35 protein-coding genes (1 of these 35 running past the window's edge) are annotated in these 57,671 nt (G+C 71.7%); 18 read left to right on the top strand and 17 right to left on the bottom strand.

From position 1 onward, the window contains the following. Positions 1-37, top strand: partial view of an alpha/beta hydrolase gene (locus J5X75_RS38745; RefSeq protein WP_208472697.1) — the end only. The gene continues 800 nt to the left of window position 1, outside the view; 37 of the gene's 837 nt are visible here — the last part of the coding sequence; its start codon lies beyond the left edge, outside the window; it ends in the stop codon at positions 35-37. A gap of 44 nt (positions 38-81) precedes the next feature. Here the strand turns inward: J5X75_RS38745 and J5X75_RS38740 are convergent, their stop codons facing one another. From J5X75_RS38740 to J5X75_RS38705, 8 genes are all read right to left on the bottom strand, one after another. After that, entirely contained in the window at positions 82-1,116 is a 1,035-nt protein-coding gene (locus J5X75_RS38740) for a maleylpyruvate isomerase family mycothiol-dependent enzyme (RefSeq protein WP_208472696.1), read from the bottom strand. Between the two features lie 57 nt (positions 1,117-1,173). Then, entirely contained in the window at positions 1,174-1,764 is a 591-nt protein-coding gene (locus J5X75_RS38735; RefSeq protein ID WP_208472695.1) for a sigma-70 family RNA polymerase sigma factor, read from the bottom strand. 48 nt (positions 1,765-1,812) lie between these two features. Next, positions 1,813-2,925, bottom strand: coding sequence for an AI-2E family transporter (locus tag J5X75_RS38730; RefSeq protein ID WP_208472694.1), 1,113 nt, complete (start codon positions 2,923-2,925; stop codon positions 1,813-1,815). A gap of 64 nt (positions 2,926-2,989) precedes the next feature. Beyond that, positions 2,990-4,510, bottom strand: a complete 1,521-nt coding sequence (locus tag J5X75_RS38725; protein ID WP_208472693.1) for a peroxidase family protein — start codon at positions 4,508-4,510, stop codon at positions 2,990-2,992. A gap of 100 nt (positions 4,511-4,610) precedes the next feature. After that, positions 4,611-5,873: a polysaccharide biosynthesis protein gene (locus J5X75_RS38720; RefSeq protein ID WP_208472692.1), complete on the bottom strand. Its 1,263-nt coding sequence runs from the start codon at positions 5,871-5,873 to the stop codon at positions 4,611-4,613. Then, complete coding sequence (locus J5X75_RS38715; protein WP_238490722.1) at positions 5,837-6,859, bottom strand: NAD-dependent epimerase/dehydratase family protein; 1,023 nt, start codon at positions 6,857-6,859, stop codon at positions 5,837-5,839. Before J5X75_RS38715 ends, J5X75_RS38720 begins: the two co-directional genes overlap by 37 nt. Beyond that, entirely contained in the window at positions 6,856-7,644 is a 789-nt protein-coding gene (locus J5X75_RS38710; protein ID WP_208472691.1) for a glycosyltransferase family 2 protein, read from the bottom strand. Before J5X75_RS38710 ends, J5X75_RS38715 begins: the two co-directional genes overlap by 4 nt. Beyond that, positions 7,641-8,846: a nucleotide sugar dehydrogenase gene (locus tag J5X75_RS38705; RefSeq protein WP_208472690.1), complete on the bottom strand. Its 1,206-nt coding sequence runs from the start codon at positions 8,844-8,846 to the stop codon at positions 7,641-7,643. The genes J5X75_RS38710 and J5X75_RS38705 overlap by 4 nt, the downstream gene beginning before the upstream one ends. 368 nt (positions 8,847-9,214) lie before the next feature. On the opposite strand from J5X75_RS38705, the gene J5X75_RS38700 reads away from it, so the two are divergent. The 5 genes from J5X75_RS38700 to J5X75_RS38680 all read left to right on the top strand — a co-directional run bounded on the left by J5X75_RS38700 (position 9,215) and on the right by J5X75_RS38680 (position 20,710). Beyond that, positions 9,215-13,867, top strand: a complete 4,653-nt coding sequence (locus J5X75_RS38700) for a DUF5005 domain-containing protein (RefSeq protein ID WP_208472689.1) — start codon at positions 9,215-9,217, stop codon at positions 13,865-13,867. Positions 13,868-13,884: 17 nt separating this feature from the next. Then, the gene (locus J5X75_RS38695; protein ID WP_208472688.1) at positions 13,885-14,160 is read left to right on the top strand and encodes a hypothetical protein; all 276 of its coding nucleotides are present in this window, start codon (positions 13,885-13,887) and stop codon (positions 14,158-14,160) included. An 85-nt stretch (positions 14,161-14,245) separates the two neighbouring features. Continuing rightward, the gene (locus J5X75_RS38690) at positions 14,246-16,096 is read left to right on the top strand and encodes a hypothetical protein (protein ID WP_208472687.1); all 1,851 of its coding nucleotides are present in this window, start codon (positions 14,246-14,248) and stop codon (positions 16,094-16,096) included. Next, positions 16,045-17,883: an MmpA family trehalose lipid delivery protein gene (locus J5X75_RS38685; protein WP_504739693.1), complete on the top strand. Its 1,839-nt coding sequence runs from the start codon at positions 16,045-16,047 to the stop codon at positions 17,881-17,883. The genes J5X75_RS38690 and J5X75_RS38685 overlap by 52 nt, the downstream gene beginning before the upstream one ends. Before the next feature lie 271 nt (positions 17,884-18,154). Continuing rightward, positions 18,155-20,710, top strand: coding sequence for a DUF5005 domain-containing protein (locus J5X75_RS38680; protein WP_208472685.1), 2,556 nt, complete (start codon positions 18,155-18,157; stop codon positions 20,708-20,710). A gap of 41 nt (positions 20,711-20,751) precedes the next feature. Here J5X75_RS38680 and J5X75_RS38675 read toward each other — a convergent pair whose 3' ends face one another. After that, positions 20,752-21,939 (bottom strand): glycosyltransferase family 4 protein, encoded by a 1,188-nt coding sequence (locus tag J5X75_RS38675; protein WP_208472684.1) that lies wholly within the window; start codon positions 21,937-21,939, stop codon positions 20,752-20,754. 103 nt (positions 21,940-22,042) lie between these two features. Between J5X75_RS38675 and J5X75_RS38670 the strand changes: the two genes are divergently transcribed. The 4 genes from J5X75_RS38670 (at position 22,043) to J5X75_RS38655 (ending at position 34,283) form a co-directional block, all read left to right on the top strand. Next, a complete protein-coding gene (locus tag J5X75_RS38670; RefSeq protein WP_208472683.1) occupies positions 22,043-23,788 on the top strand; it encodes a substrate-binding domain-containing protein in 1,746 nt (581 codons plus the stop codon). Then, a complete protein-coding gene (locus J5X75_RS38665) occupies positions 23,785-28,758 on the top strand; it encodes an alpha-(1->3)-arabinofuranosyltransferase domain-containing protein (protein WP_208472682.1) in 4,974 nt (1,657 codons plus the stop codon). The genes J5X75_RS38670 and J5X75_RS38665 overlap by 4 nt, the downstream gene beginning before the upstream one ends. Before the next feature lie 66 nt (positions 28,759-28,824). Continuing rightward, on the top strand, positions 28,825-29,889 hold the full coding sequence (gene pgfA / locus J5X75_RS38660; protein WP_208472681.1) for a cell envelope lipid trafficking protein PgfA: 1,065 nt from the start codon (positions 28,825-28,827) through the stop codon (positions 29,887-29,889). A gap of 194 nt (positions 29,890-30,083) precedes the next feature. Continuing rightward, complete coding sequence (locus J5X75_RS38655) at positions 30,084-34,283, top strand: bifunctional nitrate reductase/sulfite reductase flavoprotein subunit alpha (RefSeq protein WP_307798546.1); 4,200 nt, start codon at positions 30,084-30,086, stop codon at positions 34,281-34,283. Positions 34,284-34,548: 265 nt separating this feature from the next. Here the strand turns inward: J5X75_RS38655 and J5X75_RS38650 are convergent, their stop codons facing one another. After that, entirely contained in the window at positions 34,549-38,070 is a 3,522-nt protein-coding gene (locus tag J5X75_RS38650) for an SCO7613 C-terminal domain-containing membrane protein (RefSeq protein WP_208472680.1), read from the bottom strand. Positions 38,071-38,359: 289 nt separating this feature from the next. Between J5X75_RS38650 and J5X75_RS38645 the strand changes: the two genes are divergently transcribed. Further along, on the top strand, positions 38,360-39,952 hold the full coding sequence (locus tag J5X75_RS38645) for an amidohydrolase (RefSeq protein ID WP_307798545.1): 1,593 nt from the start codon (positions 38,360-38,362) through the stop codon (positions 39,950-39,952). A 1,463-nt stretch (positions 39,953-41,415) separates the two neighbouring features. Beyond that, on the top strand, positions 41,416-42,369 hold the full coding sequence (locus tag J5X75_RS38640; protein WP_208472678.1) for a hypothetical protein: 954 nt from the start codon (positions 41,416-41,418) through the stop codon (positions 42,367-42,369). A 60-nt stretch (positions 42,370-42,429) separates the two neighbouring features. Here J5X75_RS38640 and J5X75_RS38635 read toward each other — a convergent pair whose 3' ends face one another. Then, the gene (locus tag J5X75_RS38635; RefSeq protein WP_208472677.1) at positions 42,430-42,990 is read right to left on the bottom strand and encodes a DUF6985 domain-containing protein; all 561 of its coding nucleotides are present in this window, start codon (positions 42,988-42,990) and stop codon (positions 42,430-42,432) included. Between the two features lie 58 nt (positions 42,991-43,048). Continuing rightward, the gene (locus J5X75_RS46500; RefSeq protein WP_372451024.1) at positions 43,049-44,071 is read right to left on the bottom strand and encodes a pentapeptide repeat-containing protein; all 1,023 of its coding nucleotides are present in this window, start codon (positions 44,069-44,071) and stop codon (positions 43,049-43,051) included. 471 nt (positions 44,072-44,542) lie between these two features. Between J5X75_RS46500 and J5X75_RS38625 the strand changes: the two genes are divergently transcribed. Both J5X75_RS38625 and J5X75_RS38620 read left to right on the top strand, forming a co-directional pair. Continuing rightward, the gene (locus tag J5X75_RS38625) at positions 44,543-45,373 is read left to right on the top strand and encodes a hypothetical protein (RefSeq protein ID WP_208472675.1); all 831 of its coding nucleotides are present in this window, start codon (positions 44,543-44,545) and stop codon (positions 45,371-45,373) included. Between the two features lie 2 nt (positions 45,374-45,375). Further along, complete coding sequence (locus J5X75_RS38620) at positions 45,376-45,909, top strand: GNAT family N-acetyltransferase (RefSeq protein WP_208472674.1); 534 nt, start codon at positions 45,376-45,378, stop codon at positions 45,907-45,909. Here the strand turns inward: J5X75_RS38620 and J5X75_RS38615 are convergent. Next, the gene (locus tag J5X75_RS38615) at positions 45,882-46,517 is read right to left on the bottom strand and encodes an SAM-dependent methyltransferase (protein ID WP_307798544.1); all 636 of its coding nucleotides are present in this window, start codon (positions 46,515-46,517) and stop codon (positions 45,882-45,884) included. The genes J5X75_RS38620 and J5X75_RS38615 overlap by 28 nt on opposite strands. 144 nt (positions 46,518-46,661) lie before the next feature. After that, positions 46,662-47,153 (bottom strand): VOC family protein, encoded by a 492-nt coding sequence (locus J5X75_RS38610; protein WP_208472673.1) that lies wholly within the window; start codon positions 47,151-47,153, stop codon positions 46,662-46,664. A gap of 287 nt (positions 47,154-47,440) precedes the next feature. Between J5X75_RS38610 and J5X75_RS38605 the strand changes: the two genes are divergently transcribed. The 3 genes from J5X75_RS38605 (at position 47,441) to J5X75_RS38595 (ending at position 53,305) form a co-directional block, all read left to right on the top strand. Then, positions 47,441-50,248 (top strand): AbfB domain-containing protein, encoded by a 2,808-nt coding sequence (locus J5X75_RS38605; RefSeq protein ID WP_208472672.1) that lies wholly within the window; start codon positions 47,441-47,443, stop codon positions 50,246-50,248. 154 nt (positions 50,249-50,402) lie between these two features. Beyond that, on the top strand, positions 50,403-50,603 hold the full coding sequence (locus J5X75_RS38600) for a hypothetical protein (protein ID WP_208472671.1): 201 nt from the start codon (positions 50,403-50,405) through the stop codon (positions 50,601-50,603). A 200-nt stretch (positions 50,604-50,803) separates the two neighbouring features. Next, positions 50,804-53,305: a glycoside hydrolase family 94 protein gene (locus J5X75_RS38595; RefSeq protein WP_238490720.1), complete on the top strand. Its 2,502-nt coding sequence runs from the start codon at positions 50,804-50,806 to the stop codon at positions 53,303-53,305. A gap of 57 nt (positions 53,306-53,362) precedes the next feature. Here the strand turns inward: J5X75_RS38595 and J5X75_RS38590 are convergent, their stop codons facing one another. Genes J5X75_RS38590 through J5X75_RS38580 form a run of 3 tightly spaced genes read right to left on the bottom strand, consistent with a single transcriptional unit; the run spans position 53,363 to position 55,903 of the window. Next, a complete protein-coding gene (locus J5X75_RS38590) occupies positions 53,363-54,085 on the bottom strand; it encodes an SDR family NAD(P)-dependent oxidoreductase (RefSeq protein ID WP_208472670.1) in 723 nt (240 codons plus the stop codon). Next, complete coding sequence (locus tag J5X75_RS38585; protein WP_208472669.1) at positions 54,082-54,906, bottom strand: fumarylacetoacetate hydrolase family protein; 825 nt, start codon at positions 54,904-54,906, stop codon at positions 54,082-54,084. The genes J5X75_RS38590 and J5X75_RS38585 overlap by 4 nt, the downstream gene beginning before the upstream one ends. Positions 54,907-54,925: 19 nt before the next feature. Then, complete coding sequence (locus J5X75_RS38580) at positions 54,926-55,903, bottom strand: aldo/keto reductase (protein ID WP_307798542.1); 978 nt, start codon at positions 55,901-55,903, stop codon at positions 54,926-54,928. Between the two features lie 207 nt (positions 55,904-56,110). Between J5X75_RS38580 and J5X75_RS46275 the strand changes: the two genes are divergently transcribed. Continuing rightward, positions 56,111-57,541: a GGDEF domain-containing protein gene (locus J5X75_RS46275; RefSeq protein ID WP_208472668.1), complete on the top strand. Its 1,431-nt coding sequence runs from the start codon at positions 56,111-56,113 to the stop codon at positions 57,539-57,541. Positions 57,542-57,671: the final 130 nt, after the last annotated feature.

Genomic DNA, 57,671 nt, shown 5'->3' with positions numbered 1-57,671 from the left:
CGAGGGCCTGGCCTTCCTCGACCGCCACCTGCGCTAGCCGGTTCTCGGCGCCGTCTCCGGGCGCTCAGCCGGCTGGGGGAGTCAGGGGACGGCCAGGGCGGGGGCGGCGGCGAGCCACTCCAGACCGAGACGGGTGTCGCCGGCGATGCTGACGGAGAGCTGCTCCGGCCGGCGACGGTCGCCGACCAGACGGCAGAACTCGACGATGTCGGCGGTGACCTCGGCGTCCGGCACGAGCGACGCCGGCGGCGTGGAGCCGGGCGCCGGCGGGGCCACCGGAACGGTCCACGTGCCGCCGCCGGGACCGGTGAGGTGCAGCCGGACGTGGCGGCCCTCCGGCGCGGTGACCCGGGTGGCGGTGGCCAGCGGCAGGGTCCGGACGGCCAGGTCGGCCATCGGGTTGAGGTGTTCGGGCAGCGGCGTGACGGTGGGCCGGGCCAGCACGCCGCCGATGTCCTCACTGTGGATCCACGTCTCGAAAGCCCGCGCCACCAGGGCGTCCGGCACCGGCATGGCCCAGCCGACGGCGATCGTCCCGGTCGGCGCGGGGCCGGCGAGCAGGGCGCCGCACAGGGCTTCGGCCTGGGCACGCCAGGCGTGCCGCGCCTGCTCGGCGGTGCGGGACCGGGCGAAGGCCAACACCTCTCTGGTACGCGACTCCGGATCCGATCCCGGCGCCAGCGGCGGGTCGACGGCGACCCCGAGGGCGGCCGCGATCAGGCTGTCGGTGGCGGTGAGGTGCGCGAGCAGGTCGTGGACGCTCCACTCGCCGTACGCCGCGATCCGCCCCCAGTGGTCCTCGTCGAGCCCGGTGAGCAGCAGGTCGAGCGCCGCCACCTGGGCCGCGTACGGTTGCGCGTACCCCGGAGCGGCGGGCGCCGGACGCCGCCGGACGGGCGCCGCGGACCGCAACCGGGCGGCGAGCCCGGCCGGGGGCCGCCGGTGGGTCCCGCCGAGGTCGGCGACGGTGTCACGCAGGGCGCGGGCCTCGGCGGCACAGACGTCGCAGCGGTCGAGATGCTCACGGACCAGGCCGTCCTCGTCGGGCGGGCAGGCGTCGAGGGCCCAGGCCGCGACGAGCGGGGCTACGATCTCGTGGCTGTCGGTGCCGGTCATGGCGTCACCTCCGCCGCGCTCGCAAGACTGAGCCCGATGATTCACTCGCAAGCTCGCTCATTGTTCCTCCGGGTCGTGAGCGTGATTTCCACTCAACGCCACGGTCAATCGCCGTAACCCTTCGCGGAGCCGGGATTTCGCGGTGCCCTCGGGCAGGCCGAGCTCGGCCGCGACCTCACGGTAGGTGCGTCCCTGGAGATAGGCCAGGGAGATGACGGTGTGCAGGTGTTCGGGCAGGGTGCCCAGCGCGAGCCGGAGCCGCCGGGTGGCGTCGGCGTCCTCGACCTGGTCGCCGACCGGGTCGCCGCGGCTGAGGGCCTCCGCGCTGAGTTTGCCGTCCTGGGTGGAGCGCCGGTGGGTCTCCTCGCGCCGGACCAGGTCGACGGCCCGCCGGTGGGCGAGCATGGCGAGCCATCCGCGCAGGGTGCCCTTGGCCGGGTCGAAGGCGAGCGGGCGCTGCCAGACGGAGAGGAAGACCTCCTGGGTGACGTCCTCGGCGGCGCGCTCGTCCCGGGTGACCCGGACCGCGACGGTGTAGACGAGCGCGCTGAACCGCTCATACAGCTCGCCGAAGGCGTCCTCGTCGCCGAAGACGAGCCGGTCGCGGAGCCGGGTGTCGTCGGCGAGGACGGTCTCCTGTCGCGCCACGACGCTCACCCGGCCCTCACCGGCCACACTCTAGCCCTCGGCGCCCACTTAATCGACGGTCGCCGATTCGGCGGATCGTGGTTCGGGGACCGGGACGGGCCGGTCGGTGAGCTGTTCGCGCAGGTAGTTCCAGAGGACCGCGAGCAGGGCGGCGACCGGTACGGCCAGCAGCGCCCCGACGATCCCGTAGAGGCTGCTGCCCAGGGTGACCGCGAGCAGCACCACGCCGGCGTGCAGGCCGAGCCCGCGGCTCTGGACCATGGGCTGGAAGACGTTGCCCTCCAGTTGCTGCACCGCGACGATGATGGCCAGCACGATGAGCGCGTCGGTCCCGCCGTTGGTGACGAAGGTGATGACCACCGCGACGAAGCCGGCGAAGAGCGCGCCGACGATCGGCACGAACGCGGTCACGAAGGTGAGCACGGCCAGGGGCAGCCACAGGTCCACCCCGAGAACGAACAGTCCGATGCCGATCAGCACCGCGTCGATCATGCCGACCAGCGCCTGCGAGCGGACGAACGAGCCGAGCGCGTCCCAACTGCGGCCGGCGACTGCGGGTACGTCGGTGGCGAGCCGGCCCGGCAGCTGGCGGCTGAGCCAGGGCAGGAAGCGCGGCCCGTCCTTGAGGAAGAAGAACATCAGGAACAGCGCGAGAATCGTGTTGACCAGCCCGTTGAAGACCGAGCCGACGCCGTTCAGGGTGGCCGTGGCGATGCTGCCGACGCTCGCCTGGAGCTTGTCGACCGCGGTGTTGAGGTATTCGTTGGCCTGGTCGTCGCTGATGTTCAGCGGCGGCCCGGCGGCCCAGTCGCGCAGCTCGGCGATGCCGGCGACGACCTGGTCGGCCAGTTCGCCGGACTTGGCGCCGACCGGCACCGCGATGCCGACCAGCGTGCCGATCGCGACGACCAGGAAGAGCAGCGTGACCAGGGTGGCGGCGAGCGCGGGCGGCCACTTGTGGCGGCGCAGGAACCGGACCGGGGGCCAGGTCAGCGTGGTGAGCAGCAGGGCGATGACCACCGGCCAGAGAACCGGCCAGGCCTTGCCGAGCAGCCAGAGCGTCACCCAGGTGGCGAGCAGGACCAGCAGCATCTGGAGTGAGATGCTCGCCGACGAGCGCAGCGCGCCGCGCGCTTTCCTGGAGTTCAGACCGGGTCCCATGTGATCACCCTAAGGAACCCGTGCACGGGACCGCGCGCCGAGGCGTGCGGTCCCGTGGTCACGCTCAGAGGTTCAGCGCGAACTTGACGAAGTCGCCGGCCTTGAACTGGCCGGTGGCCGGGGCGATCGGCGTGGTCGGCCGGAAGCCCGGGTTCCGCTTGAGGAAGCCCTCCTTGTCGGCCTCCAGGATCCCGAGGATGACCTCGGTGACGACCCGGCCGCCGACCGGGCCGAGCCGCTCGCCCGCGTGGGTGAGCTCGGCCTCCTTGAGGATGTAGAACCAAAGCGGGGCCTTGCCCTGCCAGCCGGCGTTGTCCGGGTCGGGCAGGCCGAGCTGGGCGTTGGTGAGCGGGGTGACGCCCATCCGAGCGGCGACGTCCTGGCCGGCCGGCAGGCCCAGCCGGACACCACGGATCAGGTTGCGCTCGGCCAGCGACGGGGTGCCGTCGTTCACCACGGTGGCGGGCATGTTGAACAGCGGCAGGGAGAGCTTGCCGTCGATACGGCGGGCGGCGTTGCGGGGCGTGGCGGGCCGGCCGGGCACGTCGAAGAAGTGCCACCAGTCGATCTCGAGCCGGGCCGGCAGCGGCCGGTTGCCGCGCAGGTCGGCGCCCTCCTGGCCGAAGATGGCGGCCGCGCCGGGCGGGGTGGTGCGCGCGTTGAGCAGGTACCCGGCCCGGATCATGCTGTGCCCGAAGCGGTACGCCGCGACCGAGTACTCGATCGGCATCATCGGCCGGTTGGGGTTCTTCGGCTTGTAGAACTCCCGCTTGACCTTGCCCTTGTTGTCGAGGAACCGGCCGACCACCTCGGACCCGGCGATCTTGTCGAGGAAGTCGTGGATGATCACCCACTGGAAGTGCCAGCGGGTGATCCGCTGCGCCTCGGCCAGGTTGCTCGCCAGCCCCTCGGAGAGCACCCGGTTGTGGAACTTGGCGAACGCCAGGTGCAGCTGCGCGACGATCAGGTTCTCGTCGTTGCGGGCGTCGCCGATGATGGCGCTGCCGTCGTCCCGGCGCGGCAGGTCGTCGACGCCGTTGGCGTTACGGACGATCTTCATCCGGGTGCGGTCGGCCTCGTACAGATCGGGGTCCTGGTCCGGGCCCCGGCCGTAGAGCGAGCCGAGGTCGAACACCGGGGTGTCGAAGTTGGTGAGCGCCAGCGGGTCGGCCTGCGCCTCCGCCAGCGGGGTCCGGTCCAGCGTCATGTCGTGGTCGATGAACTGACCGAGGAACGTGAACCCGGCCGGGATGCGCGGGTTGTCCAGATCGGTCGGGTTCGGTGTGGTGGGCTCGCCCATCTGCGCGGCGAGGCTCCGCAGCAGGTCCTCCGGCGGAGCGTACGCCTCGGTGTTCTTGAACATGATGCCGAAGCGGCCCTCTTTGTCGCGGCCGGCCTTCACCGCGATCTCGCTGCCCCGGGTGCCGGCGCCTCCGTGCTTCCAGTCGGCCCGCGCGGCAGGCGCGCCCGGGGCGGCCGCGTGTGCCGGCGCGGCCGCCGCGGCGATGCCGGTCGTGCTCACGGTCGCCGCGACCGCCGCGGTTCCGGCGAGCAGAGTCCGCCGGTCGATGTTGCTGTCTGCCATGTGTGCTCCTTCTGCCGGGGAGGGTGCGGCGAAGGTAGCCAGGCACAGGGGTCGATTGCGACGTGAAAGGACACCGCACGACTAATACCGACTGGACGGCTTAATCCGACTCGGGAACCTTTGTTCCAGACGAGGGAGACGGCCGCAACCCGCGCCGCCGCGCGACGTTGGGCATCAACGCCGTAGCCACGAGCACCAGGAGGGCGGTTCCGGTGGCACACCACATGATCGCGGTGAAGGTGTGGGGCACCACGGTGGTGGCCGCGACAAGCACCGCGCAGCCCGCCCACATGGGCGCGGACGGCCATCGGGATCCGGCCGCCACCTGCGCGTTGACCAGCACGAACACCAGGGCGTAGAGGGCGCCGGTGGCGGCGAAGACCGGCGCGTACCGGCCCAGCCCGGTGTAGTCCGGGCCGCCGGCCGCCCCGAACGCCAGCCCACCGGCCAGCGCGGACGCGGTGACCAGGACCGCGCCGGACGCGGTGACCAGCCCGACCGCGACGAGCAGGGCGCGCCTGCTGCCGTGCGCGAGCCGGGGGAGCGCGAGCACGGTGACCACCTGGGGCGCCCAGATCGCGCCCTTGGTGAGAACCGTGCCGACCGCGTACGCGCCCGAGGCGGCGGCCGGCAGCACCGCGCGGGCCAGCAGCAGGTCGGCGTAGGAGACCACGAGCATCGCGAGGGTGGCCGAACAGGCGGTGAAGACCTGCTTCGCGGTGATGCCGAGCCCGGTGGCGGCACCGGCGGAGGAGCGGGTCAGCAGGATCAGCGCGACCGGGATCAGCAGGGCGGTGGCGGTGCCGATCAGCATCGACCCGGTCAGCCCGGCGCCCAGCAGCAGCCCGGCGCTCAGGCCGCCGTACCGGCCGACGGCCTGCACGGCCATGCCCACGGCGAGCAGCAGGAACCGCTCGTCGCCCTGGAGCTCACCGAGCCAGCGGCCGGCCGCCACGATCGCGCCGGTGTAGACGGCCAGCAGCAGGATCACCGTGGCCGGCACGTCGAGAAGCGGTCCGGCCACCGGGGCCAGCAGGGCGACCAGCGCGGTGCACACGGCCGCGGTGAGCCATCCGGCCCGCTGGGCTCCGGCGCCGGGTTGCCGGACCCGGTGCACGGCCACCGCGATCTGCAGTCCCATGCTGGGCACGGCCGCGATGCCGGCGATGGCCAGCACGGTCGCGAGCGCGCCCAGGTCAGAGGCTTCGAGGGTACGGGCGCCGAGCACCGGGACGAGGTAGCCCAGAGCGCTGGCGACCGCGCTGGCGATCGCGACCGCGGCCGCTCCGGCGCCGATCCGCCGGGCTGTGCCGCCGGCCGGAGCCGCTACAGCCGTCCCTCCTCGACCGCCTGCTTGATCCACGGAATCACCTCGTCCAGCATCGTGTCGAGGCTGGTGTCGGCGCTGAAGCCGAGCACCTCGCGGGACTTCGCGACGTCCGGCACGCGCATCGCGACATCGTGCGCGTAGGGCTCGTCACTGACGTACCGGAAAGGGGTGTCCGGGCCGTTGATCTTGCGCCAGATCACCTCGGCCAGCTGGAGCACGGTGGTCGACTCGGCGGTCGAGAGGTTGAAGTCCTCGTTGAGGGCGGCCTCGTGCTCGATCGCGGTGGCGATGCCGCGGGCCAGGTCCCCGCCGTAGGTGTAGTGCCGCACCTGGTCGCCGGCGCCCAGGATGTGCAGCGGGTCCTGACCCTTCAGCACCTTCTGCACCAGGTCCGGGACGACGTGCGACATGGCCAGCTTGACGTTGCCGGACATCACCTCGGTGGAGCCGAGCGCCCGCCCCTCGCCGATGCCGACGCAGTTGAACGGCCGGACGATCGTGTACGGCAGGCGGTACTGGTCCCAGGCGGCGCGGGCGTAGTACTCCACGGCCAGCTTCTGGAAACCGTAGGACGACTTGGGCGGCGGCACCTCGTGCTGGTCACCCTCGCGGCTCGGCCAGCGGTCGGTGGACTCGAAGACCATCGACGACGACACGTACGTCATCTTCTTCAGCGTCCCGGCCTGGTGCGCCTTGATCGCCGCGTCGCAGGAGGCCGCCATGATCCGCTCGTTGGTGGCGAGCAGGTCGTACGCGTACGCGTGGAAGTACGAGATCCCGCCGATCATGGCCGCCCCGGCGACGAAGTGGTCGCAGCCCTCCAGCAGGCTCGCGACCAGCTCGGTGTCCCGGGCGTCACCCTCGGTGAACGAGTAGTTCGGGTGATCGTCGTAGCTGTGCGACACCGGCCCGTACTTCGAGAAGTTGTCCAGCCCGACGACCTCGTGCCCGCGGCCCAGCAACTCCTCGACCAGATATCCGCCGATGAAGCCGGCTGAGCCGGTGACCAGCACCTTCATGCGGGCGTGTCCTCCCTGTCACGAGCCGCCGCCAAGCTGGCGGCGGGCCTCTTCTCCGCCCAGCGGGCGGCCATCTGCTCGTCCGACACACGCCGGCCGAACGCGAAAAAATACCAGCGCAGGTAGCTCGGCATGAACCGGCCCACGTCGAAGTGCGACTCGCCGAGCTGCCGGTCGAGCCAGATCGTCGGGATCTCGGCCACCGGGCGGCGCAGGCGGGTCGCCTTGGCGGTCAGCTCGATGCCGATCTCGAAACCGGTGTTCGACTCGATGCCGACCTCGCGGACGAAGTCGGTGTCGTACGCCTTGAAGCTGTTCGTGGCGTCCCGGGTGCCGACCCGGGCGAACATGCTCAGCGTCTTGCCGGCCCACCGCGACGCCATCCGCTTGAACCGCGGACCGCCCACCTGCTGGCCGCCGGGCATGTAGCGGGACGCCGCCGCGACCACCACGCCGCGGTCGACCAGCCGGGCCAGGTCGTCGATCTGCCGGGGGTCGTCGCAGCCGTCGGCCATCGTCACGACCGCCACCGGCGCGCGTGCCGCGTCGATGCCGAACCGGATGGCGTTGGCCGGGCCCCGGCCGTACGTGTTCAGCACGGCCCGCACCCGCGGATCGGTCCGGGCCAGCTCCTCGACGTACGGCACCGTGGTGTCCTCGGGCATGTCGTGCACGACCAGGATCTCGGCCGGCAGCAGCACCTCCCGCAGGATCCGCTCCAGGTGGCGGACCACCTCCGGCCCCTCGTTGTAGACCGGGATGACGACGGAGACCCGTGGCGTCACACCAGCACCCCCTGTCCGGTTAGGCCCCACATGTCGATGACCGGTTTCTCGGTGTCCAGCTGCCGGTAGTCCGGGTGCGGCGAGGCGATCACCAGCAGGTCGGCGCGCTTGAGGACGTCGTCGAGCGGCAGGAAACGGTCGTCACGCACGTACGGATCGGTGCAGAGGGTCTCCCGCGCCTTCAGCGTGAGGATCTTCCGCAGCTTGTAGGCCAGGCTGTCGCGCGAGTCGTCGCTGCCGCCCTTGAACGCCATGCCGAGGATGCCGACGCTCAGCTCGCTGAGGTCGAACCGGTCCTCCAGCCGCGACACCAGGTAGAGCGGCAGACCCTCGTTGATCAGCATCGCCGAGTGGCCGAGCACGAAGTTGTTCCGGTTGAACGCGGCCAGCTGCATGGTGTCCTTGAGCAGGCACGGCCCGGCGGCGAAGCCCGGCATCGGCAGGTCGGCCGCGCGCGGGTAGTCGAACGACACGGCGTGCCGGATCCGGGCGAAGTCGAGGCCGAAGTCGTTCGCCATCATCCAGAACTGGTTGGCGGCCGCGAACTTGAGGTACCGCCAGGTGTTGGTGAACAGCTTCGCCAGCTCGGCCTCCTCGGGTTCGAGCAGGACGATCGAGTCGGTCAGGTGCCGGAAGAGCTTCTCGGCACGGTCGAGAGCCTGAGGGGTACGCGCGGCGACGATCTGCGGCAGCGTGAAGAGCTCGGTCATGGCCCGGCCCTCGGCGATCCGCTCCGGGCAGAACGCCACGTCGACGGTGAGGCCGCGGCTGTTCAGCAGCTTCTCGGTCAGGGCCGTCACGCCCGGGTAGACGGTGCTGCGCAGGACGATCAGCTGGCCGTCGTGCAGGTGCTCGACGCAGCGCTCGATGGCCCGCGGAACCGCGCCCAGGTCCGGGTTGAGGTGCTCGTCGACGGGGGTGCCGACCACGACGACCAGGGCTTCGGCGCGCCCCACGCTCTCCGGCGCGGTGCTGGCGCGCAGCCGGCCGGCCGCGAGCGCCTCGGCGAGGGGCTCGGCGGCGCCCTCCTCGTCGAACGGCATGACGCCCGAGTTGACCCGGTCCACGGCGGCCGCGTCGATGTCGTACAGCAGCACGGACAGCCCTCGTGAGGCGAGTGCGATGCCCAGCGGCAGGCCCACCCGGCCACAGCCGCCGACCACGCAGACGTCCACGCTCGGGGCGTTCGGGGAATCGGTCATTTCGCCTCACAATCGCCAGGCGCCGTTGTTTCGGCGCTGTGTCGGCTCGTGCAGGTTACTGGTGAGTCACTCTCAGGTCTAGCCTCCGGTCGGTCCGGCCCGGACGGATGCGTTCCCTCATCGGAGGCGCCGATTCGAAGGTGAGGAAGCCGCCCGTTTTGATCGGTGACGGCCATGATCACGACATCGATGATCAATGATGACGTTGATCCATTGGCGTCACTTCGTGCGCGCCCCTTCTTCGTGGCCCGCTTCTCGTGCACAGTCTTGGCAACCATTGATGATCATCACGGGGGACATCTGTGTACTTACCTGGATTACGTGCGCTGAGCAGGGGTTTCGTCCTCACTCTTCTGGCAGTCACCGCGGTGACGGCCACGCGAGCCGAGACAGCGCTCGCCGCCCCGCCGGCGGGCGGCATGTCCGGCTCCGCGGTGGAGGCCATGTTCGCCGGCTACTCGGCCGGCGACGAGAAGTGGGCCGCCGGTGACGGGACGGCCTCGGTGCTCCTCCCGGACGGCCGGATCGTCTGGCTGTTCTCCGACACGGTGATCGGGCCGGTCGCCGAGGACTGGTCGGTCCCGGCCGAGACACCGCTCGTCAGGAACTCGGTCGTGGTGCAGGACGGTTCGAGCCTCGTGGACACGCTCACCGGCGGCGTCGCCGGCGCCCCGGAGGCCCTGATCGAGGCTCCCGCCGAGGACGAGTTCTACCGGATCGGCGACGCGGTGGTGGAAGGCGACACCGTCAAGGCCGTCTACCAACGGAAGAAGAAGACCGGAGAGGGGCCGCTGGACTTCGAGCACGTCGGCGCCGCCCTGGTCACCTTCTCGCTGCCGGACCTCGGCGTGACCTCGGTCGACCCGCTGACGCAGGGCGCCACCATCGCCTGGGGCGCGTCGATCCTGACCGACGGCGACCACACCTACATCTACGGCACCGAGGGCGACGACACCGACGACATCCAGTTCGCGCACCTCGCCCGGGTGCCGGCCGGGAACATCGGCGGCGCGTGGCAGTACTGGACCGGCTCCGGATGGTCCGCCCAGGAGTCGACGTCGGTGCGGCTGCTCAGCGGCGTCCAGTCGGCCTTCGGCACGATCCACCGCGGCGACCAGTACATCCTGGTCGCCAAGGACAGCCACCTGCCGTTCGACCCGTGGCTCGTGGCCTACACCGCGCCGTCACCGACCGGGCCGTTCACCGGCCCCGTCCCGCTGCACCGGTCACCGGAGCCGACGGCCGGCGAGAAGCTGCTCCACGTCTCCGGCGCGCGCCTGCACCCGGACCTGGCCCGCTCCGGCAAACTGCTGGTGTCGTACGCCGTCGGCGCCCTCCAGCGCGACGACGTGTACGCCGACGTCCGCAACGGGCGCCCGCGCTTCGTCGAGGTGGACTGGCCCCGCCCGGCCCCCGGCGACGTGCCGGGCGCCCCCACCGGCCTGGCCGCGACCGCCGACTCGGAGGGTGCCGTCACCCTCGGCTGGACGGCGCCGTCCGGATCGGATCTGAACTACTGGGTGTACCGGCGTGACCTCACGGCCGGTCAGACCCACTTCGCCCGGGAGGTCTCCGCCGTCACCGGGACCAGCCTGACCCCGGACCGCCTGATCGACCAGCACACCTACGAGTTCAAGGTGACCGCGGCCAACGCCGAGGGCGAGGGCGCCGCCAGCGCGGTGATCACCACGCCGGTGCGGGTGCTGGAGCCGCCGGCCCCCGAGGAGGTCAGCGCCGAGGCCGACAAGGTCGGTACGGCGACCGTCTCCTGGGAACCGGTGGCCGGGGCCGAGGAGTACGACGTCGCGATGCGTGACATCACCGCCGGGGAGACCGCCCTGCTGCCGGTGGAGACGGTCGAGGCCGGGCAGACCGAGGTCGCCGTCGAGGCGCTCGACGACGCCCACCAGTACGAGTTCGCCGTGACGGCGTCCAACACCGCCGGGGAGTCCGACACGTCGGAGACCGCCCGCGTCGACGTCGCCCTCGAAGTCCCCGACGTTCCGAGCGGCGTGACCGCCGGCCCGGTCAGCGACGGCACGATCAAGCTGAACTGGGACCACGCGGCCGAGGACGACTGGTTCTACGTCTACCAGCGTGACGTCACCGCGGAGGAACCCGAGTTCACCCGCCTCGAGCTCCCGGTCACCACCGGCTCCGAGATGACCGCCGGCTATCTGGTGCCGAACCACGAGTACGAGTACAAGATCGGGGCGGTGAACCGGCTCGGCGAGAGCGAGACCAGCCCGGTCGTCACGGCCACCGCCACGCTCGCCCCGCCGTCCGCCCCGAGCGGCCTGACCGTCCGGGCCGGAGACGGCGTGGCGGACCTGACCTGGACCGGCGGAGACAACCCGAACGTCTGGTACGTCGTCGAGATGCGCAACGTCACGGACGAGGAGCCCACCTTCACCCGGCTGGCGGAGCCGGTCGTCACCTGCTGCACGATGCGGGCCGGATTCCTCACCAACGGCGACACCTACGAGTTCCGGGTGGCGGCCATCGACGGTGGTGGCGGCGAGTCCGGATTCTCGAACGCGGCCACGGTCAAGCCCCTGCCACCGCCGCCGGTGCAGGTCACCGGGCTCACCGCGACCTCCCTGGCGAACGGCGACATTCAACTCGCCTGGAACTCGGCCGGCCCGGAACTCTGGTACTACGTCCAGACGAAGGACGTGAGCGCCGGCGAGACCGACTTCAGGCAGCTGGCCCTGCCGGTGACCGAGTGCTGCTCGATGACCGCCGGGTACCTCACCTTCGGGCACACCTACCACTACCGGGTTCTCGCGGTCAGCCCGATCGGGGCCGGCTCCGGGCCGGTGTCGGCGACCGCGGCGGCGACCGCCACGGTGCAGCGGCCCGGGGCGCCGACCGGCCTCCAGGGCGTCTCCTCCGGCCCCGGCAACGTCGACCTGACGTGGACGCCACCCGCGCCCAACCTCTATTACTACGCCTACTGGCGCAACGTCACGACCGGGCAGACCACGTTCAGCCGCAGCGAGTTCCCGGTGAGCACGCCGTACATCTCGCTCGGGTACCTGGCCGGCGGCTCGCAGTACGAGTTCAAGGTGACCGCGGCCAACTCGGCCGGTGAGGGCGCGGCCTCCGGCACCATCCGGGTCAACGTGCTCAGCGCCCTGCCCAACCCGGCCAGCGGCCTGACGGCCACCGCCGGGGACGCGAAGGCGACGCTCCGGTGGACCGCGAGCAGCACCGCCGGCGTGCTCTACAACGTCTGGATGCGGGACGTCACCGCGAACTCGTCGTTCCGCAAGCTCGACCTGCCGGTCAGCGGCACCACGATGACCGCCGGTTACCTGACCAACGACCACCTCTACGAGTTCTACGTGACGGCGACCAACTCGGCCGGCGACAGTCCCGCCTCGAACAAGGTCACCGCACGCCCGATGCCGCCGGTCCCGCAACCGCCGACCGGGCTCACGGCCACCGCCGGGGACGGCCAGGCCGTGCTGAGGTGGACCGCCAGCAGCACGGGCAACGTCTTCTACTGGGTGGAGATGCGCTCCAAGGGCGGTAAGTGGAAGCGCCTCAAGTCCCCGGTGACCACCTGCTGCACGTTCACCGCCGGCTACCTGGGCAACGGCACCCGGTACGAGTTCCGGCTCTACTCCTTCAACGTCGCGGGAGTCTCGGCGAACCCGTCCGGCGTCGCGTCGGTGACCCCGCTGCCGGCGGTCGCGACGGCCCCGTCGAACCTGACGGCGTCGGGCGGGGCGGGCAAGGTGTCGCTGTCCTGGAGCGCCAGCGCCACGCCGAACGTGTGGTACTGGGTGTACCAGCGTGACGCCACCACCAAGGGCTCCTGGCGCAAGCTGCCCATCCCGGTCACCCGGTGTTGCGGCTTCACGGCCGGCAACCTGGTCAACGGCCGCACCTACGAGTTCAAGGTGACCGCGTTCAACGCCCGCAACGAGTCGGGGGCCAGCAACACGGCGTCCGGCCGCGCCACGGTGACGCTCACCAGGGCCCCGGTCCTGAGCGGGGCGGCCACCAGCACCTCGTCGGTCGAACTGTGGTGGTCGGCGACACCCAACGCCACCGGCTACTGGGTCGAGTACGCCGACATCAGCGCCAACCCCAACGCCGGCTGGACCAAGATCTCCACACCGGTCCTCGGCACCACCTTCAAGGGCGGCTATCTCGGGGCCGGGAAGTGGTACCGCTGGCGGGTCACCCCGTCCAACGGCGACCTGGTCGGCCCGGCGTCGGCCCCGCTGGAGATCCGGACCCGGGGACAGGTCCACTACTCGGGGCGCTACCACCTCGGCGACTCGTACTCGGCGGGTGTCGGCGCCGGATACGAGACCGGCGGCGCATGCCTGCGCTCACCGCTGGCCTGGCCGTTGCTCCTCGACTACCCGTCCTCGATGGCCAGGCATCTGGCCTGCACCGGTGCCGTGGTGCCGGAAATGCGGTCGAACCAGTTCCCGAGCATCGGCCAGCCGGGCCCGACGCTCATCACCCTCACGATCGGCGGCAACGACGTGGGCTTCGCCGACGAGCTCACCAGCTGCGTCATGTCGACGTCCTCCTGCACCGGCCGGGAGCTCGCGCTCAACCACACCATCGACGGGGTGGCCGCCACGCTGCGGAGCACCTACCGCGAGATCCGTGCCAAGGCGCCCGGCGCGGACATCGTGGTGGCTGGATATCCTCTGCTCATCACCCCGCCGGGTGTGGGTGACTGCAACGCGATCTTCGATCTCGGGCTCGACGACGCCGAGCGACGGATGATCCGCAGGCTGGGCACCCGGATGAACGGCGTCATCCGCCAGACGGCCACCGAGGCGGGGGCGATTCCGGTGATCACGGAGCTCTCCACCGAGTTCGCCGGGCACGAGGCCTGTTCGAGGAACGGCGAGTACATCAACCAGATCACCGCACGCTGGTCCCACAAGGAGGGCGCCATGCATCCCAACGCCGCCGGGCACCGCGCCTACCAGCGCGCCGTCGCCACGCGGTTGAGCTACGTCCATCAGCGGGGCATGGTCCGCCACTGAGCGAGCGGAGGCCGGGCATGAGCACGCGACGGTTCCGTCGGCGGTGGGTGGCCGTGGGGCTGCTGGCCGTCTACACCGTCGCGTGCTTCCTCCCCGGCATCGCCCCGTTCGCCCGCTACCCCCTCTACGTCGTGAAGTGCGGCGGGCGGCCGATCATCGCCACCACCTTCGCATCGGCCTACAGCTACTGGGTTCCGGGTGATCCGGGATACACGGTGCACTTCTTCGTCGACGACTACTTCTGTACCGAGAAGGAGGCGCGGGCCGCCGGCTACCGGCGGCGTGCCCTCTGACACGTGATCGGCGGCGTCCGCGGGGGCGCCGCCGATTTGCGCACCCGCCCTGTCAAAAGAGGTGACGCTGTGGCAACCTGCTGTCGTGTCCTTGGCCCCACCTCCCGAACGCAGCGTCGCGCCCTCTCCGGCTACCGGCATCAGCCTCTCCGTGGGGGCCGTCGCCGCCGCGCTCATCGTGGCGAGCGTCGCCGCGCGGGCCGCGATCGCCGGCCGGGGGTACCTCGCCTTCGACGACTTCCCGCTGATCTCCATGGCGGAGGAGTCCGGCGCCGTGCCGGACTATCTGTTCACGCTCTTCAACAACCACCTGATGCCGGCCGGCCAGCTCGTCACCTGGCTCACCCACCAGGCCGGCGGTTTCAGTTACGCGCCCTACCTGACGTTGCTGGTCCTCGGCCAGGCGGTGCTCGGCATCGCGTTCTACCGGCTGCTGTGCCTGATGCTGGAGCCCGGCTGGAGTCTGCTGGTCCCCCTGACGGTCTTCCTGTTCAGCCCGCTCACCCTGGAGGCCAGCTCCTGGTGGGCGGTCGGGATCAACATGATCCCGATGCAGCTCGCCATGGTCCTGGCGGTCGGCGCCCAGGTGAAGTACATCCGGACCCGGCAGCCCCGGCACCTGGTCACGCTGGCCCTGTCGGTGCTGCTGGGACTGGCCTTCTTCGAGAAGGCGATCCTGTCGGTGGCCCTGGTCTTCCTGATGACGCTCTGTCTCTACACGCGGGGCGGCCCGATCCGTTCGCTGATCACCACGGTGACCCGGTGGTGGCAGTCCTGGGCGGTGCTCACCTTCGTCGCGGGGACGTTCCTGCTGTTCTACCTGTCCCGGTCGACGTCCTCGCTGCGCAAGCCGGCCTCGGTCGACGAGGTGACCACCTTCCTGACCCAGATGTTCGGCCACACTCTGCTGCCGGGCCTGGTCGGCGGCCCGTGGGCCTGGCTGGGCGCGGGTGACGGCGCCCCGATCACGGCGCCGTCGGTGATCGCCCGCTGGGTGGGCGTGGGCGTGGTGCTCGCCTTCGTGGCCTTCACCGTGTGGCTGCGCGGCGCCGCGGCCGGGCGCGCCTGGCTGCTCGTGCTGCTCTACGCCGCCCTGGTCGCCGGCCTGCTCGGCGCGACCCGGCTCGGCTCGGTGTTCAGTGGCGTCGCCGGTGCGGTGCCGCGATACCTCGCCGACGTCGTCGTGGTCGCCGCGATCGCCACCGGGGCCGCGCTGTGCGGCCTGCGGCGCGACGACACCGAGACCGCCCCCGCCGCGCCCCGATGGACGGCACTCACCCGCAGCGCCCTGGCGCCCCGCCTGCTGGTCGGCGGTCTGGCGGCGCTGGTGCTGAGCACGGCCTTCACCGCCGTGCGCTTCGGCGACCAGTGGGCGATCAAGCAGGGCCGCGACTACCTGGCCACCGCGCGCGCCGACCTGACCGCCGCGCCGGCCGGCACGGTGTTCATGGACCAGCCGGTGCCCGAGGGGGTGGTCGGCCCGCTGTCCGCGCCGTACAACAAGCAGTCCCAGTTCTTCGCGCCGATGAAGGACGGCCCGGTCTTCGTCACCCAGTCCCGCAACCTGTCGGTCTTCGACGAGGCCGGGCACGTGCGGCCGGCCTGGGTGACCGGCGTCGCCGCCGAACCCGGGCCGCAGCCGGGGTGCGGCTACCGGATCGCCGGATCGCCGGTCCAGGTCACGCTGGCCTCCAGCGTCATCGACTATTGGCACGTGGTCCGGATCGCCTACCTCAGTGACCGCGACACGGCGGCGACGCTGCGGCTCGGCGACGGTTCCCTGGTGCCCTTCGACGTGCACGAGGGACTGAACGCGATGTTCCTGCTCGCCGACGGCGGCGGCGACTCGCTGGAGCTCAAGGTCTCCGATCCGGCGGCCGGGGTGTGCACCGACGAGATCGTGGTGGGCAACGTCGTTCCCGCGCCGGCCGGATAGTGCGCCAGGGGCCGGTTCTGCACAGCGTCGCCGCCACGGTGACGGCCGTGGTGCTGGCGCCCCTGGCGCTGCCCGGCTACGTGCAGCGGTACGACATGACTTTCGTGCCGCGGCAGCCGATGACCTGGGAGATGCTGGCCCCGGCCGACGCCCTGCCACGGGCCGTCCCGCTGGACGCCGCGGTGTCGGCCGCGAGCTTCGTGATGCCGGGCTGGCTGCTGCAACGGATCGCGCTGGTGGCGATCGTCTACCTGGCCGCGCTCGGCGCCGCCAGGTTGCTGCCCACCGCCCGGCTGCTGCCCCGCGTGGTGGCGGCTCTGGCCTACGCGTGGACGCCGTACCTGGCCGAACGTCTGCTTCTGGGCCAGTGGGTGCTGCTCCTGGCGTACGCCTGCCTGCCTTGGCTGATCATCGCGGCGGGTGACGTGCGCGCCGGGCGGCGGGGAGGCCTGCCCCGCCTGGTGGTCGCGGCCGCGCCGGCCGCGCTGACGCCGACCGGCGGCCTGATCGCGCTGGCGACCGTCGCCGTGCTGGTGCCGCTGCGGCGGCGGGTGACCGCCGTGGCCCTGGCCGCCGTGGCGGCCCTGAACACGCCCTGGCTGGTGGCCGCGCTGACCGGCCCGGCCGGGGGGACCTCCGACCCGGAGGGGGTGGCCCAGTTCGCGGCCCGGGCGGAGAACGGGGCGGGCGTGTGGATGGCGCTGGCCGGGACCGGTGGCATCTGGAACGCGCAGACCGTCCCGGCGAGCCGGGAGTCGGTGCTGGTCCCGCTGGTGACGGTGCTGCTGCTCGCGGTGGCCCTGCCGGGCCTGCGTGAGCTGCGCCGGCGCCGCCCGGAGGACGCGGTCCGCCTGTTCGTGCTGGCAGCCGCCGGGTTCCTGCTGGCGCTGGCCGGGGTGACGCCGGCGGCCGGGCTGCTGGAGTGGGCGGTCGTGCACGTGCCGGGCGGCGGGCTGCTGCGCGACGGGCAGAAGTTCCTCATCCCGTACGCCCTGGTCCTCGCTCTGGGTTTCGCGCTCGGCGCGGAGCTGCTCGCCGAACGTCTCGTCCGTCGCTGGGATGCGGCCCTCGGCCGGGTGGTGCTCGCCGCCGCCGCGCTGCTGCCCGTCGTGCTGCTGCCGGACCTGGCGTTCGGCGCGCTGGGGCAGTTGCGGCCGGTGCGCTACCCGGCCGACTTCGGTGCGGTGGCGGCTCTGGTGCGGGAGCGGCCCGGGGAGGTGCTGTCGCTGCCGTTCGAGGGCTATCAGCGGTACGCCTGGGGCGGCGGCGTGGTGATCCGGGATCCGGCGCCCCGCTACCTGGACGTGCCGGTGCTGATGAACGACGCGTTGCGGGTCGGGCCGGTGACGGTCGACGGGGAGAGCCCTCGGGCGGCCGTGGTGGGCGAGTTGCTCGCCCGGGGCCGGCCCGCCGCGGAGGCCGGAACCCGGTGGGTGCTGGTGGCCCGGGGCGCTCAGGAGCCGGGCACCGCTGCCCTCTCGGGCCTGCGCCTGGTGTACGACGGTCGATACCTTCAACTGTGGGAGAACCCGGCCGCGCCCGCCGTGCTCCGGGAGGCGGGCACCGGTCGCCGGGCGGCGATCCTGTCCGCCCACCTGCTGGCCGCGGCGGTCGTGATCAGTGGGGTTCTTGCACTACTGCTACTGGGCAGTAGATCGTGGTACCGTCCGCGCACCCACCGAACCGGGGAGGAAAGATCATGGCCAAACTGGCCACGTTCATTGTTGCGACGTTTGCCGGGGGCATCCTCGGGGTCGTCGGAGTGTTCGCGGCGGTCAGCGCCCTGAACCCCTCCGCCGACCATGTCGCCAGCGTGAGCAGCACCAATCCGCAGCAGGGTGCGGCGGCCTACGGCTCCCGCTGAACGAGGTAACACCGACAGCCGACCGGCAGCCCCGCCGGTCGGCTGTCGCCGTCTCCGGGCCCCGCAGGAAATTGATCATTATCGTTCAATGCCGGGCTCGCGGCTAGGTCTGATCGGGTTGATCATCTCGACCATCGCTCAATGGACACATTTAAATCAAGTGATCAAGGATGGGGGCCTACACGGGAGGTCCCTTGCCGATCACCACACTGCTGCGCGTGCCGCTCACCACGGCCGCCGCTCTCTCCGTTCTGGCGACCGGGCTGGTCGCCACCACCACCCCCGCGACCGCGGCACTGCCGGCCGGCGGCATGTCCGCGGCGGCGCTCAACACCGAGTTCAACGCGTACGGCAACACCGGCGGCGAGTGGACCAGCGGTGACAGCACCGTGTCCGTGCCGCTGCCGGACGGCCGCAACGCCTGGTTCTTCTCGGACACCCTGGTCGGTCCGGTCAACCCCGGCGGCAGCCTGCCGGCGAACACCCCCATGATCAATAACTCGGTGGTGCTCCAGGACGGGGTGAAGCTCGTCGACACCCTGCACGGTGGCACGGCCGCGGCGCCGAAGTCGCTGGTGCAGCCGCCCGCCGGCAGCGGCGACCGGTACTGGGTCGGCGACGCGACCGTCGAGGGCGGCACCCTCCGTGCCGTCTACCAGCGGATGAGCCCCACCGGCAGCGGCCCGCTCGACTTCGCGCTGGCCGACAGCGCCGTGGTCACCTTCGCCCTGCCGGCGATGACGGTCACCAGCGTCACCGACCTCGGGTACGGCAGCCGGGTCGCCTGGGGCTCCGCGATCGTCGAGGACGGCACCTACACCTACATCTACGGCGCCGAGGACACCGACCAGCTCCGGTTCGCGCACCTGGCCCGGGTCCGGTCCTCGCGTGGCCTCGCCACCGCGTGGCAGTTCTGGACCGGCAGCACGTGGAGCAGCTCCGAGTCCGCCTCGGCGCGCCTGCTGTCCGGTGTGGGCGCCGGGTTCGGGGTCCAGAAGGTGGGCAGCACCTACGTCCTGGTCACCCAGGAGACGAACCAGACGTTCTCCTCCGACTTCGTCGCCTACACCGCGACGTCGCCCACCGGTCCCTTCACCGGCCCGTCCGTCCTGTTCACCGCTCCGGAGCCGGCAGGCATCCCGGGCGCCATGGTCTACGACTCGCGGCTGCATCCGGAACTGGCGCGCTCGGGCCGGCTGCTGGTCTCCTACAACGTCAACAACCTGGACGGTGGGTCGGTCTACACGGACGTCACCCGGTACCGGCCGCGCTTCGTGGAGGTCAACTGGCCACTGCCGGTACCCGACCCGGCGCTGGTCCCCGCCGCACCGACCGGGCTGACCGCCACCCCGGGCAGCGCCGGCGCCGTTCAGCTCGCCTGGCAGGCCCCGGCCGGGACCGGGCTCACGTATGTGATCTCCGAGCGCGACGTGACGGCCGGACAGACGCATTTCACCCGGGTGGCGACCGGGGTGTCCACGACGTCGCGCACGCTCACCAACTTCTACCGCACCGGGCACCGGTACGAATTCCGCGTCGCGGCCGTCAACGCGACCGGCGCCGGTCCTCAGTCGGCGACCGCCGCCGCCACCGTGACGATTCCCGCCCCCGCCGCTCCGTCGGGGTTGACCGCCGCCGCGACGGACGGCGGATCGATCACGCTGAACTGGACCGGGGTGCCCGACGTCTGGCGCTACGAGGTGTACCGGCGTGACGTGACCGCGGGCGAGACCCGGGCGACCCGGCTGTGGGACCCGAGCCCGGTCGACACCACCCTCACCGTGACCGGGCTGGGCAACGGCCACGACTACGCCTTCCACGTGGTCGCGGTGCACGGTGGCGGCACCTCGGCCGCGTCCGCGACGGTCACCGCGACCGCGTTCTACAGCCGGCCGCTGCCGGTCACCGGCCTCGCCGCCGACGCGCAGGCCGACGGCACCATCAGGTTGACCTGGTCGCACGTCGACGCGACCAGCTGGTTCTGGGTGTACCAGCGGGACGTGACCGCGGGGGAGACCGCCTTCACGAAGCTGGCCTGGCCGGTCACCAGCTGTTGCACGATGGTCGCCGGTGGGCTGGTCCATGACCACGAGTACGAGTACCAGGTCGCCGCCACGAGCAACGGCGGCGAGTCGGAACACGCGGAGACGGTGTCGGCGACCGCGAAGTTCCCCCCGCCGCCCGCGCCGACGCATCTGAGCGCCACCGCCCAGTCCGACGGCACGATCAAGCTGACCTGGTCGTACGCGACCGCCGGGACCTGGTTCTACGTGTACCAGCGGGACCTGACCGCGGGCCAGACCGAGTACACCAGGCTGGCCTGGCCGATCACCACCTGTTGCACGATGGTCGCCGGCGGGCTCGAGGAGGCCCACGAGTACGAGTTCGCGGTCAGCGCTCTGGGCGACACCGGTGAGTCGGCCAAGTCGGCGCCCGACACCGAGACCGCCGACTTCCCGCCCCCGCCCGCGCCGACCGGCCTCCAGGTCGTTCCCGGCAACCGCCAGGTGACGCTCACCTGGCAGGGGAGCGCGGACAACTGGCACTACGTCGAGATCCGGAACGTGTCCGCGGGCGAGACCGGCTTCACCAGGACCAGCATCCCGGTCACCACGTGCTGCACGATGACCGTCGGCGACCTGGTCAACGGCCGCGACTACGAGTTCCGGATGGTCGCTCTCGGCTACGGCGGCGTCAGCCTGCCGAGCAACGTGGTGGCGGCGCGGCCGGTGGCACCAGCGGCGTCCTGACCGGGGCCCGGCCTGGGGCCGTGACCCGTCCGGTCGCGGTCTCAGGCCGGCTGGTCGGCCGGAACCTGGTGGCCGCGCTGGCCGCCGTTGAGCTGCCGGGCCACCACCTGGGAGAACCCCTGGCCGGCCTTCTCCCAGGTGAAGTTGCTCGCGTAGGCGGCGGCGGCCAGGCCCATCCCGGTACGCCGGGAGGCATCCAGCAACAACGCTCGAACCTGGAGGAAGAAGTCGTACTCGTTCTCCACGAGCACGCCGGTCTCCCCGTCGGCCATCGCGTCGGCGACGCCACCCGCGGAGCGGAACGCCACCGAGGGCGTGCCCCGGACGCCGGCCTCGACGATGGTCAGGCCCCAGCCCTCCTTGAGCGAGGGCATCAGCAGCAGCCACGACTGGCAGAGCAGCTCGTGCTTGTGTTCCTCGGTGACGAAACCGGTGAACCGGACCCGGTCCTCGATCCCCAGGTCGGCGGTGAGTTGCAGCAGCGGCTCGTCCCACCAGCCCTGACCGGCCACCACCAGCTCCACCGTGGGGAGTTCCAGGGCGAGCAGGGCGGTGGCGCGCAGCGCGAACTCGACCCGCTTGTGCGGCACCAGACGGCCCAGCACCATGAGGCTCGGATGCGGGGTCCGCGGGTGCGGCGGCCCGGTCACCTCGGGTGTCCCGTTGTGCACCACCGAGATCCGGTGCCGGTCCACGCCCAGGCCGACCAGCTCCTCACGGGTCGACTCGGAGACCGTCACGTACGGACAGCGCCGGTAGACACGCACCGCCAGGACCGATTCGATCCACCAGCCGATCCGGGCCAACCGGGGGCCGAACACCACCGGCCACTGCTCCCGGTGCACATGGTGGACCAGCACGATCACCGGTTTACGAACGTAGAGACGGCTCAGGAACGGCATGCCGTTGCCGACGTCTATCACCAGATCCGGCCGGCCCAGGCGGCGCCTGGACAGAGGGCCGATACCGAAATAGCCGAGTAGGTAGGTGAGAGCAGCCAGGAGGTAGACGGTGTGCCGTCCACCTCGGCGGACGATCCGCACCCCGTCCGGGGTGCTCTCCTCCGCCAGGGCGGTCCCGTGCGCCTGACAGAGCAGGGTCACGCGGTACCCGTGACGCACCAGTTCGGTGGCCACCCGGTCGAGGTACAGCTCTGAGCCCCCGCCTTCGGGGTGCTTGGTGTCCCGCCAGTTGAGGAACAGGACGTGACCGCCGCGGGCATCCGTCATGGTCTACTCTGCCACCCCTACTAGCGAGTACGATTCGCGGTCGCGTCACAGTAGGTCAGCTCAGGCACCTTCGCAACGGGTGCGTTACCTCGGAAGGAGCCGCGTGAGCGAAGGGAGCCTCCGCTCGCGACCGGAGTTCTGGCCGGTCACGATGCTGAGTATCGCGCTGATCGCGGTTCTCGCCGGTTGGTCTGGATATACATATATCGATCGAACGCGTAGCGATCCACCGTGCTCCGAACGCACCACGCTGCGGGTCGCCGCCGCGCCGAGCATCGCCCCACCGGTACGCGAGATCGCCTCCCGGCTGAGCGCCCGCGACGCCTGTCTGGATCTGGTGATCGAGGAGCGCGAGTCGGCGGAGGTGCTGCGTACGGTCGCGCGGACCGGCTCGGACGTCGCCGTCGCGGTCTCCGATGCCGCGTCGGCGAGCCCGGCCGGCGGAAAGCCGTCCGGCTCGCGTGCCAGCGCGGGCGCCGAGCCCGTGCCGGCGGTGGCCCAGGTCCCCGACGTGTGGCTGCCCGAGTCGACACTCTGGCTGCGCCGTGCCCGCGCGGTCGGCGCCTTCGGGGTGCCGGCCGAGGGCATCTCGGTGGCCACCACCCCGGTCGTGCTCGCCCTCGACGAGGGCACCGCGGCCCGGCTCGCCGGCAAGCGCGGCCTGACCTGGCAGCGCCTGATCGGCGCCGCGAAGCCGCCGGTCCCGGTCGCGCTGCCGGACCCGGCGACCAGCCCGCTCGGCTTCGGCGCCCTGGTCGGCATCCGGGACATCGCCAAGGGCCACGCGCCGTCCACCGCGGGCATCATGCGACGGCTCTCGCCGTACACCGTGTCCACCGCCGGCGAGGCCACCTCCGACCCGGTGGGCCCCGGCAAGGACGAGACCGCGGTGATCACCAGTGAGCAGCAGGTGCTGTTCGCGGCCGACGGCGGGAAGAAGCAGATCGCGATCTATCCGGGTACCGCGGTGCCCAGCCCCGACTACCCGTACGCGGTGATCACCACCGAGGACGAACCGCGCGACTACGCCGCCGAGCTGCTGCGCGCCCTTCTCGCCGACAACGGCGCCGACGTGGTCGCCGGGCACGGGCTGCGTACGCCGTCGGGTAGCGCTCCGGCCGGCATCGTGACCGCCACGAAGGTGCGCACCGCCGCCTACCCGCCCGCCCCGCTCCCTTCCGAGAGCCAGGCGGAGACACTGCTCAACGCGTGGGGCGGGGTGCACATCAGCGCCCGCATGCTGGCCGTCTTCGACATCTCCGGTTCGATGGCCGGGGTGGCTCCCGGCGCCACCGAGTCCCGGATGGACGCGACCATCAAGGCCGCACAGGACGGTGTGAAACTCCTGCTGCCCACCACCGAGCTGGGCGTCTGGGAGTACTCCACCGACCTGGACGGCAAGCGCGACTACCGCGAGGTGGTCCCGGTCGGCCCGATCGGCCCGCGCCGGGACGAGATCATCCGCAAGGTCGGCCGGATGGAGGCGGAACCGGACGGGAAGACCGGGCTCTACGACACGGCGCTGGCCGCCTACCGGGACGCCACCCGCAACTGGACGCCGGGCCGGATCAACATGGTGCTGATCCTGACCGATGGAACCGACGACAACGCCAGCGGCATCAGCCGCGCTGAACTGCTGCGTGAGCTCGGCGAACTCGTCGATCGCAAGCGTCCGCTGCCGATCCTGTTCATCGGCGTCGGCTCGGAGATCGACCCGGCCGAGCTCAACCAGATCGCCAAGGCCACCGGCGGTCAGGTCGCCCTCACCGCCAAGCCCTCGGGCATCCGTCAGATCTTCTACACTGCGCTGGCCGAATTCAGCTGCCTGCCCCCGGAGTGCCGCCGATGACCGCCACCCTCCGGGAGCGGAAGACTGCCGTGAACCCGACCGCGAACCCCACCGCTCCACCGACTCCCAGCCGCCACCTGCTCGCCTTCGGCGGTGCCGTGGTGCTCGTCGTCCTGGCGTTCCTCCAGCGTCCCGGGCGGATCACCTTCGACACCAAGCTGGACATGGCCGAGAACCCGATCGGCTTCATGGAGCGGGCCCTGCACCTGTGGAACCCCTGGTCCACCTCCGGCGAGCTCCAGCAGCAGGCGTACGGCTACCTGTTCCCGATGGGCCCGTTCTTCGCCGCCGGCGACCTTCTGGGCGTGCCCCCGTGGATCACCCAGCGGGTCTGGTGCGCGCTGCTGCTCTGCGCCGCCTACTTCGGCACCCTGCTGCTGGCCCGGGTGTTGCGGATCGGCAATGACGCCGGCCGGATCGTGGGCGCGCTCGCCTACGCCCTGGCGCCCCGGATGCTCACCGAGATCGGCCCGCTCTCCTCGGAGATGCTGCCGGTGGTCTTCCTGCCGTGGGTGATGCTGCCGCTGGTCGCCTGGCGCCGGATCGGCTCCGCCCGCCGGGCCGCCGCGCTCTCCGCCCTGGCCGTGCTCTTCATGGGCGGCATCAACGCGGCCGCCGTGGTGATGGCGCTGGTGCTGCCCGGTCTGTGGCTGATCACCCGGCGCTGGGACCGGCAACTGTTCGGGCTGGCCTTCTGGTGGGGCCTCTGCGTCCTCGGCACGACCCTGTGGTGGATCATCCCGCTGCTGCTCTTCGGCGAGTACAGCCTTCCGTTCCTGGACTTCATCGAGTCGTCCGGGACCACCACCGCGGTCACCTCGTTCTTCCAGGCGGCACGCGGCACCAACCAGTGGGTCGGCTACATCGTCCAGGGCGACCCGTGGTGGCCGGCCGGCTGGGTTCTGGTCGACAACCCGGCGCTGATGGCGGCGACCGCGCTGGTCGCCGCCCTGGGCCTGGCCGGTCTCGCGATGCGCGGCCTGCCCGAACGGCGCTTCCTGATCGTCGGCGCGCTGACCGGCCTGACCCTGCTGACCGTGGGCTACGTCGGCACTTTGGACAGTCCCTTCGCCCCGATGGTCCGCGAACTGCTGGACGGCCCGCTCGCCCCGCTGCGCAACGTGCACAAGTTCGAGCCGGTGCTGCGCCTGCCGATCGCTCTGGGCCTGGCCTATCTGGCCGGTAAGGCCTTCACCTGGCGGCGCCTGCGGCTGCGCGTGCCGGCGAGCCCGGTGATCGCGTTGCTGCTGGTGGTCGCGGCGGCCCCGGCCGGGATGACGCTCCTGCGCCCGGGACCGGGCTGGACCGAGATGCCGTCGCACTGGCGGGAGGCCGCGTCCTGGCTCGCCGACCAGGACGCGCAGGCGCGCACCCTGGTCGTCCCGGGCTCCGGGTTCGCCCAGCACACCTGGGGCCGGACGGTCGACGAGCCGATGCAGCCGCTGGCCGGCGCGCCCTGGTCCACCCGCAATCAGATCCCGCTCGGCTCGGAGGGCAACACCCGGGTGATGGACGCGGTCGAGGCGGTGCTCGAACAGGGCCGCGGCTCATCCGGCCTGGCCGCTTTCCTGGCCCGCTCCGGCTACCGGTACCTGCTGGTCCGGCACGACCTGGACCGGGCCGCCTCCGGGGCGCCGCCGATCGCGGTGGTGCGCCGGGCGATCGCCGGCTCACCCGGCCTGGAACTCGCCGCCGAGTTCGGCCCGCGGGTCGGCGCCGGCGGAGCCGACCCGAGCCCGGTCGACGCGGGCGTGTCGGTTCCGTCGATCGAGATCTACCAGGTCTCCGGCGCCGTCCCGCAGATCTCGGCCACCAGACTGACCGATGTGCCGGTGGTCAGCGGCGGCCCGGAGTCCCTGCTGGGCGCTCTGGAACAGGGGCTGATCAACGGCGAGCAACCGGCCGTGCTGGCCGGCGAGTCGGGCGGCGACCTGGGCCTGGCCGAGGGCGAGTCGACGGCGCGGCCGATCGTGACCGACGGCCTGCGCCGCCGGGAGCTCAACATCGGCCGGGTCCGCGACAACGTCAGCCAGACCCTGACCAGGTCGGAGAAGACCAGGCAGGGCCGGTTGCGCACCGACCTGATCCCGTTCAGCGGCAAGGGCCACCAGACCGTCGCCGAATATCAGGGCATCCGGTCGGTCGAGGCATCCAGCAGCATCGCCTTCGCCGACTCGATCGGCGCCACCGACCCGTCCGGCATGCCGTTCGCGGCGCTGGACGGCGACCCTGCGACGGCCTGGCGCTCCGACCCCCTCCAACCCGGCGCCGGGCAGTGGATCAACGTCGAGTTGGGCACCGCCAAACGGGTCACCGCTGTGACCGTCGACTTCTCCAGCGACCTGCGGAGCGCCACCCCGGTGGCGGTCGTCCGGCTCACCACCGACCAGGGCATCGTGGACCGGCTGGTGCCGGAGACCCCCGGCCCGCACACGCTCTCCACGCTGCCCGGGCTCACCACCGCCGTCCGTGTCACGGTGCTCGCCCTGCAGAGCGGGTACGAGGGCGCGATCGCCCTCCGCGAGCTCGGCATCCCCGGACTCGACGCGGAGCGGGGGCTGCGCGCCCCCGGCGACCTGAAGACCGCCGTCGTGCCGTCCTACGCGTTCGAGCGTGACGCGCAGCAGCGCGGCGTCTGCTTCCCGTCCTCGGCGGAGGCCACCACCATCCGGTGCGACCAGTTCCTCGCCCGCCAGGGTGAGGAGCCGCTCGGCCTGGACCGCTACTTCACCACCCCGGTGGACGCCACCTACGACCTGCGGTTCACCGCGCAGGCCCGGCCCGGCGCCACGGTTCCGCTCCAGCTGCCGGTGACCGCCTCCGCCTCGACGGTGCTCGGCGGGGACGTGGCGGCGGGCGCGCACGCGGCCGTCGACGGTGACCCGGCCACCGCCTGGCTGGCCGAGCCGACCGACGACGACTCCGTGTTCACCCTGAGCTGGACCGGTGCGCGCCGGATCGACCGGGTCCGGTTGACCGTCCCGGCGGCGCCGGCCGCGGCCCGTCCGACCCGGGTGTCCGTCCAGGCCGCGGGCAAGGTCACGATCGCCGAGGTCGGGGCGGACGGATGGGTGCGCTTCCCCGCGGTCACCACCGACCGCCTGGAGATCGGGCTCGGCGAGACCGAACGGGTGATCGCCGACCCCCGTGGGCAGGGCTGGGTGGCGCCGGCCGGCATCGCCGAGATCGAGGTGCCGGGACTGAACGGGCTGTTCCGCCCGGCGGCCGACGGCACCCCGCTGGCCGCCCCCTGTGGCGCCGGCCCACGCGTCGAGATCGGCGGCGTCGGCTATCCCACCTCGGTCTCCGGCACGCTCGGTGATGTCCGGGCCGGCCGGGCTCTCCCGGTGACCGTCTGTGATGCCTTCGCCGTCGAGTCGGTGCGGCTTCCGGCCGGCGACCAGCATCTGCGTACGGTCCCGTCGGCGGCGTTCGTGATCGACACGGCCGCGATCGTCCCGGACGGCGCCGCGGCCCGGGCTCCGGCGGTGGTCCACCGGGCCGTCACGGTCGACGCATGGGCGCCGACCGAGCGGACCGTCACGGTCGCCGCCGGCGAGGCGGCGCTGCTGGTGGTGCCGGAGAACCACAACGCCGGCTGGGCCGCCACCCTGAACGGGCAGACGCTGCGGCCGGTGCGTGTCGACGGCTGGCAGCAGGCGTTCGTGCTGCCGGCCGGCGAGAGCGGCACAGTGATCTTGCGCTTCACCCCGGACGAGCCGTACCGTACCGGGCTCGTGGCCGGCGCCGGATGCGTCCTGCTGGTCGTGATCCTGGCGTTGCTGCCGGTACGGCGCCGAGCCGTGCCGACCGGCCGTCCGCTCGCGCGGGTGTTCACCGCGGTCCCCGGTGGGGCCGGTTGGATGATCCTGCCGATGATGGTGCTGGCGGTGCTCCTCCTCGGCGCGGCGGGGGCGGCGTTCCTGCTGGCCGCGCTCATCGTGCGGCAGGTGCGGCCGGGCTACCTGCCCGGACTCGCCTTCGCGTGCGCCGCGGCGGGCATCGGGGTGGCCGTCTGCGGGCGGCTGCTGGGGCACGGCCAGGAGTGGGCGTACGGCGCCGTGGTGCAGCTGGCGATGCTGGCCGCCGCGTGCGCGGTCGCCGCGGCCGCGGTCCCGTCCTCAGGCCGCCCGGAGAAGGAGATCTCAGTGAACGACCAGCAGGTCTCCACGCATCGCGCCACCCTGGGCCGGTCGGTCCGTCTGTTCCGGACGTTCCTGGTCGAACAGTCCGACCCGGACCGGTTCTACTCGATGCTGGCCGAGGACTCGGTCCGCCAGCTCGGCGCCTACGCCGACCTGAACGGCGCCACGGTGCTGGACGTCGGCGGCGGCCCCGGCTACTTCAACGCCGAGTTCGAGCGGGCCGGGGCGGCGTACTTCGGCCTCGACCCGGCGGTCGGCGACTTCGCGGCGGCCGGCGCCAAGGTCAGCGGGATGGTCCGCGGCAGCGGCACCGCCCTGCCGATCCGTACCGGCTCCCTGGACGTCTGCTACTCGTCGAACGTGCTGGAGCACGTCGACGAGCCGGAGGCGATGCTCGACGAGATGGTCCGGGTGACCAGGCCGGGCGGCACCGTCTTCGTGTCCTTCACGCCGTGGTGGTCTCCGCACGGCGGTCACGAGACCGGACCGTTCCGGCACTGGTTCGGCGGTCACCGGGCCCGGCGCCGCTACCTGCGGGTGCACGGTCACGAGCCGAAGAACCGGTTCATGGAGACGCTTTTCCCGGTCAGCGCCGCACGGATGATGCGCTGGACCCGGGCCGCCCGCCGTGCCGGAGCCGTCACGGTGGTCGATGTGATCCCGAGGTATCACCCCTGGTGGGCCCAGTGGGTCGCCTCGGTGCCGGTGCTGCGGGAGTTCCTCACATGGAATTTCACCGTCGTGCTGCGGCGCGAGGGTGAGTCCGTTTCAACTGTCGTTCAGGAAGATGTGGCGGGGGTCTCGCTTCCTGATGTGACTCTCTAGTAACCTCCTGCAAGCTCGGCATACATCATTCCTGCCGCTATTCCGTTTCCACCTCGTGGAGGACATATGAAGTCCCGCGTCATCGGCACCGTGCTGTTCGGTTTCGGCGTCTTGGCGTTGGTGTTCGCCGGCGGCCTCGCCTTCGTCGTGGCACCGACCGTCAAGCAGCTGCCGTACGACATGGAGATGACCCAGTCGATCGCCGAGGCGCCGAACGCGACGTACATGCAGATCGCCGACGGCAAGGCCACCATCGAGACCGGCGACCTGCGTTCCACCGTCACCGTCCAGCCCGACTCGGACGAGACCGCCAAGCTCACCGGCGACCTGGACGGCACCGCCCTGGTGTGGGTGGCCGGCCAGCAGGTCGAGAACACCGAGGGCGAGCTGGTCAGCGCGTACAGCACCTCGCTCGCCGTGGACCGCAAGACCGGTGCGGCCGTGAAGTGGGACGGCCAGTGGCTGGACACCGGCGGTCAGCGTGAGGCCGTCGACTACAAGGGCCAGATCTACAAGTTCCCGTTCGGGACCGAGCAGAAGACGTACGACATCTTCGACCGGGACATCCTGAGCGCGAAGCCGGCCAAGTTCGTCAAGACCGAAGAGATCCAGGGCGTCGAGACCTACCAGTTCACCCAGACGCTGGAGAACGAGACGCAGGTCCTCCCGGAGGACCGGGTCAAGCTGCTGCTCGGCCAGTTCCTGCCGACCGCGACCACCGGCTCCGTGCAGTACGGCAACGTCCGTACCGTGTGGGTCGACCCGGTCACCGGCGCGTACATCAAGGTCCAGGAGCAGCAGAAGAAGACGCTGCTCGGCAACGACGGCAGCTCCAAGGTGCTGCTCGACGCGACCTTCGTCTACACCGACGCCACCGTCACCAAGTCCGCCGACACCGCCAAGGCGAACCAGTCCAAGCTCAACCTGGTGGGCGTCTGGGGCCCGATCGGCCTGGGCGTGCTCGGCCTCGTCCTGGCCGTGCTCGGCACCCTGCTGATGCTCCGTGGCTCGAAGACGGCCGCCGCCAACGGCGTCCCGGCCCAGTGGTCCGGCGCGCCGCGGCACGCCGCCAAGTCGGGCGACGAGGCCGGCGACGAGGCGGAGGCGACCGCGTCCGCCGAGAAGAGCTGACACCACCCGTACGACGAACGAGCCGTACCCCGGGCCGAAAGCCCGGCGTACGGCTCGTCCGCTTCTGTGGCGGCGGCCACTCACAACCGCTTCCCGGACGACTGTGACGTGCGGGTAATGCTGGATGCGCTTTCAAGTGACCAGGCGGAAACCGGGGATTTCTACTTTTGGGGCGAACCGAAAGGGGTGCCTCTGTGGCTGCCGATGTCACCAAGGTACGAACCGTGTGCGGGTATTGCGGCGTCGGCTGTGGGATGGTGCTCGACGTCGCGCGCCGGGACGACGGTCCGTTGCGGGTGATCAAGGCGAGCGGGGACCGGGACCACCCGGCCAACGCGGGCCGGCTGTGCACCAAGGGTTCGACCAGCGCCGACCTGCTCGCCGCGGGCGGCCGGCTGGACACCGCGCTGATCCGCGCCGACCGGGGCGCCGCGCCCGCGCCGGTGAGCGCCGACGCCGCGATCAGCGAGACCGCCCGCCGGCTGCGCGCGATCATCGACGAGCACGGGCCGGACGCCTTCGCCATGTACGTCTCCGGCCAGATGACCCTGGAGGCGCAGTACCTCGCGAACAAGCTGGTAAAGGGCTACATCGGGACCAACAACATCGAATCGAACTCGCGGCTGTGCATGGCCAGCGCGGGCACCGGCTACAAGCTGTCGCTGGGCGCGGACGGGCCGCCCGGGTCCTACGACGACCTGGATCACGCCGACGTCTTCCTGGTGATCGGCTCGAACATGGCCGACTGCCACCCGATCCTCTTCCTGCGGATGATGGAGCGGGTCAAGGCCGGGGCGAAGCTGATCGTCGTCGACCCGCGGCGCACCGCCACCGCCGAGAAGGCCGGCCTCTACCTGCGGATCCGGCCGGGCGCCGACCTGGCGCTGCTCAACGGCCTGCTGCACCTGATCACTCCGGACATGGACTTCGTCAGCGCGTACACCGAGGGCTGGGAGGCGATGCCCTCGTTCCTGGCCGACTACACCCCGGACCGGGTCGCCGAGCTGACCGGCATCCCGGAGGCCGACATCCGGACCGCCGCCGAGTGGATCGGCACGGCCGGGAACTGGGTCAGCCTCTGGACCATGGGCCTCAACCAGAGCACCCACGGCACCTGGAACACCAACGCGCTGGTCAACCTGCATCTGGCGACCGGCGCGATCTGCCGTACCGGCAGCGGCCCGTTCTCGCTCACCGGCCAGCCGAACGCGATGGGCGGCCGCGAGATGGGCTACATGGGCCCCGGGCTGCCGGGCCAGCGGTCGGTGCTGGTGCCCGCCGACCGTGAGTTCACCGAGAAGGTGTGGGGCGTGCCGGCCGGGACACTGCGTACCGAGGTCGGCCGGGGCACCGTCGACATGTTCGAGCAGATGGCGGCCGGGCGGATCAAGGCCTGCTGGGTGATCTGCACCAACCCGGTCGCCTCGGTCGGCAACCGGCGGACGGTCATCGCCGGCCTGGAGGCCGCCGAGCTGGTGATCACCCAGGACGCCTTCGCCGAGACCGAGACCAACGCGTACGCCGACATCGCCCTGCCCGCCGCCATGTGGTCCGAGGCGGACGGCATCATGATCAACTCCGAGCGCAACCTCACCCTGGTCCACCCGGTCGTCCCGGCGCCCGGCGAGGCCCTGCCCGACTGGCGGATCATCGCCCGCGTCGCGTGCGAGATGGGTTACGCGAGCGCCTTCACCTACGCGAGCGCCGAGGAGATCCTGGAGGAGATCAAAACCTTCAAGAACCCCCAGACCGGGTACGACCTGAGCGGCGTGACCTACGCGCGCCTCGGCGAGGGACCGGTCCAGTGGCCGGCGGCGCCCGGCGGCCCCACCCGCAACCCGATCCGCTACCGCACCGCCGACGGTGGCCTGCGGTTCGCCACGCCCGGCGGGAAAGCCGTCTTCCACGCCCGGCCGCACGTCGACCCGGCCGAGATGCCCGACGACGACTACCCGTTCGTGCTCAACACCGGCCGCCTCCAGCACCAGTGGCACACCATGACCAAGACCGGCAGGATCGCCAAACTGAACCGGCTCAACCCGGCGCCGTTCCTGGAGATCAACCCGGTGGACGCGGAGTGGTTCGCGATCGCGGCCGGCGACCTCGTCGAGATCGCCTCCCGGCGCGGCCGGGCCGTCCTGCCCGCCGTGATCACCGACCGGGTGCTGCCCGGCAGCTGCTTCGCCCCCATGCACTGGAACGACCTCTTCGGCGAATACGTCAGCGTCAACGCGGTGACCAGCGACGCCGTCGACCCGATCTCCTTCCAGCCGGAGCTGAAGGTGTGCGCGGTGTCCCTCACCCGGGTCGCCGCAGCCCCCGCCGCGCCGTCCCCCTCCGCGTCACCCGGTGCAGTGCCGGCATCCGCCGTGCCGTTCCCGCCCGGGTCACCCGGTGCCATGGCGGCGCCCGCACTCGCCGGTGCCGCCGCCGTGGGGCCGGCCGACCTCGGCGGAGGCCTGCCCGGGACGCTCGGGCAGACGCTCGGCATCGACACCGCGCCGCCGGAGCTCACCGAGGACCAGCGGCGTTACCTCGCCGGATTCCTGGCCGGGGCCACCAGCCGGCCCGGCCCGGCGGTGCTGCCCGCCGGCGCGCCGTTCGACCACGCCACCGCCATGTGGGTCAACGGATTGCTCGCCGGGGTGCTCTCACCCGTACCGTCGACGGGTGGGGAAAGGTCTCCCGCCGCGGAGCCGGCGGCGGACCGCCTCCAGGTGCTGTGGGCCTCGCAGACCGGCAACGCCGAGGACTTCGCCCGGACCGTCGCCGAACGCCTCGCCGGAACCGGCCGGCAGGTGACCGTCCTCGGCATGGACGGGCCCGCCGCCGACCTGCTCGACCCCGGAGCCGACCTGCTCGTCGTGACCAGCACCTTCGGCGACGGCGACGCGCCCGACAACGGGACCACGTTCTGGGACTCGCTCACCGGCGACGGCGCGCCCCGGCTGGACGGGCAACGGTACGCGGTCCTCGCCTTCGGCGACTCCAACTACGACGACTTCTGCGGGCACGGGCGGCGGCTCGACGAGCGGCTGGCCGAGCTGGGCGCGGTACGGCTGGCGCCCCGTGCCGACTGCGAACCCGACTTCGAGGAGACCGCCGACGGCTGGCTCGGCTCGGTCCTCGCCGCACTGACCACGCCCTCTCCCTCCTCGATGCGGCCGGCGCCGGCCGTGCGCACCGCTCAGGCCACGATCGCCATGACGGCCGCGGCCGCCGCGCCCGCCCCGGTTCTCGTGCCCGGCTCCGGGGGCCGGCCGGTCACCGGGCCGGTGGCGACCAAGGCCACGCCGCTCACCGCCGCGCTCGTCGGCAACCGGCTGCTCAGCCTCCCCGGGTCGGCCAAGGAGGTGCGACGGTTCACCTTCGACACCGGGGGACTGCTCGACTACCAGGCCGGGGACGCGCTCGGCGTGTGGCCGGTCAACTGCCCCGAACTCGTCGAGGAATGGCTCGCCGTCACCGGCCTCTCCGCCGATGCCCCGGTCGAGCTGGACCGGATCGGCACACGGCCGCTCGGCGAGGCCCTCAGCCGGCACCTCGACATCACCCGGGTCACCAACGACCTGATCCGCTTCGTCGCCGAACGCGGCGGCGCCGGCCATCTCAAGACCCTGCTGCGCCCCGACAACAAGGGCGAACTGGCGAAGTGGACCTGGGGCCGCCAAGCCGTCGACGTGCTCGCCGAACACCCGGTCGAGGCGGGCGCCCAGGAATGGGCCGGAGTCCTCAAGCGGCTGCAACCCCGGCACTACTCGATCAGCTCGACCCCGCTCACCGACCCCGGACTGGTCAGCCTCACCGTCTCCGTGGTCCGTTTCGACAACCATCGTGGCCGGTCCCGCAAGGGCGTCTGCTCCACCCACCTGGCCGACGCCCCCGCGGGCGCCGAGGTCGCGGTCTTCGCGCAGCGGGCGCCGCACTTCCGTCCGCCCACCGACCCGAACACTCCGATGATCATGGTCGGCCCGGGCACCGGCGTCGCCCCGTTCCTCGGCTTCCTCGAAGAGCGGCAGATCACCGGCGCGCCCGGCGGCAACTGGCTGTTCTTCGGCGAACAGCGCAGCAGCACCGACTTCTACTACGCCGCCGAACTGGACGAACTCCGCGCCGACGGCATCCTGAGCCGCCTCGACACGGCGTTCTCCCGCGACCAACGGGCCAAGGTGTACGTCCAGGACCGGATGCGCGAGAAGGGCGCCCAGCTGTGGGCGTGGCTCCAGGCAGGCGCCCACTTCTACGTCTGCGGCGACGCCAGCCGGATGGCCCGCGACGTCGACCGCGCGCTCCACGACATCGCCGTCCACCACGGCCGCCTCACCGAGGAGGCCGCCACCGCCTACGTGAAGCAGCTCGCCACCGACAAACGCTACGTCCGCGACGTCTACTGAAACGGCGCGATCGGGATGTGAGCGTCACGGGTGGAACACCCCGCCGGTGGGCACCTGTCCACCTGGACGCGATGGAATACGGGGCGGAATGTAGAGCGGGCTACGCGGTGGGTGGACGGGCTCGTCGCCAACCTGGGAACACGGGCCACATCGCTGGCCGCGGGCGCCGGCATCGTTCCGGCACCGAAACCTCCGCCGCGAGCCGGCCGGGCCCTCCCGGCCGGCTGTGAGAGCTGTTTCGCGGGCGTCGAGACAGCCCCTGGGGTCACCTCATGCGGGTGAGGGCGTCGCGGAGACGGGCCAGGTCGCGGCGGCGCTGTTCCATCGTGGTGGCGATGCCCACCAGCAGCAGGCCGCCGACGGCCAGCGGCACCCAGCGCGGCACCAGATCCCACACCAGGATCAGCTCGTGCAGGGCGACCAGCAGCAGGGTCCCGCCGCCGACGACCACCGGGGCCTGGAGACGGGCGCGGGCGCCGGCCAGCAGGATCAGCAGGGCGGCGACACCGAGCAGCAGCCGCCGCAGGTACTGCGGATCGTCGGCGTCGGCGGCCGCGATGACCGAGAGGGACGGCAGGATCGCGGCGCCCAGAGCCGAGCCGTAGGCGGTCCAGGAGGAGAGGCCGGACCGGTGGCGCCGGGCGAACCATCCCGCGATCAGGGCCAGGACCGCCGCCGGGAGGGTGTAGATCTCGACCGTCTCGACGTCCCGCGAGGACAGCAGCAGCCACCAGCCGAGCAGGGCCACCGAACCCGCCGCCAGGGCGTACCGGAACCGGGTCCGCCGGGTCTCGCCCGGCCGCATGGCGCGGACGGTGAGGGCCAGCGCCCAGAGCTTGCAGATCAGCGCGGCCCACCCCAGGCTCTCGGTGAGCGTGAGAGCGACCACGGCCGAGGCGTGCCCGACGACGAACGGCGCGATCGCCTCGGCCGGGCGGCGGGACGCCAGGACCGCCTCGAGCGCCACGGTCAGCGCCGCGGCGGCCAGCACGAACAGCGGTGGCCCGGCGGGTTCGAGATCGGCGGCGACCGCGATGGTGTACGCGACGACAGTCAGCGAGATCGTCCCCGCGGCCCAGCCGGTGAGCCGCTCGACCGGCCGCCGGCCACCCAGCCCGGCCGCTGTCGACGCGGCGGCCACCAGCGTGAACGCCGCGATCGTGGCCCCGTGACCGGCCAGGGACCCGGCCAGCCCGGCGGCCACGAGCACGCCGAACAGGATGGTGAGCAGGTCGCTCGCCATGTGCCGGACCGGGGCCGACGCCACCGCCAGCATCCCGGCCAGACCGGTGACCAGCGCGGCGATCGGCACGGCCGGCCAGACCGCACCGGCCGCCGCCAGGATCAGCGGCACCAGCAGCGCCACCAGCGGCGCCGCCGCCCAGACGGCCACCATGACCGGCGAGCCGCCGCCCACGGCCCACACCGCGCCGCCGGCGTCGCCGCCCGTGGAGCCCTCACGTGCGGGAGGGGCGTCCCCGCCCGTGGAGCCCTCACGTGTGGCAGGGGCGGAACCGGTTGCGGCGGGGGTGAGGCGGACCGGGGGCCGGAGGCGGGCCAGCAGGAAACCGGTGAGCGCGGCCGCGAGCGTGGCCCCCGCGAAGGCCGCGACCGAGGACCAGGCGACCGGCGACTGCCGCGGCGCGACGCCGGACCAGACGCCCCCGTCGAAGACGGTCCACGGCTCCAGAAGGACCACCGCGAGATCCGGGGCGATCAGGACGAGCAGCGCCCCGGCCGGAAGCAGCGCGGTGACGGCGCCCGCACCGGAGGAACGAACCGCCGGCAGCGGCAGCAGGGCGACGACGAGCAGGAGGCCGGCGGCCGCGTACAGGGCGGCGGGGTCGGTGCCGGGCAGCGACCAGAACGGGGCCGTGGCGGCGGCCAGCAGGGCGACCCCGACGGCGTTCGGGCCGTAGCCGGGCAGCCGCCGAGCCACCGCGTGGGCGGTCAGGCAGAGCAGCACCGCGACGGCGAGCGACACCCGGACCCGGGCGGTGACCGGTACGCCGCCCGCGTCCAGGGCCAGCCACACCGCCGGCGGGGCGGCGAGCAGACCGGCCGTGACGGCGCCGGCTCCCACGTCGGCCGAGCGGGGGGCGTTGCGCAGCGCCGCGGCCGTGCCCAGGCCGAGGAGGGCGATCGCGCCGCACACCGCGGCCTCGGCGCCGGCCTGGCCGAGGCCGGTGAGGATCGCGTGCAGGGCCGCGAAGACGCACACGCCGAGGCGGGGGACGGCGTCCTGGAGGGTTCGCGACCGGGCCGCGAGAACCAGCGCCACGGCGGCCACCGCCAGCCCGGCGACGGCGGCCGCCCACCAGGTCAGGCCGAACACCGGCGGCACCAGCAGGGCGGCCCCGAACAGGGCGGTGAGGGCCAGGTCGAGGTGGGTGCGGCGGGGGAGGAGCAGGGCGTACGCCACCGCGGTCAGCACGAGCGCCACGAGCAGGTCACGGCCCGGCCCGGTGACCGCGCGGTCCCACGGCGCGGCGAACACCGGCGTGGCCGCGGCCAGGCTGCGTACCGCCCCGCTCACGGCGCCGAGCAGCACCGTGACGGCCGCCGGGACGCCGGCGACGAGCGCGCCCACCCACGGGCCGCGGCCGGCGACGACCGGGAGCCGGGGCCTGAGTACCGCCGCGACGCCCGCGAGAAGCAGCGTGACGGCGGCCAGCCCGGTGACCGGCCAGTCGGCGCCGGGCCAGGACCACACCAGGGCGGTGGCGGCGACCCCGGCGGTGACCAGCGCCAGCCCGGCGGTGATCGCCTGGGCCAGGGGAACGCGGGCCAGGACCGCCCAGCCGAGGAGCGCCAGGGTGGGCAGGATCAGCACGGCCCCGGCCACGGCGACGTCGGCCGGGGCGTCCTGGACGATCAGGTGGGTGAGGGCGACGGTTCCGGCGACCACGGCGGCGAGCGATCCACAGAGGTACGCCAGCACGCCGACCACGTCGATGGCGAACCGGGACGGCCGGATCCGCAGCACGGCGACGTCGAGGACGAGGACGCCGGTGAACGCCAGCGACCATCCGGCGAGGTCGGCCTCGACCGCCGCGGCGAGCAGCGGGAGGACCGGCTGGGCGAGCAGCAGCGCGGCGATCCGGGGCCCGCGCAGGTGGGTCGGCCGTGAGTAGCCGAGCGACACGAGGGCGGTCACGGCGAGGACCGCGGCGGCGTACCCGGTGGGTTGAAGATCGCGCACCCGGAGGAAGTCGACCGCCCAGGCCGCGTAGCCGTCGAGAAGCATCATGAGCAGGCCGACGGCCGCGAGCGTCTCGGCGGCGGCCGTGAGGCCGCGCCGGACCGCGAACGGGGGCACCGCCAGGATCGCCGCGGTGGCCCCGGCGAGCAGCAGGGCGCGCCCGGTGACGCCGACCTGCGCCCAGGCGACCGCCGTGAAGACGGCCGCCGCGACGACCAGCAGCAGGCCGCCGAGGACGAAGAGCACGTTCTGCACGGTGAGCGTGCTCAGCCGCGGCTCGGCGGGTGGCGGCGTGAACGGGGGCGGCGACGGCGTGAACGAGGGCGCCGGTGTCACCACCGGAGCCCGCCGGGCGACCACCCGGGCGGCGAGGACGGCCCGGCGGCTGCGGGCGTCCTGAATCCGCCGGTCAAGGTCGGCGACCAGGGTGCGGGCCGCCTGGAATTCGCGCTGAAGGCCGTCGAGTTCGCCGTCGATCCGGATCACCTCGGCGGCGTCCGGATCGGGGCCGGCGCCACAGGCGGGGCATCCACCGTCGAGCGAGGCGGGAGCGCCGCAGTGCGGACACGGATAGGTGGTGGTCACGGCGCATCCCGGTTCTTCTGGAGTGGGAACGACAGCTTCGCGCATCGATGCAAGTCCGGGAACGCGGGGCCCGCCGGAGCAGGCGCGAACGGGTGGTCACCCGGTAGGCGCTTACCTGGAAGTTTGCGCTCGGATACCGTCGGTGACGACCCCGGCGGCGGGCGCTTTTCAAGATCAAAATCCTTTCATCGTACGGGCGAGCGGCGCCGAAGCCGTGCGCCGGATGAACCCCGCCCCCATCACGCCGGTAGTAGAGGACGAGAACCGTCCCATCACCGAGGAGGCCCGCGTGAGCGCCGCCGACCTGATCCTGATGGCCGACCGGATCCACACCATGGCCGGATCCACGGCGCCGACCGCGATCGCCATCGCCGGCGGCGTCATCGTCGCGCTCGGCGACCGTGCCGACGTGCGTGACTGGCGCGGCCCCGGCACCGAGATCATCGACCTGGGCCCGGCCACCATCACCCCCGGCCTGGTCGACGGGCACTTCCACCCGGTCATGGGCATCGGCCTCACCCGGGGCGTGGACCTGTCGGGCGCCCGTACCCTCGAAGGTTTGAAAGCGGCGCTGAAAGCCGCCGCCGTGACGCCCGGCGGATGGATCGAAGGTTGGGGCCTCGACCCGAACGCCTTCGACGGCGCGCCGATCACACACGCCCCACTGGTCGAGGCCGCCGGACCCGACGTGCCCGTGTTCCTGCTGCTCTTCGACGGGCACTCGGCGCTGGTCAGCCCGCGCGCCCTGGAACTGGCCGGAATCACCGGGCCGCGGGACTTCCCGTCCGGGGCCGGCGTGGTCTGCGGCGCCGACGGCCGGCCCACCGGCCACCTGCTCGAATTCGACGCGTACCACCTGGTCCGCCGGCTCCTGCCGGCCGACGAACCGGCCGCCCGCCGGAAACGGCTGCGCGACCTGCTCGACCGGATGGCCGCCACCGGGCTGACCGCGGCCGACGCCATGGACTTCGAGGAAGACTCCCTGGAACTCTTCCGGGCCCTGGAGGACGAAGGCGACCTGCCGGTGCGCTGGCGGTGCGCGCCGTTCGTGATGCCCGGCGCCGGCGCCGACGGGCTCGACGACGTGATCGCCCGCCAGCGCCTGACCGGGCGCCGCTGGCGCGTCGAAGGCGCCAAATTCATGATCGACGGCACCGTCGACGGCGGCACCGCCTGGCTCGACGAACCCGACACCCACGGCGAATCCACCGCCTGCCTCTGGCCCGACCCCGCCGAGTACGCCGCGGCCGCCCACCGGCTCGCCGGCCACGGCGTCCCGATCGTCACCCACGCCATCGGCGACGCCGGAATCCGGTACGTGCTGGACACCTACGCCGGCCTGCCGCGAACCCGGGCGCCGCACCGCATCGAACACCTGGAGACCATGCCGTCCGAGCTGATCGGACGGTTCGCCGAACTCGACGTGACCGCCGGCATGCAGCCCACCCACTGCACCCACTACACGCGCGCCGACCACAGCGACAACTGGTCCACCCGGCTCGGCAAACGCCGTGCCGACCGTGCCTTCCGTGCCCGCGACCTGCGCGACCGGGGCGCCCGCCTGACCCTCGGCTCGGACTGGCCGATCGCCCCGTTCGACCCGCGGGCCATCATCGCGGCGGCCCGGCTGCGGCGGCCGGCTGGACACGCCGACATCGAACCGGTCCTGCCGGAACAGGCGCTCACCGCCGAGATGGCCCTGGAGGGCTACACCACCGAGGCGGCCGCGGCGGCCGGCCGGTCCGGGCGACTGGTCCCCGGCCAGCGGGCCGACCTCACGGTCTTCGGACTGGACCCGCTCACCGCCGACCCGGACGAATTCGCCGAGTCCCCGATCCCCCTGACCATCGTCGACGGGACGGTAGCCCACCGCTCACAGTAGACAGCCCCTGGCGGCAACGGTTGCGCCCCTTCCCCGCCGCCCGCGGCTGCGGCTGCGGCTCCTTCCGCCCGCTCGGCCGTTCACCCGCCGATCTTGGACGATTGACTACCGCTTCCGGTGGCGAATCATTCAAGATCGCGCGGTCTGACATGCGGGACGCGCGGCGCTCTCTTGACGGCGAGGGATCCCTTTAAGTTGCCTTGGTCGAGGTCGAGGTCGAGGTCGAGGTCGAGGTCGAGGTCGAGGTCGAGGTCGAGGTCGAGGTCGAGGTCGAGGTCGGTCCCCGGGGTCGGTCCTGGGGTCGAGGTCGTGGCCGTGGCCGGGGGCGAGGTCGAGGTCGAGGCGCCGTTCCGCGATCGGGCCGGGTCCGGGGTCGAGGCTCCTCTCGCGCCAATCGTCCGTCGATCTTGGACGATTCACCACCGCTCTCGGTGGCGAATCGTTCAAGATCGCATGCTTTGGCATGCGGGACGCGGAGGAGCTTTGTGTGACCGATAAAGATTTCTGAATCTCTTCTGCGGTTGAGGTCGCGGCTGCGGCCTTTCCCACGCCAATTGCCCGTCGATCTTGGACGATTTGCTACCGCGTTCGGTGGCGGAATCCTCAAGATTGCGCGGTCTGAACGTGGGACGCGCGACGCTTTCCTTTACCGCGAAGAACCTTGAATCGGTTTGCGGTCAGGGTTGCGGCGGATGGTGCTACCCGTACCAATCGACAGGTCGATCTTGGACGAATCGCTACCGTTCTCGGTGGCAATGGGTCCAAGATCGCGCGGCTCGGTGGGGTGCGGGAACGTGCAGCATCTACCCGGGCCGCGGAAAGGTTCCCTACGTGCCGCAGCCCTCCTCGACTCCGCCGGTCAACATTCCCGGGCTGGACGTTTCCCGGGCTGGACGTTTCCCGCACTGGGCATTCCCGCGCTGGGGCTTCCCGTGCTGAGCCTTCCCGCGCCGGGGCTTTTCCTATCCCGGGGCTTCCCGTGCTGGGTCCTTCTCGGTGTCGGGCCTTCTTCTTGTTCCGGGTACTTGCTGGCCGTTCGGTGCTTGCGATGGTCGATGGCTGCTGGTCTCCGGTCGACGGAAGGCGCGCGTCGAGAGGTGGATTGGTCGGTATCGGACCGGCCATTCGATGGTGGGTCGGAGTTGTTGGTGAGGGTGGCGGTCGGCGGGTTTCCGGGTTTGCCGTTCGGTGCTTGGGGTTGTCTGTGGTGTGTGGGTGGTGGGAGTTGTGTGCGGGGGTGGCGGTCGGCTGGTTTCTGAATTGGCCGCGCGGTGATTGCCGTCGTCAGTGGTGTGCGGTGGCTGAGAGTTGTCTGCCGAGGGAGTTGTCTGCCGAGGGCAGTTGTCTGTCGAGGGGAGTTCGCCTGGTGCTGGGCTTGGATGCTCGGTGCTTTCGGGGGCGTTGGTGATCTGCGGTCGGCGAAAGTCGAGCGGCGACGTGAGGGGTAGAGGAAAATTCATGGAATGGGGGTATTGAAGAAGTTCTCAACAGTTATGGCGTTTTCCGTGGGTCTCGGCCTGTCGGTCGCTACCGTCCCGGCCGTCCCGGCTGTGGCGGGGCCGGCCGTCGGGATGGGCTCGGATCTCGAGGAATCGCTGCTCACCGAGGAGGACCTGCCGAGGGGGTACGTCGCCCAGGATCTGCCGGACGCCGACGAGTTGTTCCGGGAGGTGCTTGCGGGCTACGACGTGGACCAGGATCTCTGCTCCGTCCCGGCCGCCGCGTCGATCGCCGAGATGCCGGACCAGGGGCCGAACGCCGAGCCGGCGAAGCTGCGGGACCAGACCAAGCTGCGAGAGCCGGCGGGGGTTCGGGACCAGGCCGAGCTGCGGGATCCGGCGGGGGTTCGGGACCAGGCCGAGCTGCGGGATCCGGCGGGGGTTCGGGACCAGGCCGAGCTGCGGGAACCGGCGGACCTGCGGGAGCCGGCGACGGTTCGGGAGCCGGTCGAGGTTCGGGAGCCGGGGAAGGAGCAGGGCGAGAGTGCCGCCGCTGTGTTCGTCAACGAGGAGAAGGGCCTGTTCGCTCTGGAGCTTCTGGCCGACACGGGGCCGGAGATCGCCGCTGACATGGTCGACGACACGATCGAGGTGCTCGAGAACTGCCCGAGGATCGAGCAGGAGGGCGTCGAGCTCACCATGACGCCGCTCAAATGGAACCCGCGTCTCGGTGACGACTCCGCCGGCGTCTCCATGGTTCTCGAGGTCACCGACGCCGATTTCGAGATGACCCTGTACGGCAAGCTGGTGATCGTCGCGCAGGACGACCTGTCCATGACCGTGGGCCTGATCGGTTTGGAGGAACCGCGCGAGCGGGAGCTCAAGAAGGTCGCGAGGGCGGCCGTACACAAGATCGAGGACATGGAGCCGGACGGTCCCTCCATCGAGGACCGTATCGCTGCGGATCGAAACCTCTGACAACGCGCTGGAACTGTTGACCAGTGGTGGGCGCTTCCGGGCCGAGCGGCTCGGGGGCGCTCATCCTTCTCCCGGCCCGGTGCTTCGTGTCCTGGAGGGTCGGCGGCGGTAGATCACGTCTTCGGTGAGTTCGTCGAAGGTGCCCAGATTGCGCAGTGTGCCGGTGGACGGGCCGACCAGGGTGATCGCGGCACCGTCGCGGAAGACCAGGTCGAGGCCGTGTTCCTCCTCCCAGTCGCAGTCGCAGGCCACCCGCACGTAGACCCGGCGGTCGGCGTGCGGATCACGGACGACCACGGGTTCGGTCCCGAGTGTCACGTAGTCGAGGACCTGATCGGGGCCGGGGACGTCGGCATACAGCTCGTCCTCCTCGCCGCAGGCGCGGACCTCCTCGATGATGTCGCGGTAGTACTCGAAGATCGCGGGGGCGGCCGCGGTCAGCGCGCTGCTGTCGAGGGCCAGGAACGTGCGGATCGCGGCGTGAAAGTCGAGGCCGCCGTCATAGCCCTCGACCGCGATCCGGCACAGCGCGCCACCCAGCACCGGCACCGGCACGGGGGCACTGCGAAACCAGCCCAGGTGCTCGTCGTGCACGACGGGGCCGAGCCCGGGGATCTCCATCGCGACCACCATAGCGCGCGAAATTGATCGCCCAGCATGAATCACTCTGCGTAGCCGGTCAGCGTGAGCATCGATCGGAGGACGGTTCGTGCTTCGTCGAGAACATTTTCCAGGCGTGGCACACATGGTCGCTGAGCTGCGGTGACATCGGGGCTGGAGAGGTCCTGCGGGAGGGGTCCGCGAAGTTTGCGTTGAACCGTCCGGCCGCCGGATCCCGTATGGCCCCCCAACCGATGACATCGACGTCCAACGACGAGGAGTGATTATGAGGGCGCGCTCGTACCGACGGAACCCGGACAGTCGGCGGAAGACGATCGGCGCGGTGGTGGTCGCGGGAGTGTTGGTGGTCAGCGGGGTGACCGGTGTGCAACTGGCTTCGGCCGGCACCGAGACGAAGGCCGCCGATCTGGTGAGTGTCGACGGTCAGCAGTTCGACGTCTCGCAATGTACGGAACTTCAGGTCAACGCGGGCAGCGTGATCTGCGACGGTGAGGAACTGGCCCCGGTGCAGGCGCAGGCCCCCGGGGAGGCGGCCGCCGCTTCGGCCGTCGCACTCGAGGCGGCGTGTGACACCTTCGCCGCGGATGTGGCCGCGGCCGCCGGTGAAGCCGGTGCGGAGGAGGCCGCCGAGGCTGCCGAGGACCCGGCCGCCGCGAAGGCGGAGAACCGCGCGCTCGCCAAGAAGTACCTCAAGGTGCTCAGGGCCGCTGGAAAGGCCGGAAAGGGCGGAAAGGCCGGAAAGGCGGGCAACGCCGGGAAGGGTAACGCCGGGAAGGGCAACGCCGAGGAGGGTGCCGCTCAGGAGGGTGCCGCTGAGGAAGGCGCCGCTGAGGAAGGTGCCGCCGGTGCTCAGGACGCCGCCGCGGTAGCCGTGGCCTCCGCTCAGCAGGCCCTGCTCCAGTCCTGCCTGGCCCTCGCCGACGCCAAGGCGGTCGCCGGCGCCGGCGGCGGCGCTGCCGATGAGGGTGCCGCTGAGGAAGGTGCCGCTGAGGGAGGTGCCGCTGAGGGAGGTGCCGCTGAGGAGGGTGCTACTGAGGAGGGTGCCGCCGACGACGGTGCCGCTGACGCCGGCGCTGCCGATGAGGGCGCCGCTGAGCAGGGTGCCGCCGGCGAAGCGGCCACCACGACCCGGGGCCGCTGACCCTCCGAGAGCCGTGACGGTGGCCCGGGCGAAAAGGGCGGCGCCCAGGCCACCGTCACGCGAGCTCCCGGGAAGAACGGCCCGCGATCGGAAAGATCAGCCCGCGAGTCACCGTGATGGGGAGGCCGCGTCGGGCCGCGTCGCGTCGGGCCGCGTCGCGTCGGGTCGCGTCGGGTCGGGTCGCGTCGGGTCGGGTCGCGTCGGCCCGGGCCGGGCCGCGGCCCGGCGCCGGCAGCCGGTCGCGAGCCCGAGTGGGCAGGTAAGCCCGGCGGTCGCGGCACAACCTGGACCCGCACCCGGATCGCGGGGAGCGGCGGGACTCGGCAGACCCGTACGATCGAATGAATTTTGGCCGTAACCGTGCCGGAATCCCCTCGTTGGACCGGTATGGGGCGTCGGATCGTCGCGGCGTTGATCTGGGCTTTGGTCCTGGCCGGAACGGTGTCGCCGGCGGTGGGCGCCGAGGCCTCCGATCCCGCGGCTGTCGCGGCCCGGCTGGACCGGCTGACGCTGGAGATCTCCGGGAACGTGGTGGAGCGCCGGGCGCACCTGCTGGTCAACTATCACCGGGTGGAGGGTGGCATCGAGGCCTGCATGCGGGTTCTCGGGAAGCCCTACCAGCGCCATCCGTATGTGGATTTCTACCGCGATTTCTCCGACGCCGATCTGGGTTTCGGCACCGGCTACGGCACGGTTTTCGACTCGCTGACCGACCGTGGCCGGATCCAGGCGCTGAACGAGCTGGCCGCCGCCCGGGTGTGGGAGTCCGGCCTCTATGACTACGCCACCCCGCCGCCGCCGGGTCTGGACAATTGCCGGGAGCGGTTCGGCAACCGCGATTACCAGGATCCCGATCCGCCGCATCCGGCCGTCGACGAGCTGAGCGGCTTCACCGAGCTGGCGGAGATCGTGAACCGGGATCCGGGTGTGCGCGACGGCATGCGCCGTTATCCGAAATGCATGAAGCAGAGGTACGGGTACGACGTGCCCGGCGCACGCATCGATCTCCTCTACGCGCCCCGCCTGGACCCGCCCCCGAACCCCGGCTGGGACGAGGCGGTCGCCGAGATCGCCGCTGTTCACGCCGCCGATGCCGACTGCCGGCGCCCGGCCTACGACATCGCCGTGCGGATCGTCGGCGAGCGCCTGGACGACTGGGAGCGTCGGCATCGGTCCGCATTGGACGCGATCCGTGCCGCGTGGCGTCAACGGGTGACCGAGGCGAAGCGGTATCACAACTGACCATGGTGATTCGGCAGGCGACCCTGGACGACGCCGCCGCGCTGGCGGTCGTGCACGTGCGCACCTGGCAGGTGGCGTACGCGGGCCAGGTCCCCGGTGACTATCTGGATTCCCTGGATCCGGCCGACCGGGAGCCCGGGTGGCGAAGCTGGCTGTCCGGGATCAGCCCGCCGGCCGCGGTGCTGGTGTGGGACGACGGTGGTGTGCCGGTGGGGTTCGCCGCGCTCCGGGGGAGCCGGGACGGCGAGGCGGGGGTCGGCGAGATCACCGCGATCTATCTGCTGCCGGAGCACTGGGGACGCGGGGCGGGCCGGGCGCTGATGGCCGCCGCGCTGCGACATCTGGCGGATGCCGGCTTCGGTGCGGCGACGCTGTGGGTGCTGGGTTCGAATGTGCGGGCGCGGCGGTTCTACGAGGCGGCCGGGTGGCGCCCGGACGGGGCGCGGAAGGTCGACGACTCGCGGGGTTTTCCGCTGGCCGAGGTGCGTTACCGCCGCGGCCTGGACGATCAGGGTTTGCGGCCGACCGCCCCGTAGACGGCGACCTGTTCGGGTGCGGGCCGCTGGTGTGCCGGGACCTCGGGGAGCCATTCGGAGACCGGCACGATGCCCGGGCCGATCAGGCCCAGCCCGGTGAAGAACTCGGCGAACTCGGCCCGGCTGCGTGCTCTGCCGGCGGCCGGCGTCGTGTCGGGCGTGCCGTGGTCGAGGGTGGGGTTGGTGGCGGCCAGGTAGCTGCCGGACGGGAGCGCGGCGAGCAGTTCGCGGACGATCTCCCGGGCCCGTACCTGGTCGGGCAGCAGGTGCAGGACGGCGATGAGGATCAGCCCGACCGGCCGGTTCAGGTCGAGGGTCTCCTTGAGCAGCGGGTGGTCGAGGATGGCGCCCGGGTTGCGCAGATCCTCCTCGAGGTAGGTCGCGGTGCCGGTCAGCAGCGCACGGGCCGGTACGCCGACCGCCGGGTCGTTGTCGACGTAGAGGACCCGGGCGTGCGGCACCCGGCGCTGTGCGATCTCGTGGGTGTTGCCGCCGCTGGGCAGGCCGGCGCCGATGTCGAGGAACTGGTCGACCCGCGCCTCTTCGGCCAGGAACCGCACCGCACGCTGGAGGAACGCCCGGCTCTCGCGGGCCGGCAGCTCGGTCACCGGATGTCCTCCGTTCCGTATCGATGTGGGGCGATCGCGCCGACCTTATCGCAGAAGATCCATCCGGGACCCCGTTAACACGACGGCAATGTTCGTGCCGGAACTGACAGGGTCTCATCCCTCCGGGGTGACGACGGTACGGCGTCAGAGGACCTTCGTGCCGTACATCTCGCCCAGCGGGTCGGCGATCAGCTCGATGCGGGCGCCGTCCGGGTCGCGGAAGTAGACCGAGACGCCGCTGTGCACGGTGTGCTCGACGCCCGCGCCGGCGAGCCGCTGGACCAGCTCGTCCCAGCGTTCCGGGGCCACCGATATGGCCATGTGGTGCAGGCCGCCCAGCACTTCGGCGTACGGGCCGAGGTCCAGGCCGGGCAGGTCGAAGAAGGCCAGCAGGTTGCCGTTGCCGATGTCGAAGAAGAAGTGTGACGAGCCGGGGTAGTCCCGGTTCTCGATCAGCTCGGTCAACGGGAAACCGAGCAGGTCCTGGTAGAAGCGGACGGTCTGCTCCACATCGCTGCTGATCAGGGCGGTGTGGTGCAGGCCGCGGGCGGTGGAGGGTGGCCGTTCGGCCGCGGGCCGCAGGTGGTCCTCGCGGATGCGGTGGCGGGCGGCTTCGAGGGCGGCGAGGTCGGTCATTCCTGGATCTTGCGCTGCTCAGGGCGGTAGCGCCGACCGGATGGCCGACATTGGGCAGTCTTCGCGAAATTGTCGGCTGCCGCGGTTCCGGAAACGGTTCGGTCTCTTGACAGATAATCCACGGCGGTGGATGAATGTGTGCGAGCCTGTTCGTCTTTGCTGGGTTCCGGTGCTCTCCCGGTTCACTTACGTTCGGCCCGTCCCCGTCCGTCCCCAGCGCCGCGCACCGGCCCGCGACCCGACGGTCGTGCGCCGGGCCTTCGGCGTGCCCGTTCCCGAGGAGTCCGATGCGCCGATCCGTCGTGCGGCCGCTCGTGGCCCGTACCGTCGCCGTCCTGACCCTGGCCGCGAGCGTGCTCGTGGCCGCCGCCGCGCCCGCCGCGGCCGTCGTCCCCAAGACGCCGCCGCTCAGCACCCCGTGGACCAGCCAGGTGTCCACCACCAACCCGCTGCCGGAGTACCCGCGGCCGCAGATGATCCGCCCCGACTGGCAGTCGCTGAACGGGGAGTGGCAGTTCCTCAACCCGGCGACCGACAGCGCCGGCAACGTGAACCGCAACGCCGCGCCGCCGATCGGGCAGACCCTGCCGGAGCGGATCCTGGTGCCCTACCCGGTGGAGTCCGCCCTCTCCGGGATCATGCGCAACGACAACCGTGACCTGATGTTCTACCGGCGCACCTTCACGGTCCCGGCCGGGTGGGCCGGCCGCCGCGTCCAGCTGCACTTCGGCGCGGTCGACTACGAGGCCACCGTCTGGGTCAACGGCACCCAGGTGACCACCCACAAGGGCGGCTACGACCGCTTCGAGGTGGACGTCACGCCGCAGCTCAACGGCGGCACCAACGAGATCGTCGTGCGCGTCTACGACCCCACCGACGGGCGTGGCGAGAAGCAGCCGACCGGCAAGCAGACCAACAACCCGAGCGGCATCTTCTACACGCCCGTCTCCGGCATCTGGCAGACCGTCTGGCTCGAACCGACCCCGGTCTCCTCGATCTACTCGGTCGACATCTATCCCGACATCGCCGACAACACCGTTCGGGTACGGGTGTTCGCGCGCGGAAACGTGTCAGGGCACACCGTGCTCGCCGAATCGATGACCGGAACCACCGTGGTCGGCACCGCGACCGGTGGCTTCACCGACTTCACTGTGCCGGTGCCGAACGCCCGCCGCTGGTCCCCCGACGACCCGTACCTCTACAACCTGCGGGTGTCCCTGCGCACCGCCGCGGGAAGCACCGTCGACCAGGTCACCAGCTACTTCGGCATGCGGGAGATCGGCACCAAGCTGGTGAACGGGGTGTTGCGGCCCACCCTCAACGGCGAGTTCGTCTTCCAGGCCGGCACCCTCGACCAGGGCTACTGGCCGGACGGTCTCTACACCGCACCCACCGACGCGGCCCTCCAGTTCGACCTCCAGAAACACAAGGACCTCGGCTTCAACATGGTCCGCAAGCACATCAAGGTGGAACCGGCCCGCTGGTACTACCACGCCGACCGCCTCGGCCTGCTGGTCTGGCAGGACATCCCGTCCACCCCGCCAGCCGACGCCAACCGCACGGCCGCGCAGATCGCCCAGTTCGAGACCGAGGCCCGGGAGATCATCGACGAGCACCGGTTCTCGCCGGCCGTGGTCACCTACGTGCCGTTCAACGAGGGGTGGGGCGAGTGGAACCTCGCCGACACCCAGCGGGTCACCCGGGACCTGAAGGCCTACGACCCGACCCGCCTGATGAACCCGCACAGCGGCTACAACTGCTGCGCCTCCAAGGGCGACCCCGGCACCGGCGACATCATCGACTGGCACATCTACACCGGACCGGACGCGCCCCGTCCCAGCACCACCCGGGTGTCGATCCTCGGCGAGTTCGGTGGCCTCGGGCTGCGCACGCCCGGGCACGAGTACAGCCCCAACGGGCAGTTCTTCGCGTACGAGCAGATGTCCGGCGCGGCGCATCTCAACGACCGGTTCACCGGCATGATCCGGGACTCGCAGCGGCTGATGACCAGCAAGGGGCTGTCCGGGTTCGTCTACACCGAGATCACCGACGTGGAGGGCGAGTACAACGGGCTGCTCACCTACGACCGGCAGATCCAGAAGGTGGACACCGCCCGGGTGCGGGCGGCGCTGACCGATCTGATCCGGGCGTCGCGCAACCAGAACGCGGCGGTGCCGCTCACCCTCGGGCACGTACGGTCCTTCCAGGTCACCACGCCCGGCTACACGGATCGTCACCTGCGGCACGCGAACTCGCTGGCGCGTACCGACGTGATCAGTGGGGACGGGCCGCGGCAGGACGCGTCGTTCCGTACCGTGGCCGGTCTGTCCGATCCGCGCTGCTACTCGTTCGAGTCGGTGAACTACCCGGGCCGCTTCCTGCGGCACGCGAACAGCGTGGTGCGGCTCGACCCGGACACCGGCGGCTCGTTCGCCGCGGACGCCACGTGGTGCTCCCGGCCGGGCCTGGCGGCCGGCGGGGTCTCTTTCGAGGCGGCCAACCAGCCGGGGCAGTACCTGCGGCACGCCAACGACCAGGTCCGGATCGACGCGAACACCGGCGGCTCGTTCGCGGCCGACGCCACCTGGAACGTCGCGAACCCGGCCCAATGGCGCAGTTCGGTGCTCCTGCCCTACGACGTGCGGCGGTCGCTCCAGGTCACCACGTGGGGGTACACCGACCGCTACCTGCGGCACGCCGACAGCCTCGGCTGGACCGAACCGGTGACCGCCGGCAGCTCCGCCCTGCTCAAGGCGGACGCCACCGTCACGCTGCGCCGCGGCCTGGCCGACTCGTCCTGCTACACCTTCGAGTCGGTCAATTTCCCCGGACAGTACCTGCGCCACGCCTCCAGCCGGATCCGCCTGGCGGCCAACGACGGGTCGGCGCTCTTCGCCGGCGACGCCACCTTCTGCGCCCGGCCCGGCCTGGGTGGCACCGGCGTCACCTTCGAGTCGATCAACTTCCCGGGCAGCTACCTGCGCCACTTCGACGCCCAGGTCTTCATCGCCTCCGGCGCCGGAGCCGGCTTCGACCGCCCGATGACCCTGTCCGCCGACAGTTCCTGGACGGTGGCGAACCCCTGGACCCCGTGACCCCGACCGGCCGGCCGTGAGCGCTGTCTCCCGGCCGCCGAAACAGCCCTCACGGCCGGCCGGCCCCACACCCGGCCGGCCGTGAGTCTGTCTGCCGCCCGCGGGATCGGCGGATCCGGGGGTGGGGTGGTGGCCGCGCGCATAGGGTCCGGGCATGGACGCGCGGGGAGCGAGAGCCCACGTCGCACGGATGGTCGGGAACACCACGGTGTTCGTGGGCCTGTTGATCGCTCTGCTGGAGGCGTGGGTCGGCATCGGCCCGTCGATCGGGCCGTGGGTGTTCGCGGGGCTGTTCGTGATGATCGGGGTCGGGCTGCGGCTCGAAGCGGCGATTCTCGACCGTGACCGAGGGTGAGCCCCGCCAGCGCCGTAGCGGGCCCCGCGGCCGTGCGCCGCGATCAGGTGGCGGACAGCCACGGGCGGTGTGGGCGCGGTCGGGGTGCTCACGTCCGTACCGGAAAGGGTCGTGGAAATCCGAATCGCAAGAGTCTTTTCGGGCCGGTCCCAGGAGCGTGTCCGAGCGGTAAAATGGACGGCCATGGGAGCGCTCCCAAGATGCTTCCAGGCCGACCGGCGAAGGGCCGGGCGGGACCGACGGCGACGGTGGAGGACCTGTTGCGCTACGGGTATTTCGACGATGAGCAGCGTGAGTACGTCATCGACAGGCCGGATACGCCGTTGCCGTGGATCAATTACCTCGGCACGGACGCGTATTTCGGGATCGTGTCCAACACGGCGGGTGGCTACTCCTTCTACCGTGACGCCAAACTGCGGCGGCTGACCCGCTACCGCTACAACAACGCGCCCCTCGACGTGGGCGGCCGGTACGTCTACGTGCGCGACGACGCGACCGGCGACTACTGGTCGCCCTCCTGGCAGCCGACGCCGGAGCGTGAGCTGGACGGCTACGAGTGCCGGCACGGCCTGTCCTACACGAAGATCGGCTCGGCGCGGAACGGGATCCGTGCCGAGACGCTGTACTTCGCGCCGCTGGGGGAGACCCTCGAGGTCTGGCGGGTGCGGGTCACCAACGAGCGGGCCGAGAGCGCCGAGGTGTCGCTCTTCTCGGCGATCGAGTTCTGCCTCTGGGACGCCCAGGACGACAGCACCAACTTCCAGCGCAACTACTCGATCGGCCAGGTCGAGGTGGTCGACGGGGTGATCTACCACAAGACCGAGTACCGCGAACGCCGCGACCACTTCGCCTATTTCGCCTGCTCGGAGCCGTTGGCCGGGTTCGACACGCAGCGTGAGTCGTTCCTCGGCGCGTACCGCGGCTGGGACCGCCCGGCCGTCGTCGAGGCCGGCGCGGCGAAGGACTCGGTCGCGCACGGCTGGCAGCCGGTCGGCAGCCACCACGTGCGGCTGGCGCTCGCGCCGGGCGAGACCCGCGAGGTGATCTTCGTGCTCGGGTACGCCGAGAACCCGAAGGACGACAAGTTCGACCCGCCGGGCTCGCAGACGGTCAACAAGACCCGCGTCCGGCCGGTCATCGAGCGCTGGTTGCGCTCGGAGACCGTCGAGAAGGGGTACGCGGACCTGCGCGCCTACTGGGACGGGCTGCTCGGCGGCCTGCGCGTGACCACCCCGGACGGCGACACCGACCGCATGGTCAACATCTGGAACGCCTACCAGTGCCTGGTCACCTTCAACATGAGCCGCTCGGCGTCGGGTTACGAGTCGGGGATCGGCCGGGGCATGGGCTTCCGGGACTCCAACCAGGACCTGCTCGGATTCGTGCACATCCTGCCGGAGCGGGCCCGGGAGCGGATCCTGGACATCGCCGCCACCCAGAAGGCGGACGGCGGCGCCTACCACCAGTACCAACCGCTGACCAAGCGCGGGAACAACGACATCGGCGACGGCTTCAACGACGACCCGCTGTGGCTGATCCTGGGCGTGGCGGCGTACCTGAAGGAGACCGGCGACCTGGCGTTCCTCGACGAGCCGGTGCCGTTCGACAACCAGCCCGGCAGTGAGGCCCCGCTCTACGAGCACCTGCGCCGCTCGCTGCGCTACACCCTGGACCGGCTCGGCCCGCACGGGCTGCCGCTGATCGGCCGCGCCGACTGGAACGACTGCCTCAACCTGAACTGCTTCTCGGACACCCCGGGCGAGCCGTTCCAGACGACCGAGAACGCGTCCGGCGGCGTCGCCGAGTCGGTGTTCATCGCCGGGCTGTTCGTGCTGGCGGCCAAGGAGCTGGCCGGGATCGCGGCGCTGCTCGGGCAGGACGGCGAGGAGGTCGTCTACCGGGCGGCGGCCGAGAAGATGGCCGGCACGGTCACCGAGCACGGGTGGGACGGGGCCTGGTTCCGGCGGGCGTACGACTTCCACGGCAACGTGATCGGCTCCGGCGAGAACGACGAGGGGCAGATCTTCATCGAGCCGCAGGGCATGTGCGTGCTCGGCGGGGTCGGCCTGGAGGACGGGCTGGCGGCGCGGGCGCTGGACAGCGTGGCCGAGCGGCTGGCCACCCCGCACGGCATCGTGCTCCAGCAGCCGGCCTACTCGGGGTACCGGATCGAGCTGGGGGAGATCTCCTCGTACCCGCCGGGCTACAAGGAGAACGCCGGCATCTTCTGCCACACCAACCCGTGGATCATGATCGCCGAGACGATGGTCGGCAACGGGGACCGGGCGTTCGACTACTACCGGCGGCTCAACCCGTCGGCCCGGGAGACGATCAGCGAGGTGCACCGCTGTGAGCCGTACGTCTACGCCCAGATGATCGCCGGGAAGGACGCGCCGACGCACGGCGAGGCCAAGAACTCCTGGCTGACCGGCACCGCGGCGTGGAACTTCGTGGCCGTCACCCAGTGGATCCTGGGCATCCGGCCGGACTTCGGCGGCCTGCGGATCGACCCGGTGCTGCCCGGTGGATGGCCGGGCTTCGAAGCGGTTCGATCGTTCCGTGGCGCCACCTACGAGATCAGCGTGCGGGGGACCGGCCGGGTCACCCACCTGCTGGTCGACGGCGAGCGGGTCGAGGGCAACCTGATCCCGCCGGCCGCGTCGGGCGCCGTGGTCCGGGTCGAGGCGGTCGCCACCGCATGAGTGGTGGGGGGGTGGGGGGGGGGGGGGGGCGGGCCCCCCCCCCCCCCCCACCCACCGCTATCGGGGCGGTCGCAGGCCGGACATGCCGCCGTCGACCGCCAGGGACATCCCGGTGGTCGCGCCGGCCGCCGGGCCCGCCAGGTAGAGGATCGCGTCGGCCACCTCGTCCGCGGTGACCAACCGCCCGGTCGGCTGCCGCGCGGCCAGCCGCGCCTTCTCACCCTCCGGATCATCGGTACGCGCGAGCAGCCGCCCCACCCACGGCGTGTCCACCGTGCCCGGCGCGACGCAGCACACCCGGATCCCCTCGCCCACCAGGTCGGCGGCCATCGCCAGGGTGAGCGCGTGCACCGCGCCCTTGGACGCCGAGTAGAGCGCCCGCTGCACCAGACCCGCGGTGGCGGCGATCGACGACAGGTTGACGATCACCGCGTGCCGGCTGCGCCGCAGGTACGGCAGCGCGGCCCGGCTGGCCCGCGCCACCCCGGTCACGTTGACGTCCAGCACCCGCGCCCACTCGTCGTCGTCGTTGCCCTCGACCGGCCCGACCGAGCTGATCCCGGCGCTGTTGACCAGGATGTCGATGCCTCCGTGGGCGGCGGCGATCTCGGCCATCGCCGCCTCCAGGGAGGCTCCGTCGCGTACGTCGGCCGTCACGATGCCCGGCCCGGGGGTCAGATCGACGGCGCCGACCTTCGCGCCGGCCTCGGTGAACCGCCGCACGCAGGCCGCCCCGATCCCGGAACCGCCACCGGTGACGACGGCGACCAGGCCGTTCACCCTTTCACCCCGCTGCGCTGCCGGCCCAGCCCGTCGATCTCGGTCTCCACCACGTCACCCGGCCTCAGGTACGGGTACCGCCCGGACAGCGCCACGCCCTGCGGCGTCCCGGTGTTGATCAGGTCCCCCGGTTCGAGGACGGTGAACTGGGACAGGTGCCAGATCAGGAACCCGACGTCGAAGATCATGTCGGCGGTGCTGGAGTCCTGCCGGAGCTCGCCGTTCACCCATGACCGCAGCCGCAGCGGGAAGGTCAGCTCCTCCGGCGTGACCAGCCACGGCCCGAGCGGGTTGAACGTCTCGCACGACTTGCCCTTGGACCACTGCCCGCCGGAACGCTCCAGTTGGTACTCCCGCTCGGACACGTCGTTGACCACCACGTACCCGGCCACGCAGGCCATCGCCTCGGACGGGGAGGCCAGATAGCGGGCGGTCCGGCCGATCACCACGCCCAGCTCGACCTCCCAGTCGGTACGCGTGGACCCCGGCGGCAGCAGGATGTCGTCCTCCGGCCCCACCACGGTGTTCGGCGCCTTGTAGAAGATGATCGGCTCGTCCGGCGGCGCGGCGCCCGACTCGGCGGCGTGGGCCGCGTAGTTCTGCCCGACGCAGAGGATCACCCCCGGCCGGGCGAGCGGTGGGCCGACCCGTCCACCGTCCACGTAGGCCGGGGGCAGCGCGGCCGGATCGCCCCGGTAGCCGCCGGACGCCAGGAACGGCGCGTCGATGTCGGCGGTCACCGAGGACAGGTCGTAGAGCGCTCCTCCGGCGGACAGGATCGGGCGTTCCGCGCCGGGTGGGCCCACCCGCAGGTATCTCAACACAGCTCCCCTCGTCGGTTCACGGCACCGGCACCTCGGGGTCGAGCAACCACGCGGCGACCAGGTCACGCCAGAGACCGCCGGGGATCTTCACCGACGCCATCGCCGCGGCGTCCGCGGCCTCCTCCGGCGAGCGCATGCCGACCAGCACCGACGCGACCGCCGGGTGGCCGAGCGGGAATTGCAGGGCCGCGGCGCGCAGCGGTACGTCGTACCGGTCGCAGAGCCGCTCCATGGCCTGCGCACGGGCCACCACGTTGGGCGCGGCGGGCCGGTAGTCGTAGGTGGCGCCCGGCACCGGATCGGCCAGCACACCCGAGTTGTAGACGCCGCCGACGATCACCGAGATGCCCCGCCGCTCGCACTCCGGCAGCAGGTCGGCCAGCCCGGACTGGTCCAGCAGCGAATAGCGCCCGGCCAGCAGGAAACAGTCGAACTGGCCGGTCCGGGCGAACGCGGTGAGCATCGCCGACTGGTTCATCCCGGCGGACACCGCCCCGATCACGCCCTCCCGCCGCAGCCGGACCAGGGCCGGCAGCGCCTCGGCGACGGCCGCCTCGAAGTGGTCGTCCGGATCGTGCAGATGCAGCACGTCGATCCGGTCCACGTTCAGGCGTTCCCGGCTCTCGTGCAACGACGAATACACCCCGTCGGCGGAGAAGTCCCAGGTCAGCACGGTCTCGTCGGCCTCGGCCCAGATGTCGGCCGGATCCGGGCGGCCGGGCGCCAGGCGGCGGCCGACCTTGGTGGCGAGCGTGTAGCAGCCGCGCGGGCGGTCCCGCAGGGCGGTGCCGGCCCGTCGTTCGGAGAGGCCCGCGCCGTACAGCGGGGCGGTGTCGAAGAAGCGCACTCCGCGCTGCCAGGCCTCGTCGACGGCGGCCACCGCGGTCCGGTCGCCGACCGCCGAATACAGGCCACCGATCGGCGCCAGCCCCATGCCGAGGCGGGTGACGGTGACATCGGTGCCGCCCAGCGACACCCTCGCGAACGGATCCACGGAACGGGTCCTCTCGTAGATCCGACGGGATCTACCGAACTGTTTAATGCTTGTCGATGCGGTAGTCAAACACCGACATAGAGTCATCATCGGTGAACAGTTCGATGATCTTGGGGTGGCCGCTCCGGCGCAGGCGGCCACCGGTCCGGGCCGCCACGTCCGGAGCCGAATCCTCATGACCGGGGCGCCGCGGCCGATGGACAGCGCGTGGGGACGAGGAGCGCCGGGCGCACGGTGATCGTGGGTTTCGCGGCGCTGGCCGCCTTCCTCGCCCTCGGCTACCTGACCGGTGACGGGCGGTTCCGCGTCTGCCTTCTCCTGCTCTCCGGGATCCTCGCCGCCGTGGCGGTGGCGGCCGGGCTGCGCTGGCACCGGGTCGCCGACCAGCGCCCGTGGGTTCTGGTGATCATCGCGTTGCTGCTGCTCACCGCCACCAACGCGGCCTGGCTGGTCGCCGGGCTGAGCCCCGGTGACGGCGTCCCGCCCGCTCTGCTGACCGTCCCGCTCCAGCTCGGCGGCTATCTGTTCCTGCTGGCCGCCAGTCTCGTGGTGGTGCTGCGGCACGCCCCGCGCGACGCCAGCGGCACCATCGACGCGGCGGTCTGGGGCATCGCGGTGGCCGCGCCGGTCTGGGAGTTCCTGTTCCGGCCACGCGTTCTGGACGCGTCGGCGGGCGTGACCGGCCAACTGATCGCGCTGACCCAGCTGCTGGTGCTGCTCGGCATCTGTGGCGCGCTTCTGCGGGTGTCCCAGATCAGCGACTTCGGCAAGTCCGGCCTGCGCCTGCTGTTCGGCGCGCTGGTCTGCACGATCGCCGGGGTCGGCGCGGTGCACATGCTCGGCACGGCCGGCGAGCGGTCGCCGCTCCCGGCGTTCTTCTTCGCCCTCGGCTACCTGGCGCTCGGCGCGGCCGGGCTGCACCCCAGCATCAAGCAGTTCACCGAGCCGGTCGTCGACCTCAGCCCGCCGGCGCCCCGGATGCGGCTCGGCCGCCTCGGCGCGGCCCTGCTGCTGATTCCGCTCGCTGGCGGCGTGGGCCAGCTGGCCGGGCAGCCCGCGGACGGTCTCCTGCTGACCATCGCGCCGCTGCTCAGCATCCCGCTGGTGCTCATTCGCATCGACCGGCTCAAGCACGTCCTCGTCCACCAGGCCACCCACGACGAGCTGACCGGTCTGCTCAACCGCCGGCACCTGTTCACCGTGATGGCGGAGGCCATCACCGCGCACGCCGCCGGCGCCCCGGGCCACCTCGCGCTGATCTACTGCGACCTCAACGGCTTCAAAGCGGTCAACGACGAGTACGGCCACGAGGCGGGCGACGCGATCCTGCGTGCCACCGCCCGCCGGATCACCGGTGCGGTCCGGCCCGGCGACGCGGTGGCCCGCATCGGCGGCGACGAGTTCCTCATCTTCTGCTCCGGTGCGGACGACACCACCGCCGGCACGCTCGGCGCCCGGGTGGCCGGGGCGGTCGCCGAGCCGCTGCCGTGGAACGAGCACGTCCTGCGCGTCTCGGCCGCCGTCGGCGCGGTCAGCTGGACCGAGCGCCGCCCGGTCACCCCGGACGAACTGCTGGCCGTCGCCGACGCCCGGATGTACGCCGACAAACGCGGCTCGGCCCGTCTCCGTGCGGCCTAGGAGCTAGGTGACTGGTGTTAAACGCGGGTTGATCAGAGTTCTGATCAACCCGCGTTGGTCTTTTGTGGGCTGTTGCAGGTGAGGGACGGAGGCTGTCGGCGATTGGATAGCGCGTGGTGGAGGCGTTTTC

It is taken from the genome of Actinoplanes flavus, assembly GCF_017592555.1.
GTDB lineage: Bacteria > Actinomycetota > Actinomycetes > Mycobacteriales > Micromonosporaceae > Actinoplanes > Actinoplanes flavus.
Note: the sequence above shows the minus strand (reverse complement) of the source record. Positions and strands in the feature narration are given on the sequence as shown.

Excerpts from the sequence above, each read along its gene's own strand:
- J5X75_RS38725 (WP_208472693.1), bottom strand. The coding sequence starts at position 4,510 with ATGGCAGACAGCAACATCGACCGGCGGACTCTGCTCGCCGGAACCGCG.
- pgfA (WP_208472681.1), top strand. The coding sequence starts at position 28,825 with ATGAAGTCCCGCGTCATCGGCACCGTGCTGTTCGGTTTCGGCGTCTTG.
- J5X75_RS38730 (WP_208472694.1), bottom strand. The coding sequence starts at position 2,925 with ATGGGACCCGGTCTGAACTCCAGGAAAGCGCGCGGCGCGCTGCGCTCG.
- J5X75_RS38695 (WP_208472688.1), top strand. The coding sequence starts at position 13,885 with ATGAGCACGCGACGGTTCCGTCGGCGGTGGGTGGCCGTGGGGCTGCTG.
- J5X75_RS38715 (WP_238490722.1), bottom strand. The coding sequence starts at position 6,859 with ATGAAGGTGCTGGTCACCGGCTCAGCCGGCTTCATCGGCGGATATCTG.
- J5X75_RS38600 (WP_208472671.1), top strand. The coding sequence starts at position 50,403 with ATGGACGCGCGGGGAGCGAGAGCCCACGTCGCACGGATGGTCGGGAAC.
- J5X75_RS38665 (WP_208472682.1), top strand. The coding sequence starts at position 23,785 with ATGACCGCCACCCTCCGGGAGCGGAAGACTGCCGTGAACCCGACCGCG.
- J5X75_RS38640 (WP_208472678.1), top strand. The coding sequence starts at position 41,416 with ATGGGGGTATTGAAGAAGTTCTCAACAGTTATGGCGTTTTCCGTGGGT.
- J5X75_RS38705 (WP_208472690.1), bottom strand. The coding sequence starts at position 8,846 with ATGACCGATTCCCCGAACGCCCCGAGCGTGGACGTCTGCGTGGTCGGC.
- J5X75_RS38595 (WP_238490720.1), top strand. The coding sequence starts at position 50,804 with ATGCTTCCAGGCCGACCGGCGAAGGGCCGGGCGGGACCGACGGCGACG.
- J5X75_RS38635 (WP_208472677.1), bottom strand. The coding sequence starts at position 42,990 with ATGGAGATCCCCGGGCTCGGCCCCGTCGTGCACGACGAGCACCTGGGC.
- J5X75_RS38740 (WP_208472696.1), bottom strand. The coding sequence starts at position 1,116 with ATGACCGGCACCGACAGCCACGAGATCGTAGCCCCGCTCGTCGCGGCC.
- J5X75_RS38610 (WP_208472673.1), bottom strand. The coding sequence starts at position 47,153 with ATGACCGACCTCGCCGCCCTCGAAGCCGCCCGCCACCGCATCCGCGAG.
- J5X75_RS38620 (WP_208472674.1), top strand. The coding sequence starts at position 45,376 with ATGGTGATTCGGCAGGCGACCCTGGACGACGCCGCCGCGCTGGCGGTC.
- J5X75_RS38675 (WP_208472684.1), bottom strand. The coding sequence starts at position 21,939 with ATGACGGATGCCCGCGGCGGTCACGTCCTGTTCCTCAACTGGCGGGAC.
- J5X75_RS38605 (WP_208472672.1), top strand. The coding sequence starts at position 47,441 with ATGCGCCGATCCGTCGTGCGGCCGCTCGTGGCCCGTACCGTCGCCGTC.